The 57,671-nt window shown below is 75.0% G+C and carries 48 protein-coding genes (1 of these 48 running past the window's edge); 28 read left to right on the top strand and 20 right to left on the bottom strand.

The window, feature by feature from the left end; all coding sequences use genetic code 11:
• A protein-coding gene (locus ACIRS1_RS26710) for an O-methyltransferase (protein ID WP_360213813.1) crosses the window boundary here: on the bottom strand, nt 1-240 show its start. 369 nt of this gene lie to the left of the window's left edge; 240 of the gene's 609 nt are visible here — the first part of the coding sequence; the start codon lies at nt 238-240; its stop codon lies off the left edge, out of view.
• 312 nt (nt 241-552) lie between these two features.
• Between ACIRS1_RS26710 and sigE the strand changes: the two genes are divergently transcribed.
• From sigE to ACIRS1_RS26690, 4 genes are all read left to right on the top strand, one after another.
• Nucleotides 553-1,284 (top strand): RNA polymerase sigma factor SigE, encoded by a 732-nt coding sequence (sigE, locus tag ACIRS1_RS26705; RefSeq protein ID WP_387904530.1) that lies wholly within the window; start codon nt 553-555, stop codon nt 1,282-1,284.
• On the top strand, nt 1,281-2,315 hold the full coding sequence (locus tag ACIRS1_RS26700) for a zf-HC2 domain-containing protein (RefSeq protein WP_402844215.1): 1,035 nt from the start codon (nt 1,281-1,283) through the stop codon (nt 2,313-2,315). Before sigE ends, ACIRS1_RS26700 begins: the two co-directional genes overlap by 4 nt.
• A 162-nt stretch (nt 2,316-2,477) precedes the next feature.
• A complete protein-coding gene (locus tag ACIRS1_RS26695; protein WP_402844212.1) occupies nt 2,478-2,915 on the top strand; it encodes a sec-independent translocase in 438 nt (145 codons plus the stop codon).
• 201 nt (nt 2,916-3,116) lie between these two features.
• The gene (locus ACIRS1_RS26690; RefSeq protein WP_360213819.1) at nt 3,117-3,794 is read left to right on the top strand and encodes a hypothetical protein; all 678 of its coding nucleotides are present in this window, start codon (nt 3,117-3,119) and stop codon (nt 3,792-3,794) included.
• A gap of 139 nt (nt 3,795-3,933) precedes the next feature.
• Here ACIRS1_RS26690 and ACIRS1_RS26685 read toward each other — a convergent pair whose 3' ends face one another.
• The 4 genes from ACIRS1_RS26685 to ACIRS1_RS26670 all read right to left on the bottom strand — a co-directional run bounded on the left by ACIRS1_RS26685 (nt 3,934) and on the right by ACIRS1_RS26670 (nt 7,756).
• A complete protein-coding gene (locus ACIRS1_RS26685) occupies nt 3,934-5,094 on the bottom strand; it encodes an Mrp/NBP35 family ATP-binding protein (protein WP_360213821.1) in 1,161 nt (386 codons plus the stop codon).
• A 56-nt stretch (nt 5,095-5,150) separates the two neighbouring features.
• A complete protein-coding gene (locus tag ACIRS1_RS26680; RefSeq protein WP_363364279.1) occupies nt 5,151-5,795 on the bottom strand; it encodes a DUF1003 domain-containing protein in 645 nt (214 codons plus the stop codon).
• On the bottom strand, nt 5,785-7,086 hold the full coding sequence (locus ACIRS1_RS26675; protein ID WP_402844207.1) for a magnesium transporter MgtE N-terminal domain-containing protein: 1,302 nt from the start codon (nt 7,084-7,086) through the stop codon (nt 5,785-5,787). The genes ACIRS1_RS26680 and ACIRS1_RS26675 overlap by 11 nt, the downstream gene beginning before the upstream one ends.
• 130 nt (nt 7,087-7,216) lie before the next feature.
• Entirely contained in the window at nt 7,217-7,756 is a 540-nt protein-coding gene (locus tag ACIRS1_RS26670; RefSeq protein WP_402844204.1) for a hypothetical protein, read from the bottom strand.
• Nucleotides 7,757-7,888: 132 nt separating this feature from the next.
• Here ACIRS1_RS26670 and ACIRS1_RS26665 point away from each other — a divergent pair, with 132 nt between their 5' ends.
• On the top strand, nt 7,889-8,827 hold the full coding sequence (locus tag ACIRS1_RS26665; protein WP_387904403.1) for a DMT family transporter: 939 nt from the start codon (nt 7,889-7,891) through the stop codon (nt 8,825-8,827).
• 62 nt (nt 8,828-8,889) lie between these two features.
• Here the strand turns inward: ACIRS1_RS26665 and corA are convergent, their stop codons facing one another.
• Entirely contained in the window at nt 8,890-10,011 is a 1,122-nt protein-coding gene (corA, locus tag ACIRS1_RS26660; RefSeq protein ID WP_402844201.1) for a magnesium/cobalt transporter CorA, read from the bottom strand.
• Between the two features lie 430 nt (nt 10,012-10,441).
• Here corA and ACIRS1_RS26655 point away from each other — a divergent pair, with 430 nt between their 5' ends.
• Nucleotides 10,442-11,083 carry a suppressor of fused domain protein gene (locus ACIRS1_RS26655; RefSeq protein ID WP_402844199.1) on the top strand — a complete coding sequence of 214 codons (642 nt, stop codon included), beginning with the start codon at nt 10,442-10,444 and terminating at the stop codon, nt 11,081-11,083.
• Nucleotides 11,084-11,164: 81 nt separating this feature from the next.
• Here the strand turns inward: ACIRS1_RS26655 and ACIRS1_RS26650 are convergent, their stop codons facing one another.
• From ACIRS1_RS26650 to ACIRS1_RS26630, 5 genes are all read right to left on the bottom strand, one after another.
• Nucleotides 11,165-12,025 carry a PHP domain-containing protein gene (locus ACIRS1_RS26650; RefSeq protein ID WP_402844196.1) on the bottom strand — a complete coding sequence of 287 codons (861 nt, stop codon included), beginning with the start codon at nt 12,023-12,025 and terminating at the stop codon, nt 11,165-11,167.
• A 46-nt stretch (nt 12,026-12,071) separates the two neighbouring features.
• Entirely contained in the window at nt 12,072-12,710 is a 639-nt protein-coding gene (locus ACIRS1_RS26645; protein WP_360213833.1) for a DUF6758 family protein, read from the bottom strand.
• 307 nt (nt 12,711-13,017) lie between these two features.
• The gene (locus tag ACIRS1_RS26640) at nt 13,018-13,176 is read right to left on the bottom strand and encodes a hypothetical protein (RefSeq protein WP_360213911.1); all 159 of its coding nucleotides are present in this window, start codon (nt 13,174-13,176) and stop codon (nt 13,018-13,020) included.
• Nucleotides 13,177-13,542: 366 nt separating this feature from the next.
• On the bottom strand, nt 13,543-14,418 hold the full coding sequence (locus ACIRS1_RS26635; protein WP_402844192.1) for an alpha/beta fold hydrolase: 876 nt from the start codon (nt 14,416-14,418) through the stop codon (nt 13,543-13,545).
• 120 nt (nt 14,419-14,538) lie between these two features.
• Complete coding sequence (locus ACIRS1_RS26630; protein ID WP_402844189.1) at nt 14,539-16,467, bottom strand: DEAD/DEAH box helicase; 1,929 nt, start codon at nt 16,465-16,467, stop codon at nt 14,539-14,541.
• Nucleotides 16,468-17,162: 695 nt separating this feature from the next.
• Here ACIRS1_RS26630 and ACIRS1_RS26625 point away from each other — a divergent pair.
• Entirely contained in the window at nt 17,163-17,891 is a 729-nt protein-coding gene (locus ACIRS1_RS26625; RefSeq protein WP_360213839.1) for a ferritin-like fold-containing protein, read from the top strand.
• 15 nt (nt 17,892-17,906) lie between these two features.
• On the opposite strand, the gene ACIRS1_RS26620 is transcribed toward ACIRS1_RS26625, so the two are convergent.
• From ACIRS1_RS26620 to ACIRS1_RS26610, 3 genes are all read right to left on the bottom strand, one after another.
• A complete protein-coding gene (locus ACIRS1_RS26620; protein WP_360213841.1) occupies nt 17,907-18,233 on the bottom strand; it encodes a hypothetical protein in 327 nt (108 codons plus the stop codon).
• Between the two features lie 137 nt (nt 18,234-18,370).
• Nucleotides 18,371-18,598, bottom strand: a complete 228-nt coding sequence (locus ACIRS1_RS26615) for a DUF3107 domain-containing protein (RefSeq protein ID WP_360213843.1) — start codon at nt 18,596-18,598, stop codon at nt 18,371-18,373.
• A 130-nt stretch (nt 18,599-18,728) separates the two neighbouring features.
• Nucleotides 18,729-19,388, bottom strand: coding sequence for a TetR/AcrR family transcriptional regulator (locus ACIRS1_RS26610; protein ID WP_360213845.1), 660 nt, complete (start codon nt 19,386-19,388; stop codon nt 18,729-18,731).
• Between the two features lie 217 nt (nt 19,389-19,605).
• Here ACIRS1_RS26610 and ACIRS1_RS26605 point away from each other — a divergent pair, with 217 nt between their 5' ends.
• From ACIRS1_RS26605 to moeZ, 5 genes are all read left to right on the top strand, one after another.
• Nucleotides 19,606-20,508, top strand: a complete 903-nt coding sequence (locus ACIRS1_RS26605) for an alpha/beta fold hydrolase (protein WP_402844186.1) — start codon at nt 19,606-19,608, stop codon at nt 20,506-20,508.
• 418 nt (nt 20,509-20,926) lie between these two features.
• Nucleotides 20,927-22,579: a DUF3492 domain-containing protein gene (locus ACIRS1_RS26600; RefSeq protein ID WP_402844184.1), complete on the top strand. Its 1,653-nt coding sequence runs from the start codon at nt 20,927-20,929 to the stop codon at nt 22,577-22,579.
• Entirely contained in the window at nt 22,579-23,676 is a 1,098-nt protein-coding gene (locus tag ACIRS1_RS26595) for a hypothetical protein (protein WP_402844182.1), read from the top strand. Before ACIRS1_RS26600 ends, ACIRS1_RS26595 begins: the two co-directional genes overlap by 1 nt.
• A gap of 86 nt (nt 23,677-23,762) precedes the next feature.
• Nucleotides 23,763-24,767, top strand: a complete 1,005-nt coding sequence (locus ACIRS1_RS26590; protein WP_402844179.1) for an NAD-dependent epimerase/dehydratase family protein — start codon at nt 23,763-23,765, stop codon at nt 24,765-24,767.
• A 230-nt stretch (nt 24,768-24,997) separates the two neighbouring features.
• Nucleotides 24,998-26,176: an adenylyltransferase/sulfurtransferase MoeZ gene (moeZ, locus tag ACIRS1_RS26585; RefSeq protein ID WP_360213855.1), complete on the top strand. Its 1,179-nt coding sequence runs from the start codon at nt 24,998-25,000 to the stop codon at nt 26,174-26,176.
• 109 nt (nt 26,177-26,285) lie between these two features.
• On the opposite strand, the gene ACIRS1_RS26580 is transcribed toward moeZ, so the two are convergent.
• The gene (locus tag ACIRS1_RS26580) at nt 26,286-29,081 is read right to left on the bottom strand and encodes a flippase-like domain-containing protein (protein ID WP_402844176.1); all 2,796 of its coding nucleotides are present in this window, start codon (nt 29,079-29,081) and stop codon (nt 26,286-26,288) included.
• A 134-nt stretch (nt 29,082-29,215) separates the two neighbouring features.
• Between ACIRS1_RS26580 and ACIRS1_RS26575 the strand changes: the two genes are divergently transcribed.
• The 4 genes from ACIRS1_RS26575 to ACIRS1_RS26560 all read left to right on the top strand — a co-directional run bounded on the left by ACIRS1_RS26575 (nt 29,216) and on the right by ACIRS1_RS26560 (nt 37,761).
• Nucleotides 29,216-29,626 carry an MGMT family protein gene (locus tag ACIRS1_RS26575; RefSeq protein WP_402844173.1) on the top strand — a complete coding sequence of 137 codons (411 nt, stop codon included), beginning with the start codon at nt 29,216-29,218 and terminating at the stop codon, nt 29,624-29,626.
• 69 nt (nt 29,627-29,695) lie between these two features.
• On the top strand, nt 29,696-33,010 hold the full coding sequence (locus ACIRS1_RS26570; protein ID WP_402844170.1) for an ATP-dependent helicase: 3,315 nt from the start codon (nt 29,696-29,698) through the stop codon (nt 33,008-33,010).
• A gap of 120 nt (nt 33,011-33,130) precedes the next feature.
• Complete coding sequence (locus tag ACIRS1_RS26565; RefSeq protein WP_360213863.1) at nt 33,131-36,379, top strand: ATP-dependent DNA helicase; 3,249 nt, start codon at nt 33,131-33,133, stop codon at nt 36,377-36,379.
• Nucleotides 36,380-36,573: 194 nt separating this feature from the next.
• Entirely contained in the window at nt 36,574-37,761 is a 1,188-nt protein-coding gene (locus tag ACIRS1_RS26560; RefSeq protein WP_402844167.1) for a PP2C family protein-serine/threonine phosphatase, read from the top strand.
• A 13-nt stretch (nt 37,762-37,774) separates the two neighbouring features.
• Here ACIRS1_RS26560 and ACIRS1_RS26555 read toward each other — a convergent pair whose 3' ends face one another.
• Nucleotides 37,775-38,746 (bottom strand): endonuclease/exonuclease/phosphatase family protein, encoded by a 972-nt coding sequence (locus ACIRS1_RS26555; RefSeq protein ID WP_402844164.1) that lies wholly within the window; start codon nt 38,744-38,746, stop codon nt 37,775-37,777.
• Between the two features lie 76 nt (nt 38,747-38,822).
• Here ACIRS1_RS26555 and ACIRS1_RS26550 point away from each other — a divergent pair, with 76 nt between their 5' ends.
• From ACIRS1_RS26550 to ACIRS1_RS26525, 6 genes are all read left to right on the top strand, one after another.
• Nucleotides 38,823-39,473, top strand: a complete 651-nt coding sequence (locus ACIRS1_RS26550; RefSeq protein ID WP_360213869.1) for a PadR family transcriptional regulator — start codon at nt 38,823-38,825, stop codon at nt 39,471-39,473.
• Between the two features lie 65 nt (nt 39,474-39,538).
• A complete protein-coding gene (locus ACIRS1_RS26545; RefSeq protein ID WP_360213871.1) occupies nt 39,539-40,303 on the top strand; it encodes an ABC transporter ATP-binding protein in 765 nt (254 codons plus the stop codon).
• Nucleotides 40,300-43,170, top strand: coding sequence for an FtsX-like permease family protein (locus ACIRS1_RS26540; protein WP_402844160.1), 2,871 nt, complete (start codon nt 40,300-40,302; stop codon nt 43,168-43,170). Before ACIRS1_RS26545 ends, ACIRS1_RS26540 begins: the two co-directional genes overlap by 4 nt.
• A 133-nt stretch (nt 43,171-43,303) precedes the next feature.
• Nucleotides 43,304-44,707, top strand: a complete 1,404-nt coding sequence (locus ACIRS1_RS26535) for a dipeptidase (RefSeq protein ID WP_360213875.1) — start codon at nt 43,304-43,306, stop codon at nt 44,705-44,707.
• 138 nt (nt 44,708-44,845) lie between these two features.
• The gene (gene nudC / locus ACIRS1_RS26530; protein WP_360213877.1) at nt 44,846-45,787 is read left to right on the top strand and encodes an NAD(+) diphosphatase; all 942 of its coding nucleotides are present in this window, start codon (nt 44,846-44,848) and stop codon (nt 45,785-45,787) included.
• 209 nt (nt 45,788-45,996) lie between these two features.
• Complete coding sequence (locus ACIRS1_RS26525; protein WP_402844156.1) at nt 45,997-46,836, top strand: GntR family transcriptional regulator; 840 nt, start codon at nt 45,997-45,999, stop codon at nt 46,834-46,836.
• 29 nt (nt 46,837-46,865) lie between these two features.
• On the opposite strand, the gene ACIRS1_RS26520 is transcribed toward ACIRS1_RS26525, so the two are convergent.
• Entirely contained in the window at nt 46,866-47,123 is a 258-nt protein-coding gene (locus ACIRS1_RS26520) for a mycoredoxin (protein WP_360213881.1), read from the bottom strand.
• Nucleotides 47,124-47,287: 164 nt separating this feature from the next.
• Here ACIRS1_RS26520 and ACIRS1_RS26515 point away from each other — a divergent pair, with 164 nt between their 5' ends.
• The 4 genes from ACIRS1_RS26515 to ACIRS1_RS26500 all read left to right on the top strand — a co-directional run bounded on the left by ACIRS1_RS26515 (nt 47,288) and on the right by ACIRS1_RS26500 (nt 51,183).
• Entirely contained in the window at nt 47,288-49,555 is a 2,268-nt protein-coding gene (locus ACIRS1_RS26515; protein WP_387904372.1) for an ATP-dependent DNA helicase UvrD2, read from the top strand.
• 250 nt (nt 49,556-49,805) lie between these two features.
• Nucleotides 49,806-50,252: a hypothetical protein gene (locus tag ACIRS1_RS26510; RefSeq protein ID WP_402844152.1), complete on the top strand. Its 447-nt coding sequence runs from the start codon at nt 49,806-49,808 to the stop codon at nt 50,250-50,252.
• A gap of 167 nt (nt 50,253-50,419) precedes the next feature.
• A complete protein-coding gene (locus ACIRS1_RS26505) occupies nt 50,420-50,788 on the top strand; it encodes a WhiB family transcriptional regulator (RefSeq protein WP_387904367.1) in 369 nt (122 codons plus the stop codon).
• Between the two features lie 149 nt (nt 50,789-50,937).
• On the top strand, nt 50,938-51,183 hold the full coding sequence (locus tag ACIRS1_RS26500; RefSeq protein ID WP_402844236.1) for a hypothetical protein: 246 nt from the start codon (nt 50,938-50,940) through the stop codon (nt 51,181-51,183).
• Between the two features lie 144 nt (nt 51,184-51,327).
• Here the strand turns inward: ACIRS1_RS26500 and ACIRS1_RS26495 are convergent, their stop codons facing one another.
• Nucleotides 51,328-52,719 carry an ABC1 kinase family protein gene (locus ACIRS1_RS26495; protein ID WP_402844149.1) on the bottom strand — a complete coding sequence of 464 codons (1,392 nt, stop codon included), beginning with the start codon at nt 52,717-52,719 and terminating at the stop codon, nt 51,328-51,330.
• Between the two features lie 177 nt (nt 52,720-52,896).
• A complete protein-coding gene (locus ACIRS1_RS26490; RefSeq protein WP_402844146.1) occupies nt 52,897-53,619 on the bottom strand; it encodes a TetR/AcrR family transcriptional regulator in 723 nt (240 codons plus the stop codon).
• A gap of 163 nt (nt 53,620-53,782) precedes the next feature.
• Here ACIRS1_RS26490 and ACIRS1_RS26485 point away from each other — a divergent pair, with 163 nt between their 5' ends.
• Nucleotides 53,783-55,297 carry an MFS transporter gene (locus ACIRS1_RS26485; RefSeq protein ID WP_402844143.1) on the top strand — a complete coding sequence of 505 codons (1,515 nt, stop codon included), beginning with the start codon at nt 53,783-53,785 and terminating at the stop codon, nt 55,295-55,297.
• Nucleotides 55,298-55,428: 131 nt separating this feature from the next.
• Here ACIRS1_RS26485 and ACIRS1_RS26480 read toward each other — a convergent pair whose 3' ends face one another.
• Nucleotides 55,429-56,511 carry a ThiF family adenylyltransferase gene (locus tag ACIRS1_RS26480; RefSeq protein WP_402844140.1) on the bottom strand — a complete coding sequence of 361 codons (1,083 nt, stop codon included), beginning with the start codon at nt 56,509-56,511 and terminating at the stop codon, nt 55,429-55,431.
• Between the two features lie 323 nt (nt 56,512-56,834).
• On the opposite strand from ACIRS1_RS26480, the gene ACIRS1_RS26475 reads away from it, so the two are divergent.
• The gene (locus ACIRS1_RS26475) at nt 56,835-57,503 is read left to right on the top strand and encodes a M48 family metallopeptidase (RefSeq protein ID WP_402844138.1); all 669 of its coding nucleotides are present in this window, start codon (nt 56,835-56,837) and stop codon (nt 57,501-57,503) included.
• Nucleotides 57,504-57,671 lie beyond the last annotated feature (168 nt).

Genomic DNA, 57,671 nt, shown 5'->3' with positions numbered 1-57,671 from the left:
CGGCTCCGAGTCCACCGTGGTGAGCACGCCGTCCGGCCGCATCCCGCGCAGCAGGTAGACGCCGGAGACGCCCGTCCCGGTGCCGATCTCGGCCACCGCCTTGGCGTCCAGCGCGGCCGCCAGCAGCCGCAGGCAGGCCCCGCCGCTGGGGCCGATCGACCGTATCCCGGTGCGCGCGGACTGCGCCCGGGCGTAGGTCAGCACCGCGTCCTCGCCGACGTAGGTGTCGGCGAGGGCCACGCGCGCGGGCCCGAAGTCGCTGATGGCTGCCTCTTTCGGAGCCCCGGGTGACGGCCCGGCGCCGGGGGAAGTCGATATTTCCTGCCACAGATTACTGGCCGACCGGGAACCGCGTACGGCGGCGGGCCGTTGTCAGGGAGGACCGGGTACGGGAGACCTCCCGGGCACTTTTATCCGGGCTTGACGGGTGAGGTGGATATGGTGGTGGCCCTGCTGGGCAGAAGAGCCGACCGAGGAGGTGTGGCCGAGGGCGACGTCCCCGTGCGGCGGCACTCCCGCGGCACCGCGTCGGCCCGTACGCCGAAGCCCGTGATGAACCAGCCTGCGCACTCCGACCTGGACCAGCCGGCCGCCGAAACGCCGGCCGCCGGGACCACCGAGGCCCCCGCCCTCGCGACCTTCACCGAGGGCCCCGACGCGCAGACCTGGACTCCGCCCACGTGGGAGGAGATCGTCGAGGCGCACAGCGCCCGCGTCTACCGCCTGGCCTACCGCCTGACGGGCAACCAGCACGACGCCGAGGACCTCACCCAGGAGGTCTTCGTCCGGGTGTTCCGCTCGCTGTCGACCTACACCCCCGGCACCTTCGAGGGCTGGCTGCACCGGATCACCACCAACCTGTTCCTGGACATGGTCCGCCGACGCCAGCGCATCCGCTTCGACGCGCTCGGCGAGGACGCGGCCGAGCGGCTCGCCTCCCGCGAGCCCAGCCCGGCCCAGCACTTCAGCGACACCCACTTCGACGCCGACGTGCAGCAGGCCCTGGACACCCTCGCCCCGGAGTTCCGGGCCGCCGTGGTGCTCTGCGACATCGAGGGCCTCTCCTACGAGGAGATCGCCGCCACGCTGGGCGTCAAGCTCGGCACCGTCCGCAGCCGCATCCACCGCGGCCGCTCCCACCTGCGTGCCGCGCTCAAGCACCGGGCCCCCGGCTCCGCCCCCGGGCGGGAGCGCCGCGGCGGCTCGGAGGAGCCGGTGCCCGTCGGCGCCGCCGCCGTCGAGGGCGCGGTCGCGCCCGGTGCGCGCGGACGGAGGCGATCGTGAGCGGAACCGGCCGGTCAGGGCCGGGCCAGTCGGACGCGTCCGGCCGGTCCGCCACCCGGCGGAGCTGGGCCCTGCCGGGCCGTCGCGGCCACGACGAGCCCGCCGAGCCGGTACCCCCCGCGGTCGCGCTGCCGGGCGAGACGGCGCTGCGCGCCGTGCCGGTGCGCCCCACCGAGCCCCCCGCCGAGGAACACCACCTCGGTGAGCGCCTCTCCTCGTTCCTGGACGGCGAGCTCGGCCACGACTCGCGCGAGCGCGTCCAGGCCCACCTGGCGACCTGCCCCCAGTGCCTCGCCGAGGCCGACGAGGGCCGCGCCGTCAAGCACCTGCTGACCCGCACCGGCACGCCCGGGCCGTCCACCGGGCTGATGGCCCGGCTGATGGCCGTCGGCGCCCTGCCGGACGGCGACCCGGCGGACACCGACTGGCCGGCCGGCCGCGGCGGCCGCGGGGACGACGACGACCTGCCCGGCGGCGGTACCACGGCCCCCGGCACGCTCGGCGGCAGCCGGCTCAACGGCGGGACCTTCGGCCGCGGCGCCGGTGCCTCCTTCGGCGCGGGCGCGCTCGGCGCCGGAGCCCCGGTGCCCGGGGTCGACCCGCGGGCGTTCGGGCGCGGCGGCGCGGTGCTGCGTCCGCTGATGGGCCGGCGCTCGGCCCGCCCCGACGCCGCCGGCCACCCCGCGAGCCCCGTCCCGGCACGGGCGGCCGCCGCCCAGGTGCGCGCCGCCGCCCCGCGCGGGCGCCGCTTCGTCTTCGCCGCCGCGGGGGCCTTCTCGGTCGCCGCGGTCACGCTCGGCGGTGTCGGCGGCCTCAGCACCCAGGGCGAGGACCAGCACGGCACCTCGGTCAGCCCGGCGGGCAGCAACGGGAGCACCGGCCGCAGCGGCGGGCTGGTCCCGATGACCGGGCAGGTCCCGGTGGACTTCCCCGGCCGCCCCGTCGCGGCGACCCGCAACGCGACCCCGCCGCCGGCCCCGGAACGCCCCCCGGGCGGCCTCGTCGCCCTGCACCAGGAGACGGGCTACTAGGGCTGGGCCCGGGCCCCGAGAGCCCGCCCATCGTCCGGACTCCGGCGCGACGGCCCCGGCCACCGGCAGGTCTTTACCACGGCTTCATCACAGCGTGGACCAGGGACCCGCCGGTGGCCATTACCCTGTAGGAACCGTCGTCCGACGAGCTAGGGAGCTTAGGTGTTCAGCGATGTAGGCGGGCTGGAGATCCTGACCCTGATCGTGATGGCGATCATCATCTTCGGCCCCGACAAGCTCCCGAAGCTGATCCAGGACACCATGGGCTTCATCCGGAAGGTCCGGTCCTTCGCGGACAACGCGAAGGAGGACATCCGCAGCGAGCTCGGCCCGGACTTCAAGGACTTCGACTTCGAGGACCTGCACCCCAAGACCTTCGTGCGCAAGCAGCTGCTGGGCGGCAACGAGGACCCGCTGGGCCTCAAGGACATGAAGGACTCGCTCGACCTCCGTTCCGTCCTGGACGACAAGCCCGCGGCGCCGGTGAACGGCCGCAGCGGCAGCGTCAGCTTCGACAAGCCCGCGGCCCCGGCCGCGGCCGCCGCGGGCGCCCCGCTGCAGCCCGGCGAGCGGCCCCCGTTCGACCCCGACGCCACCTGAGCACGTACCGACCGCGCCCCGCCCGGCCGCCCGGCTGAGCGGGGCGCCGGCGTGTGCGCCGCTATTGTGCTGATTGCTCCCGATGAGCCGTCCGTCACATTCCGCCCGGTCGCGGGCCGGGAACGGCCCCCGGGAGCGCCGCGGTACGCCACGATGGGAGCGCGCCACGGCAGGCAAACGTGCGGTTGAGGAGGTCCGGGGATGGACGCGACGAGTCAGTCGGTGGGGACGACGGCCACGGCCGGCGGCCCGGTGGTCGGCGGGCAGGCCGGTCCGGCGGACCCCCTGGTGCCCTACCTGTCCGCCGACTTCCCCTGGTACGGCCTGGACGACGGCTGGACCGGCCGCCGCTACCTGATGCAGGCCGGTGCGGGCGGCCCCCGCGCCGGGGCGGCCGGCGGCGTCGACTACGGCACCCTCGGCCACGGCGAGGAGCCGGCCAGACAGTACGAGCCGCGGGACGTGCGCCGCTTCGCCGTCGTGGTCACGGTGGCCCGCCGGGACAGCCGCCGCAGTGCCGACAACACCGGCACCCTGGAGGCGACCTCCGCCTCCTCGGCGGCCTGGCTGGCCGGCTCCGGCCTGCTCGCCTCGACCTGGCCCGGCCAGCTCGACCGGGCGCTGCGCCAGGACTGGCTGGACCAGCAGAGCAGCCTCGCCTGGGACCTCGCCGACGACCTGGCCGGCCCCGGCTGGTCCACCCTGAGCCTGCCGGTCAACGGCCTCCCGCAGCCCTTCCGCTACCGCGAGTCGGAGTACGGCTGGGTGCTCGCTGGCGAGGCCCCCGGCGTCCTGCTCGGTGCGTACGGCCGCGGCGTGAGCGCCTACGGCGCCGGCTTCGCCACCGTCCCGGACCTGGCGGCCTACACCCGCCCGTAGGCCCCGTCGGGCCGGTCCTGCCGGCCGTTCCGGGGCCCGCGCCGGTCCGCCCGGCCGCCGCGGACGCCGGAGGCCGGGTGGTGGGCACCACCCGGCCTCCGGCCCGTCGGTCCGTCAGTTCCGCCCCGTGGGCCCGGGGTCAGAACTTGTTCTTGGGCGTCAGGCCCAGGGAGAGGCCGGACAGACCGCGCTGGCGGCCGCCGAGCTTGCCGGCGACGGCGCGCAGCGCGGCGCCGGCGGGGGAGTCGGGCGCGGCGAGCACGACCGGGCGGCCGTCGTCGCCGCCCTCGCGCAGGCGGACGTCGATCGGGATCGAGCCGAGCACCGGGACGGTCGCGCCGACGGTGCGGGTGAGCGCCTCCGCGACGACCTGGCCGCCGCCGGTGCCGAAGACGTCGATCATCTCGTCGCAGTGCGGGCACGGCATGCCGGACATGTTCTCGATCACGCCGACGATCTTCTGGTGGGTCTGCACCGCGATGGTGCCGGCCCGCTCGGCCACCTCGGCGGCGGCCATCTGCGGGGTGGTGACGATCAGGATCTCCGCGTTGGGGACCAGCTGCGCCACCGAGATCGCGATGTCGCCGGTGCCGGGCGGCAGGTCCAGCAGCAGCACGTCCAGGTCGCCCCAGTACACGTCGGCGAGGAACTGCTGCAGCGCGCGGTGCAGCATCGGGCCGCGCCAGACGACCGGGGCGTTGCCCGGGGTGAACATGCCGATCGAGATGACCTTCACGCCGTTCGCCTGCGGCGGCATGATCATGTCCTGGACCTGCGTGGGCCGGCCCTCGACGCCGAGCATGCGCGGCACGCTGTGGCCGTAGATGTCGGCGTCCACGACGGCGACCTTCAGCCCGTCGGCGGCCATCGCGGCGGCCAGGTTGACGGTCACCGAGGACTTGCCGACGCCGCCCTTGCCGGAGGCGACGGCGTAGACGCGGGTCAGCGTGCCCGGCTTGGCGAACGGGATCTCCCGCTCGGGGGCGCCGCCGCGCAGCAGCTGGGAGAGCTCCTTGCGCTGCTCGTCGCTCATCACGTCGAGCTCGACCTCGACACCGGTCACGCCCGGGACCTTGCCGACCGCCTCGCGGACCCGGGTGACGATGGTGTCGCGCATCGGGCAGCCGGAGACGGTCAGGTAGACCGCGACGTGCACGGCGCCGTCCTCGGCGATCGCGACCGATTTCACCATCCCGATCTCGGTGATCGGGCGGTTGATCTCCGGGTCGTTGACGGTCGCCAGCGCCTGGCGTACGGAATCCTCCGTGACGCCGGCCGCGACCTCTGTCTCGTTGGCCATGCCTTGATGGTACGGCGCGGGGGGTGCCCCTTAACCAGTCGGTAGCGTGCCGCCGGTCACAGCGCCTCGGCGGACTCCCGGCGCTCGTCGATCTCCTTGAGGAGCGACTGGAGTTCGGTGCGGATGCTGCCCAGCTCGGAGGAGATGAAGGCGCGGGTGGCGACCTCCCCGAGCCCGTGGCGCAGGGCCGCGACCTCGCGGGTCAGGTACTCGGTGTCGGCGATGTTGCGGTCGCTGCGGGCGCGGTCCTGCTCCATGTTGACGCGGTCCCGGTTGTCCTGGCGGTTCTGCGCGAGCAGGATCAGCGGGGCCGCGTAGGAGGCCTGGAGGGACAGGACCAGGGTCAGGAAGATGAACGGGTAGCTGTCGAACCGCACGTCCTCGGGCAGCAGGGTGTTCCAGGCCACCCAGATGATGATCACCACCGTCATCCAGACGATGAACCGGCCGGTGCCCAGGAAGCGCGCGATCCGCTCGGAGAGCTTGCCGAACGCCTCCGGGTCGTACGAGGGCAGGCTGATCAGGCCGGGCCGGGCGGTGCGCGGCTGGTCGAGCCGGCTGCGCGACGGGCCGGTGGAGGACGTCTCGGTGCGCCGCTCCCGGCCGCCCTCGCGGTTGCGCAGCTCCCGGAGCTGGCGCAGCTCGCTCTGGAGGCGCTGGCGGGGGGACTCCTCCCGCCGTCCCTTGCGGTCAGCGTCCACCAGGCACCTCTTCCCTCGTGTCGTCGTCCTGCGCATCGTCGTGGCCGTGCAGGGCGGCCTCGCGCCAGTCCTCGGGCAGCAGGTGGTCGAGCACGTCGTCGACGGTGACCGCGCCGAGCAGGTGGTCCGCCTCGTCGACGACCGGCGCCGAGACCAGGTTGTAGGTCGCCAGGTAGCTGGTGATCAGCGACAGCGGGGTGTCCGGCGGCAGCGGGTCCAGGTCGTCGTCGACGAGGGAGCCGACCAGGACGTACGGGGGTTCGCGCAGCAGCCGCTGGAAGTGCACGGTGCCCAGGTACTTGCCGGTCGGGGTCTCGTTCGGCGGCCGGCACACGTACACCTGCGCGGCCAGCGCGGGCTTGTGGTCGCGGACCCGGATCCGGGCGAGGGCCTCGGCCACCGTGGCGTCCGGCTCCAGGACGACCGGTTCGGTGGTCATCAGACCGCCGGCGGTGTTCTCCTCGTACGACAGCAGGCGGCGGACGGGCTCGGCCTCGTCCGGCTCCATCAGCTGGAGCAGGCGCTCGGCCTCGTCGCCGGGCAGTTCGGAGAGCAGGTCGGCGGCGTCGTCCGGGTCCATCGCCTCGAGGATGTCGGCGGCGCGTTCGTCCTGGAGCTTGCCGATGATCTCGATCTGGTCGTCCTCGGGCAGCTCCTCCAGGACGTCGGCGAGCCGCTCGTCGTCGAGGGCGGCGGCCACCTCGGCCCGGCGCTTGGCGGACAGGTGGTGCATCACGCTGGCGAGGTCGGCGGCGCGCAGCTGCTCGAAGGTGGCCAGCAGGTTGGCGGCGCCCTGGTCCTGTTCGGGCAGCGCGAAGCCGGTGACGTCCTGCCAGTCCAGGGTGAGCCGCTCGCCCTTGCCCTTGCGCAGCCGGCCGGCCCGGCCGATCTGGACGAAGACCTTGCTGATCTCCCACTCGCGCAGCCGGGTCTGCACCATCCCGACGTCCAGGACGGTGACCTCCTCGCCGGTCTTGGACCAGGTGACGGTGCGGTCCAGCAGCTCGGCGAGCACCATCGTCTCGGACGGGCGCTGCTCGAAGCGCCGCAGGTTGATCACGCCGGTGGTGAGCACCTGACCGGACTCCATGCTGGTGACCCTGGTCATCGGCAGGAAGATCCGGCGCCGGCCGACCACCTCGACCACCAGCCCGAGGACCCGCGGGGGGCGGCCGCCGAGCCGCAGCGAGACGACCACGTCCCGGACCCGGCCCACCTGGTCGCCGTTCGGGTCGAACACGGCGAGCGCCGAGAGGTGGGAGATGAAGACCCGGGTACCTGGCCCTGCCATGAACTCCCTCGACTCGCTCGACGCCGGTGCCTGGCACGCCGGGGCGCACCCGGGGCCTAGGCTACCCGCGCGTCGGTGCCCCGGCCCGACGAGGCACCGTACACAGCGGCGGGGGCCCGGGCGTGAACCTTTAGCGGCGCTTGAACAGCAGTTTGGGCAGACCGGCCGGGATCGGCCGGCGGGTGGTGGCCGGGGTGTCCATCGGCCGGGCGGCGTGCGAGCCGTCCGGCATGGCGTCCGGGCGTTCGGTGAGGGCGCCGGCCGGCTCCAGCCGCAGCACCCGGCACTCGCGGGCCCAGCGGTCGCCGATGGTGTCGGTGTCGGGCGCGTTCAGCCGCTTGCCCTTGAGCTCCTCGACGGCGCCCAGCCAGGCCTCGCCGTTCGGGGCGAGCTCGGACACCCGGGCGTTCCAGCCGGTCAGTCGGCCGCCCTTGTCCTTGCTGCGGACGGTCACCACCGCGTCGGAGCCGGCCACCAGGCCGTGCAGCGGCTGCTCGCCGCCGTTGCCGACCACCACCACCGCGCCGTCGTGCCAGGCGTGCCAGAGCGGGCGGGCCTGCTCCTGGCCCTCAGCGCGGACCCAGAGGAGGCCGGACTTCTTCGCGGCCTCCTCCAGCAGGGCCTGGTCGAGGAAGTCGTCGGAGGTCGCGGCGGCAGGCGTACGGTCCATGGCGGACAGCGTACGGCCTCGGGCTCGCCCGCCGTCCACGGAGTGTCTCAGCCCCCGGGCGACAGCTCCGTGCCCGACTCACGGGCCTTACCGTAGGAGCCCCTCGTCCACGTCACCCAGCAGAGGAGCGCCGTGCCCGCCGCCCGGCCCGCGACCGCCCCCGCACCCGCCGCCGACACCGTCCGGCCGGGCCACCCCCTCCCCACCCTCGACCTGGTGCTGCTCGCCGTCTCGATCGCCGGCATCTCGCTGTCCGGCCCGCTGATCAGCGCCACCGCCGCGCCCGCGCTGGCCATCGCGTTCTGGCGCAACGTCATGTCGGTCGGCGTGCTCGGCCCCTACGCGCTGCTGCGCCACCGCGCCGAGCTGCGCGGGATCGGCCGCCGGGCGCTGCTGCTCGCGACGGCCGCCGGCGCGCTGCTCGCCGTGCACTTCGCGCTCTGGATGCCCAGCCTGCGGATGACCTCGGTGGCCTCGGCGACGGCGCTGGTCACCACCACCCCGCTGTGGACGATCCTGCTGATGCGGCTGTTCGGCGTCCGGGCGCCGCGGCTGGTGTGGCTCGGGATGTGCGTGGCCTTCGCCGGTGTGCTGGTGCTGACCGGCGTCGACCTCTCGCTCTCCTCGCGCGCCCTGCTCGGCGACGCCCTCGCGCTCGGCGCGGGCCTGGCCGCGGCGGGGTACATGCTGCTGGGCGCCGAGGTCCGCAGGACCGTCAGCACCACGGCGTACACGCTGGTCTGCTACGCCACCACCGCGGTGGGCCTGCTGGTGATCTGCCTGGTCGCCGGGACCCCGCTGGCCGGCTGGCCGGCCGGGGTGTGGTGGCAGATCGTGCTGCTGATGGTCGCCGCGCAGCTGCTGGGCCACTCGCTGAGCAACCGCGTGGTGCGCACCCTCGGCCCCTCGATCACGTCCACGGCGATCCTGCTGGAGACCCCGGGCGCGGCCCTGATCGCCGCCCTCTGGCTCGGTCAGTGGCCGCCGGTGGCGGCCTACCCGGCGGTGGTGCTGATCCTGCTCGGCCTGGTGCTGGTCGCCCGGGGCGGTCGGCGCCGGGCCGAGGGGTAGGGCCTACGGCCTGTCTTCAAACCCCCGGCGTCGCCCCGCAGACGCGGGTTCGAAGCCAGGTCCTAGAGCCAGCCGTTGCGGCGGAAGCCCCGGTACATGCCGATGCAGATCAGGACGATCGCGCCGAGCACCATCGGGTAGCCGTACTCGTGGTGCAGCTCGGGCATGTAGTCGAAGTTCATGCCGTACACGCCGGTGATCATGGTGGGCACCGCGAAGATCGCCGCCCAGGCGGTGATCTTGCGCATGTCCTCGTTCTGCGCCACCGAGACCTGGGCCAGATTGGCCTGCAGCAGGGAGTTCAGCAGCTCGTCGAAGCCGTGCACCTGCTCGGTGACGCGGGCCAGGTGGTCGGCGACGTCCCGGAAGTACTTCTGGATCTCCGGGTCGACGAGGCGCTGCAGGGGCTCCGACAGCTGCTGCATGGGGCGCAGCAGCGGTACCACGGCGCGCTTGAACTCCAGTACCTCGCGCTTGAGTTGGTAGACGCGGCCGACGTCGGAGCTGCGCCCGCCCTTGGCCGAGAAGACGCCGTACTCGATCTCGTCGACGTCGTTCTGCAGCCGCTCGGCGACCAGCAGGTAGTTGTCCACGACGTGGTCGGCGATCGCGTGCAGCACCGCGGACGGGCCCTTGGCGAGCAGCCCGGACTCGTCCGCGTCGGCCTCCAGCCGGTGCCGCAGCTCCTGCAGCGAACCGTGGCCGCCGTGCCGGACGGTGATGACGAAGTCCCGCCCGGCGAAGACCATCAGCTCGCCGGTCTCCACCACCTCGCTGGTGGGCGTGAGTTGGTCGTGCTCGACGTAGCGGATGGTCTTGAAGACGGCGAACAGCACGTCGTCGTAGCGCTCGACCTTGGGGCGCTGGTGCGCGTGCACCGCGTCCTCGACCGCGAGCGGGTGCAGGCCGAAGCGCTGGGCGATGCCCTCGAACTCGTCCTCGGTCGGCTCGTGCAGCCCGATCCAGCTGAACGACCCCTTGCCCTCGGCGAGTTGGTGCGACGCCTTGACCCGGCGGACGGCCTCGCGCGGGCTGCAGGTCTCGCCGTTGCGCTTGCCGTGCTGGTAGACCGCGCAGTCGACGACCGCCGAGCCGGCGCCCACCGGGACGGTGTCGTACACGCCGGCCGCGGAACGACGGCGGTTGGTGCGGACGGCGGCGCGCAGGCTGTTGATCATCGACATGGCAGGCTCCCTGGGACAGGAGCCGCCGCACGGCGGCGCGGGATCCCCCCGGGCCTGGGCCGGGGGAGGAACGGGTGGCCGTGGTGCGACGGCGAAGAACACCGGTGAAGGGGATGAGGGGTGCTCTCCCGGCCGGTCCGTCCCGCGTCCGGCCTTGCCCGGGCTACTTCGGCTGGTTCAGCCGGTTCAGCCTGCGTGGCGAGGGGTACGGGGAGTTCGGGGCCGGGTAGAGCTGCCGGTACTGCATGGTCGGCCGGTATCCACCGCAACCACCTCCTTCGCGCCGCCGCCCCGGGAAACGCAGCGTTTCCGGTGGCCAGTCGCTCACCCTAACATCTGACCGGTCATCGGTGCCGCGGGGTTTCCCGAGTCTTTGCCCTGGCCCCGCCCGCACGCGGTCGGCCCGCCCCCGCGGGTTACGCTCACCGGCATGGCGCACGACTTCCCGCTCTTCGGCGACCCCCACGGCGGCAGCTCCCCGGCGCTCTCCCGGGAGGCGGTGCTGGCGGCCGTCGAGGCCCGGCTGATCACCACCTTCGGTGAGCCGAGCGGCCGCGCCGCGGTCACCTTCCTCGGCACCGACCGGATCGAGGTGCTGCGCTTCGGCCCCGACGCCGACGGACTGTTCCGCTACGCGACGCTCGGCATGTCCGCCGCGCCGATGGCCGACCCGACGGCGATGGTCGCCGACCAGCTGCGCGGCCCGCGCGCCGAACTGGTGCTGACCGTCCGCGGCGGGCGCGACAGCGTGCTGCGCAGCCTGGCGACGCTGGCCGCGACGCCGCAGGTCGAGGGCCTGGTGGTGGCCCCGGGCGGCTCGCTGGACCTGGGTGCCCCGCTCTGGGAGGGCGCGCCCTTCACCTCGGTGCTGGCCGCCGAACCGGGCGGTCTGGTGCCGGACCTGGAACTGGACGAACCGGCCGATCCGGTGCGCTTCCTGCCGCTGCTGCCGATGACGCTGAACGAGGCCGGCTGGAAGCGGGTGCACGGCGCGGCCGCGCTCCAGGAGCGCTGGCTGAACCAGGGCACCGACCTGCGCGACCCGCAGCGGCGCGGCGTCCGGCTGGACTGACCGGCCGGGCCGGCCCGGCAAGCCCGACCGACGGGTCCGGCCGACGGGCCCGACCGGCAGCGACGCCGGCCGGGCGGGGCGTCAGCCCGTGATCGGCTTCGCGCCGGTGGCCTGCGCCAGCAGCGCCTCGTACACGTCCGGGTCGGTGGTGTGCTCGCCGAGTCGGACGGTCTTGCGGCTGCCGTGGTAGTCGCTGGAGCCGGTGACCAGCAGTCCGAGCTCGCCGGCCAGGCCGCGCAGCCGCAGCCTGGTCTCCTCGTCGTGGTCGGTGTGGTCGACCTCCAGCCCGGCCAGCCCGGCGGCCGCGAGGTCGGCGATCACCTCGTCCGAGACGGTCCGCCCGCGCTTGACCGCTCCGGGGTGGGCGAAGACCGGGACGCCCCCGGCCGCCCGGACCAGTCGGACCGCCTCGACCGGGTCGGTCTCGTGCTTGCGGACGTCCGCCCGGCCGCCGTTGGCCAGCCAGGCGGCGGTGAAGGCGTCGGAGACGGTGGCCACCACCCCGGCCTCGACCAGCGCGCTGGCGATGTGCGGCCGCCCGACCGAGCCGGCCCCGGCGATCCGCTGCACCTGCTCCCAGCTGATGTCGGCGCCGAGCTCCCGGCAGCGTTCGACGATCGCCCGCCCGCGCCGGAACCGGTCGGTGCGCACCAGCTCCCGCTCGCCGGCGAAGGCCGGCTCGTCCGGGTCGAAGAGGTACGCGAGCAGGTGCATGCTGACGTCGCCCACGACGCAGGACAGTTCGGCGCCGGGGACGACGGTCAGCCGGGTGCCGGCCGGCAGCGCCCGGACGGCCTCCTCGGCCTCCCGGTGGCCCGCGACGGTGTCGTGGTCGGTGAGCGCCACGACGTCGAGCCGCGCGGCCACCGCCGCGGCGACCAGCTCGGCCGGGCTGTCGGTGCCGTCGGAGGCGTTGCTGTGGGCGTGCAGGTCGATGCGCACGGGGCGGGCTCCTGGGGGCTCGTGGGTGCGGCCCAGGATAAGCCGTTCAACCGAGGAGCCGGGGGGAGAGGGCGCCGCAGGGGAGCAGGTCCAGCTCGGCGCCGGCCTCGCGCAGGTCGGTGAGCACCAGTTCGTCGTACATCACCAGGGCGGACTGCTCGGGCCAGGCGATCGCCCAGAGCCAGAGCCCCCTGGCCTCGCCGACGAACACGGCGCGGTCGGCCGGGGCGTCCGGGACGTGGAACATCGGGGTGGGCCGGCCGGCGGCCATCAGCTTGGCGTCGGCGGGCTTGTAGAGGCCGACGGAGTCGCCCGGGTCGGGCCCGGGCATCCCGGCGTAGCGGGCGCCGAGGCCGACGCCCAGCTCCTCGGCGACCAGCACCAGTTCGCCGAAGCCGCCGAGCGGTGCCGGGCCGGCGCAGGCCACGGCGGTGGCCCGGGCGCCGGAGACGTCGTCGCCGACGTGCGAGATGCCGGTGTAGAGCCAGCCGACCGGGAGCGGCCAGGGCAGCCAGACGGGGACCTGGGAACGGGCGACGGCCACGCCGAGGGCCTCCACGCTCGGCGGCAGCACCGGCTGCATCGGGTGCACGGCTCCGTGCCGGTCGCACTGCCAGGTGTCTGAGAACAGACCGGGGGCGCGGACCCGACCGGCGCACCTCGGGCAGCTGGGCTCGCCCCTCATAGCCGACAACGCTCCTCCCTCCGGACCGCCGCGTCAAGGACGATCACCCGTACGGAGGGCTCGGCGGTACCTGTCGGTGGCGGGCCCGTCCGGCGCGCGCGGTGGGCGCGGTGCGGGCGGTTCCCGTTGGGGGATGTCCCGTGGGGGGCGGCGGCAAACGTCGGGGGCGACGGGTCCGAACGCACTGACGCCCCGTCATCGGCGATCGCGGTGACGGGGCGTCAGTCGGGTATCGGTACGTCCGGATCGGACGCTCCGGGCTCGTCGGCGGCGGGTGAGGTCTCCGGGTCGGAGGCGCCGCGCGTGGTCAGACGGTCGGGCACGGGCGGATGAGCAGTCGCTCGCCGGTGCTGGCGGCGGCCTGGACGAGCTCGCGGACGGTGTCGGCGTCGGCGATCACGCGGTCGGTGGCGGAGCCGTTGGCGTCGTCCAGTCGGACGATCTCGAAGCGCATGGTCTTCGTCATGGGCGTCTCCTTTCCTGGCCCCGCGGGGCGGGGCGGTCGAGGCTGAGTCGGTATCAGCCCTTTCGGGGTCGTGCGGGTCCGGCGGTGAGTCCGGACCGTTCGGTTCGTGCGTTCGGCTGCCTGCTGCGGCAAGGGTCCCCCTCTTGCCCGGTGCGTCTGGTGCCTCGTGAACCACGGTGTCGTGGCGGTGCTACCGGGCCGTTGCCCGTCCGTAAAGTCCAGGTTTCGGATGGTTCGCGATGACCTGGAGGCCGGCGATGATTCCCGGACAGAATCAAAGATTACCGTAACTAACGAATTTTGTCCCGTGTTGAGGGCGGTCGAACTTCGAAAAGTGGTTCAGACCACTTTCGGAGGCCGGGGCGGTCAGCCCCAGAAGTCGGCCAGCGCCGCGGCCGTGGCGGCCGGACGCTCGGCGTTGGGGGAGTGGCCGGCGTCCTCGACGACCACCCGGCGGGCGCCCAGCCGCCTGGCCATCGCGGACTGCTCCGGCACCGGCCAGGCGTAGTCCCGCACCCCGGACAGCACCAGCACCGGCAGGCCGGCGGTGGCTGCGGCCAGCTCCGCCACCCGGTCCGGGGCGGCGACCAGATGGCCCCCGGTGACGGTCAGCGCCAGCGGGACGTTGGCCAGCCAGCGGCGGTGCAGGAACTGCGCGACCGCCTGGTCCGGGCGCTGCCGCTGGTCCCCGGAGCCCTCCTCCATCTGCTGCATGACCTGCCAGATCTCCTCCAGGCTCAGCGCCGGGAGGGCGTCCAGCAGCAGCTTGGTACGGGCCGCCTCGGCCGGGTCGATCGCCCCCGGGCCGGTGGACATCAGAGTCAGCGAGCGCCACGGTGACGGGCCGTCCGCCGCGGCGGCCAGCACCGCCTCCCGGACCACCTGCCCGCCGAAGGAGTGGCCCAGCAGGTGCGTCGGGACGCCCTCCGCGGCGACGGCCGCGGTGAGGGCCCGGACGTCCGCCCCCAGCGCCCCGACCGCGTAGGCGGCCGGGTCGTCCGGACCGCCGGTCTCGTACTGGCCGCGCTGGTCCACCGCCGTCACCCGGTAGCCCGCCGCCGCCAGCGGCTCCAGCAGGGCGATGAAGTCCTCCTTGCTGCCGGTGAAGCCCGGTACCAGCAGCGCCGAGCCGCGCACCGGCCCGTCCGGCTCGGCCTGCAGCGCGGCGAACTCCCCGCGCGCGGTCGACAGCCGCAGCGCCCGGGCGCAGCGGGGGAGGGTGAGGAACGGCGGGGTGCTCATGGGCTGCTCTCCTGCGGGCGACTGGCCGGTAACCCGAGCGTATCGGGGAACCCGGGAACGCCGGAGGGGGCGGGCCGGGCCGCGATCGGCCGGGCCCGCCCCCTCCGGGGCGGGGGTGCGTCAGCTCTCCGGGGTCGCCTCCGGGGCGGCGGCGGCCTTGCGGGTGCGGGTGCGCTTGCGCGGGGCCGGAACCTCGGCGACGGCCTCGGCGGCCGGGGCCTCGGCCGCCGCCGGGGCGGTCTCGGCCTGGGCCTTCGGCTTGCGGGTGCGCGTCCGGGCGGGCTTCTTCTCCGCGGTGGCCGGGGCCTCCGTGGCGACGGCCTCGGTGACCGGGGCCTCGGTGGCGGCCTCGACGGCCTCCGCCTTCGGCTTGCGGGTCCGGGTGCGGGCGGGCTTCTTCTCCGCGGTGGCCGGGGCCTCCGCGGCGACGGCCTCGGCGGCCGGGGCTTCGGTGGCGGCCTCGACGGCCTCCGCCTTCGGCTTGCGGGTCCGGGTGCGCCGCGCGGCCGGCTTCTCCTCGGCGACGGCCTCGGCGGCCGGAGCCTCCGCCACCGGAGCCGCCACGACGGCCTCGACGGTCTCGGTCACGGCGACGGCGGTCTCACCGGCGGCGCCGCGCGAACGGCGGCGACGGCGGCGCGGAGCCGCCTCGCCCTCGGCGCCCTCGACGGCCACGGCCGACGCGGTCTCGACGGCCGTACCGGCCTCGCCCTCGCCGACCACCGAGCCCCGCCGGGTGCGGCGGCGCTCACGGGTGCGGCGCGGCTGCTCCTCGGCCGCCACGGCGGCCTCGACGGCCTCGCGGGCCGGGCCACTGCGCCCGCCGCGGCCGCGGGCGGAGCGCGCACCGCGTCCGCCGGTCTCGCCGAGGTCCTCGACCTCCTCCGCGTTCAGCCCGGCGCGGGTCCGCTCCGAGCGCGGCAGGACGCCCTTGGTGCCCGGCGCGATCTTGAGCAGCTCGTACAGGTGCGCGGAGGTGGAGTAGGTCTCCTCCGGGTCGTTGAACGGCAGCTCGAGCGCCTTGTTGATCAGCTGCCAGCGCGGGATGTCGTCCCAGTCGACCAGCGTGACCGCGGTGCCCGAGGCGCCGGCCCGGCCGGTGCGGCCGATCCGGTGCAGGTAGGTCTTCTCGTCCTCGGGGCACTGGTAGTTGACGACGTGGGTGACGCCCTCGACGTCGATGCCGCGGGCGGCGACGTCGGTGCAGACCAGGACGTCGACCTTGCCGTTGCGGAAGGCGCGCAGCGCCTGCTCGCGGGCGCCCTGCCCGAGGTCGCCGTGGACCGCGCCGGCCGCGAAGCCGCGCTGGGTCAGCTGGTCGGAGACGTCGGCGGCGGTGCGCTTGGTCCGGCAGAAGATCATCGCCAGCCCGCGGCCGTCGGCCTGCAGGATGCGCGAGACGACCTCGACCTTGTCCAGCGAGTGGGCACGGAAGATGTGCTGCTCGATGTTGGCGACGGTGGTGCCGGTGTCGTCCGGGGCGGCGGCCCGGATGTGGGTCGGCTGGCTCATGTACCGGCGGGCGAGGCTGATGACCTGGCCCGGCATGGTGGCCGAGAACAGCAGGGTCTGCCGCTTGGCCGGCAGCATGGTGATGATCTTCTCGACGTCGGGCAGGAAGCCCAGGTCGAGCATCTCGTCGGCCTCGTCCAGGACCAGCGAGCGGACCTTGGACAGGTTCAGCTTCTTCTGGCCGGCGAGGTCCAGCAGACGGCCCGGGGTGCCGACCACGATGTCGACGCCCTTGGCGAGCGCCTCGACCTGCGGCTCGTAGGCGCGGCCGCCGTAGACGGCCAGGACGCGGACGTCACGGACCTTGCCGGCGGTCTGCAGGTCGTTGGTGACCTGGGTGCAGAGCTCGCGGGTCGGGACGACGATCAGCGCCTGCGGGGACTCGGAGAGCTGCTCCGCGGTGGCCCGGCCGGCGTCCACGTCGGCGCGCACGATGACCCGCTCGATCAGCGGGAGGCCGAAACCGAGGGTCTTGCCGGTGCCGGTCTTGGCCTGGCCGATGACGTCGTGGCCGGTCAGCGCGACCGGGAGGGTCATCTCCTGGATGGGGAAGGGATGGACGATGCCGACGGCCTCCAGGGCCTCGGCGGTCTCCGGGAGGATTCCCAGGTCCCGGAAGGTCGTCTTGATGGGTTCAGCGGTGGTGGACAGGGTGCTGCCTCTTCCGTGTGGAGGGGCCGAGAGCGAGCGGCGGGCGGGCAGCCGCGCGGCTGCGTACGGGCCGGGACGGCCCTGATACAGCTGCGCGGACGCACAACCGCGCCGGTCCCTGCGGCCGGCCGGTGCGCGCGGCCCGGTGCGGGGCGCGTCGCCGGCGGCGTCGGGGAGGATTCCCGTGAGGGACCTGCGCGGGACCATGCGCCAGGGGGCGCGGTCTCGGCGGCCCTCGCTCGGCCACTGATGCGGTGCCAAGGCTTGAAGTCCAAGCCATGGTCGGAGCCGATCGGCTCTCCGACCGGGCATCCGCGTACGTGAGTACCCGTGCCTCCGGTGCGGACGCGTCCGGGTGGACGTCGCCGCTAGGGAGCGGGCTTGCGCGGGGCACCGAGACGGCGGTGACACCGTGCGAGCACGACGGGGCTCCGTACCACCATACAGTCAGGCGACGACTCGAACACGTGACGCGTCTGACATTGCCCCGGGCGACCACGGCCGGAACCGGGATTCCGGCCGGTCACCCGGGTGCGTCCGGTGGTGGGGGAGCCGGGCCGTCGGGACTAAGGTGACGGGTCATGGAGACCCATGGTGAGACGCAGGACGCCGCGGCCGGCTCGATCGGGGACTGGGCCGCGTGCTCGGCCGACCCGGGGTACCGGGCGGCGGTGCTGGATCTGCTCGGCGCGCTCGCGTACGGCGAGCTGAGCGCCTTCGAGCGCCTCGCCGAGGACGCCAAGCTGGCGCCGGACCTCGCGGACAAGGCGGCCCTGGCCCGGATGGCCTCCGCGGAGTTCCAGCACTACCAGCGGCTGCACGACCGCCTCGCCGAGGTCGGTGCCGACCCGCAGGAGGCGATGCGCCCCTTCGTCGAGCCGCTGGAGCTGTTCCACCGGATGACGGCGCCCTCGGACTGGCTGGAAGGCCTGGTCAAGGCCTACGTCGGCGACGCCATCGCGACGGACTTCTACCGCGAGGTCGCCGTCCGGCTCGACGACGACACCCGCGAGCTGGTGCTCGGCGTCATGTCCGACACGGGCCACGCCCAGTTCGCCGTGGACAAGGTGCGCCAGGCCATCGAGGCCGACCCGCGGGCCGGCGGCCGGCTCGCCCTGTGGGGCCGGCGGCTGATGGGCGAGGCGCTCAGCCAGGCCCAGCGGGTGGTGGCCGAGCGGGACGCGCTGTCCAACCTGCTGGTCGGCGGCGTCCGGGTGCAGGGCTTCGACCTGGTCGAGGTCGGCAAGATGTTCAACCGCATCACCGAGGCGCACACCCGGCGGATGGCCGCCCTGGGACTGGCCTCCTGACCCACCGGACAGGACCTACGCGGGCCGGTGCCGCCGCGGCGCGCGGTGGGCGCCGGCCCGGTGCGGGTGGTGCCGGTGCGCCGGGGCCCGCCCGGCGGCCAGGTCCGGCCGGGCCAGGGCCGAGGTGAGCACCGCCGAGGCCAGCACCGCGGCCGCCACCGCGCCGACCGGGTACCGCCCGTCCAGGCAGAAGTGCGCGACCACCCCGCCCAGCAGGGCCGCCGCCAGCGCGGTGCCCATGGTGAGCGAACGGGCCGCCGGGAAGTACGCGGGCCGGGCCAGCAGCGCGGTCAGGCCCGTGACCAGGCCGACCAGGGCGAAGGCGATCGACTCGACCAGCAAGACTGCCTCCCCGGGGACGGGTGCGCGGCGCCGCCGGCCGCACTGACGCCGTACCCAGGCCCACCGGGCGGTACACGCAGCGGTGCCCCGCTCCCACGGGGGGAACGGGGCACCGGGTGCGCTGCTCGGACGTCGCCTCAGGCGGTGCCGAAGCCGACCTTGCGGACGGCCTGCTCGCCGATCTCCACGTACGCCAGGCGCTCGGCCGGGACGATGACGCGGCGGCCGTGCTCGTCGGTCAGCGCGAAGAGCTTGGTGGAGCCCTCCAGCGCCTTCGCGACCGCGCTCTCGACCTCATCGGCAGTCTGCGAGCTCTCGATCACGATCTCGCGCGGCGCGTTCTGCACGCCGATCTTGACCTCCACGACTTCCGTCCCTCCGGGGTTGCAGCCTCCACGCGCGGACGACGCCCGCCTGGAACAAGCGTTCGCGGCGACCGCGCCGTACGGCTTCACCATAGAGCACGGGATCACCGCGGCGGCGAAGGTCGCCGGATCACCCCTGCTGGGAGGGTGCCTCGCCCTCGCCGGTCGGGTGCATCGGGAAGCCCTTCAGACCGCGCCAGGCCAGGCTGGCGACCAGCCGCACCGCTTCGTCGCGGGGGATCTCCAGGCCCTGCGAGAGCCAGTAGCGGGCGGTGATCTGGGCCAGGCCGCAGACGCCGGCGGCGAGCAGCTTGGACTCCGACTCCGGCAGGTCGGTGTCCTCCTGGATCACCTTGCTGACCAGCGTCGCGCTCGCCTCGGAGGCCCGCTCGACGCGCTCGCGCACGGCCGGCTCGTTGGTCAGGTCCGACTCGAAGACCAGTCGGAACGCGCCGGACTCGCTGGAGACGTAGTTGAAGTACGCCTCCATCGTCGCGGCGACCCGGAGCTTGTTGTCGGTGGTCGTCGACAGCGCGTCCCGGGTCGACTCGACGAGGGCGTCGCAGTGCTTGTCCAGCAGCGCCAGGTAGAGCTCCAGCTTCCCGGGGAAGTGCTGGTACAGCACCGGCTTGCTGACCCCGGCGCGGTCGGCGATGTCGTCCATGGCGGCCGCGTGGTAGCCCTGGGCGACGAACACCTCCTGGGCGGCACCGAGCAGTTGTTCGCGGCGGGCGCTTCGCGGCAGGCGGGCACCGCGCGGGCGCTCCTGCGCCTCCTGGATGGCCGTCACGGCGCTCCTCACTTCGGGTTGTTCCGGGCTGGCAAGAGGGCCGATTCTACTTTTCGGTAACCGCTTCCGCGTTCGGCGGGAACGAGAAAAGGCCTCGGCCTCCTTGTCAGGAGCCCACAATACGGCGCTGACCTCGGCATCGGCAGGGGTGCGACGGGGGAGGGAACGGCCGGACCGCCCCCGCGGCCCCGGCCGGGGCTCACTACCATCGTCCACCATGAGCGGTGCTGAGCAGCGGGTACGGACGGTCGAGGTTCCCGGTGCGGTGCTCGCGGTGCACCGCCCGGCCGCGGGCGACGGGGCGGACGGCCGGGAGCCGGGTCTGTTCGTGCACGGCCTCGGCGGCTCCGCGGCCAACTGGACGGCCCTGATGGACCGGCTCGGCGACGTGGTCGACGGCGAGGCGGTGGACCTGCCCGGCTTCGGCCGCTCCGGCCCGCCCGCCGACGGCAACCTCAGCGTCTCCGGCCACGTCCGCGCGGTGATCGGCTACCTGGAGGCCGCCGGCCGCGGGCCGGTCCACCTGTTCGGCAACTCCCTCGGGGGCGCGGTCGCCGTCCGGCTGGCGGCACTGCGCCCGGACCTCGTGCGCAGCCTCACCCTGGTCTCGCCGGCCCTGCCCGAGCTGCCGCCGCAGCGCTCCGCCTGGTCGACCGGCCTGCTCGCGCTGCCCGGGCTGCCCGCGCTGCTGCGCCGCCTGCCGGTGAACGAGCGCGGCCCCGAGCAGGCCACCGAGGACCTGCTGCGGCTGGTCTACGGGGACCCGGCCGGACTGTCCGCGGCAGCCCGTGCCGAGGCGGTGGCCGAGTACCGCCGCCGGCTGGAGGTGCCGCACGCGATGCAGGCGCTGACCGGCTCGGCCCGCGGGATCGTCTCGGCCTACACCGAGCGCGGCGACCAGGCGCTGTGGCGCCAGGCCGAGAACGTGCCGGCGCCGGTGCTGCTGGTGTACGGGCTGCGCGACAAGCTGGTCGGCTACCGCTCGGCCCGGCGGGCCTGCGCGGCGTTCGCCGACGCCCGGCTGCTGGTCCTGCCGGAGTCCGGCCACGTCGCGATGATGGAGCACCCCGACCAGGTGGCCAGGGCCGTGCGCGAGCTGATCGCGGAGGCCGCCCGGTAACGGCCCCGTTCCGGGCGAGGTCACGCCGGTTCACTCGTTCAGGTGGCAACCAGGCATGTGACCGATGGATTGCCCGGGCCCGGTCCTACCTTTCTGCTGTCGGACCGAACAGGTGTGGGGGAGGCGCGGCCGCCGGAGGAGCCGGAGGACGGCCGCACCCGTCGTCCCGGCGGGTCGGGACCGACCGCCGGAACGGGCGCGGGCCCGGGGAACGGATCGCGGGAGGGCCGCGGCCGGGCCGCCGCCCCGACACCACCCGGCCGTGCGGCCGGGGAGCGTCCCGGTGCCGTCGCACCCGGCCGACCGGGCCCTTCGCCCCGGCCGTCCCGCCGCCGCGCGGGGCCGCCCCGGCGACCGCCCGGGCCGCCCGGCCCATCCGTCGATCCGCCCGTGATCCGCTCTGTCCTGGAGGTCTCCCGTGCGCGTTGCCCTGCTCACCGAGGGTGCCCGTCCGCATCCCCAGCGTGCCGCCGGCGGCTGGTGCGACCGGCTGGCCGAGGGCCTCCCGGAGCACGGGTTCGAGCTCTACCTGCTCGCACCGCCCGGGGGCCGGGCCGCCGCGGGGCGTCCGTCGTCCGTCTGGCGCGGGGTGCACGAGCTGGCGCTGTGGGGGCGCCGGCGGGGCGGCAGAGCTCCCGGCGCGCTGCGCAGACGCCGCTACGCCGGGGCGTACGAGCAGCTCGTCCGGGCGCTGGTGATGCCGGGGGAGCGGGCGGGCTTCGGCGCCGGGCTGTACCGGCTGGCCGCGCTCGCCCGGGAGGACGGCGCGCTGCCCGCCTTCCTCGCCTCGGTGCACGCCCGGCGCACCCTGGAACGGGTCTGGCGGCTGCCGGGCGCGGACACCTCCGCCGGGCAGCCTCTGGTCTGCGACGTGCTGGTCGCGGCGGACCTGCTGGAGCAGTGCCTGCGGCCGCTCTCCGCGCCGTGGTACGGCACCGGGCCCGGCGGCCTGGGCGGTGCCGACCTCTGCCACGTGGTCGGTGGCGGCCCGGCGGCGCTGCCCGCGCTGGTCGCCCGGCAGCTGCACGGGGTGCCGTTCGTGGTCACCGAGCACGGCCTGCACCTGCGCGAGCAGTACCTCGGCTACCGCGAGGCGCCGTACCGCTGGCCGGTCCGGGCGCTGCTGCTGGCGTTCTTCCGGGCGCTCACCGAGGAGACCTACCGGCAGGCCGCCGTACTGACCCCCGGCAGCGTCCACGACCAGCAGTGGCAGCGCCGCTGCGGGGCCGATCCGGCGCGCACCCGGGTGGTGTACGAGGGCACGTCCGCGGTGTCCCGACCGGCGGCCGGGCCCGAGCCGGACGAGCCGACCCTGGTCTGGGCGGGCGCGCTGGAGCCCGGGCGGGACGCCGAACTGATGCTGCACGCCTTCGCGCAGGTGCGGGCCGAGGTGCCGCGGGCCCGGCTGGTGGTCCACGGCGAGGAGGCGGCGCCCGGCTACCGGGCGCACTGCGCGGCCGTCGCCGAGCGGCTCGGGGTGGCGGCGGCGGTCGACTTCGCCGGCCGGCCCGGCTCGCTCGCCGAGGTCTGGGAGGGCGGCACGGTGGCGGTCTTCTCCGGGCTGTCCCAGCGCAGCCCGCGGCTGCTCGCCGACGCGATGCTCAGCGGCCGCGCGGTGGTGTCCACCGACGTCGGGGTGGCCCGGGAGGTGGTCGGGCCGACCGGACTGCTGGTGCCGGCCCGGGACCCGCGCGCCCTGGCCGGCGCCTGCCTGGCGCTGCTGCGCGACGAGGAGCGGCGGGCCAGGCTCGGGCTGGCCGGGCGGCTGCGGGCGCAGGAACGCTTCGCCGTCGAGCCGGTGATAGGTGCCTTCCGGGAGATCTACCTGGAGCTGGTCTCGCAGTACCCGGCCTTCCCGGACGGCGCCGGCGGCGGTACGGCCGGGGAGCCGCCGCGCCCGTTCGCCCGGCCCGCCGAGTACTGGCTGGTCGACGGACGGCGCGGCGCGGACGCCCCGGACGGCGGCCCGCAGCGCCCCGCCGACCCGCGGGACGGCCGGGCCGTCCCGGCCGAGGAGAGCGGTGACGCCGGCGCGCAGGAGCGCCCCGGCGCCCTCGCGGAGGCCGTCTGATGGCCGGCGGCGCGGCGGTCGGCGGTACTGGCCGCCCGGTGGGCGACCCGGTCCGCGAGGTGATGGCCGAGCACCGGACGCTGTGCGAACGGGCCGTCGACCCGCTGGAGATCGCCGCCGGGCTGGAGGAGGCCGGGTTCGGCCCGGACGCCGCCGCGCGCTGCCGGCACGCCGACCTGTTCTCGCTCGCCGAGGAGCTGTACGCCCGGGTGCCCCGGCGGCCCCCGGCACCCGAGCCGCCGTGCGGCGGCCGGGAACGCGGCGCCGCCGCCCGGGCGAGCCTGACCGCCGCCGGGCTGGCCGTGCTGCCCTGTGCGGCGGCCGCCGCGCTCGGCGGCCGCTGGCCGGTGCTGCTGCCGGCCGCCGTCCCGCTGCTGCTCCTGCCCGCGCTGACCGCGGACCCCGCGGTCGAGCCGGCACCGCCGTCCGGCGGCCCGGTGGGGGCGCTCGGCCCGGCCCGGCCGGTGCGCCGCCCGGCCGGCTCGCGCCGGAGCCCGGCCGCGTTCGGGTACGGGCTGGGCCTGGCCGGGCTGCTGCTGCTCCCGCTGGCCGCGGTGGACGGGGACCGGCGGCTCGCGGCCGCCCTGGTGCTCGCGGCGGCGCTGTCCGCCGGGTCGGCCGAGCGGGCCGCCCGCTGGTACCGGCAGGTCGGCCGCGGGCACCTCGGGGCGGCGGGCACGCTCGCCGAGTTCCGGGCCCGGATGCGGCCGGTGCTCCCGGTGGCGGTCGCCCTGCACCTGGCGGTGCTCGCGGTGCTGACCTTCGCCGCGCTGGCCGTGTTGACCGTCGTCGCGCCGCGCCCGGGCCCCGGCCACGGCGGAGGGCTGCTCCACCTGGCGGCCGAGCGGGCCGGCGCCGCGCAGTGGGCGGCGCAGGGCGTGCTGGGACTGCTGCTGGTGCTGCCCGCGCTGCTCGCGCGCTGCGGCCGGGAGCGGGCCGCCGCGCTGGGGGCGGCGGCCGGCCCCGCGGCGACGCTCGCCCTGCTCGTGTCGGGCCGGGCCGTCCCGGTGGCCGTCCTGCTCGGGGGCGGTGCGGTCGCCGCGGTGCTGCTGGTGCACGCCTGGGCGGTGCTCGGCCGTGCGGGGTCGCACCGTTGAGCCCGGCCCGCCGTCTCCCCCGTTCCGTCTGTTGGTTTCAGTCCGCCAGGTCGTCCCCGACCTCGCTTCGTGGAAGGACGCCCCCGATGAGGGTGCTGCTGCTGGGCGCCGACGGCTTCATCGGCCGCCGGGTCACCGATCGTCTGCTGATGGACCACGAGTTGCAGGTGACGGTGCTCGGCCGGCGCGACTCGGCCGACATCCGCTTCGACCTGACCACCGGGAGCCCGGGTGCCCTGGCCCGGTTCCTGGACGCGGTCGCGCCGCAGGTGGTGATCAACTGCGCGGGCGCCACCTACGGCAGCTCGCGCACCCTGATCCGGTCGAACACGCTGGCCGTCGCCACCGTCTGCGAGGCGATCCGGCGCAGCCGGGAGCCGGCCCGGCTGGTGCACGTCGGCTCCGCCGCCGAGTACGGCCCGGTGCCCGGCGGGGTGCCGGTGTCGGAGCAGGCCGAACCGCGGCCGGTCGGCCCGTACGGGGTGTCCAAGCTGGCCGGGACGGAGCTGGTGCTGGCCTCCGGCCTGGACGCGGCGGTGCTGCGGGTGTTCGACGTGGTGGGCCCGGGCGCCCCGACCGCCTCGCTGTTCGGGCGGCTCGCGGAGGGGCTGCGGCGGGCGCTGGAGCGGGACGAGGCGCAGGTGCGGATGCCGGACCTGTCCGGATACCGGGATTTCGTGGACGTGCGGGACGTCGCGCGGGCGATCCAGGCGGCCGCGGTGTCGGCCGCCACCGGGGTGGTCAACATCGGCAGCGGGCACGCCGTCCGGGCCCGGGACGCGGCCCAGCTGCTGGTCCGGGCGTCCGGCTTCGAGGGGTCGATCGTGGAGGAGAACCGGCAGGTCCTGCTGCCCGCGCAGGCCGGCGGGCCGGTCGGCGACCACCTGCCGGGCCACCATCTCCCCGGCCACCGTCCGGAGGGCCACCGTCCGGAGGGCCACCGGCCGGAGGGCCGGGCCGCCGCGGGGGAGCCGGTGCCGTGGCGGCAGGCGGACGTGCGGACGGCCCGGGACCGTCTCGGCTGGCGGACACAGGTGCCGCTGGAGGAGTCGCTCGGCGACGTGTGGCTGGAGACGGCCTGCCGGGTCTGACCGGTGCCCCGGGGCGCTCCGGGCCTGTCACCGCAGGCCCGGGGCGCCCTGCGGGCGGCGGCGGCCGGTTCCACGATCCGACGCCGCCCGTCTCGCCCATCGGACGGGCTGTCTCGGAATACCGGAGGGACGTGACACTGTTGGCGTAAGCAGCCACCCGCGTGGCGGAGCAGAAACCCCACCAAGAGGCTGGCCCTGGCCACCTGAACCAGACACCCATCGGAGTCCCCGTGTCGTTGCCACCCCTGGTCGAGCCGGCCGACGAGCTCACCGTTGACGAGGTCCGCAGGTACTCCCGCCACCTGATCATCCCCGACGTGGGCATGGCCGGGCAGAAGCGGCTGAAGAACGCCAAGGTGCTGTGCGTCGGTGCCGGGGGCCTCGGCTCGCCCGCGCTGATGTACCTGGCCGCCGCCGGTGTCGGGACGCTGGGCATCGTCGAGTTCGACGTGGTGGACGAGTCCAACCTGCAGCGCCAGATCATCCACGGCCAGTCGGACGTGGGCCGCTCCAAGGCGGAGTCGGCGCGGGACTCGGTCAAGGAGATCAACCCCTACGTCGACGTGATCCTCCACGAGGAGCGCCTCGACAACTCCAACGTCATGGAGATCTTCTCCGGCTACGACCTGATCGTGGACGGCACGGACAACTTCGCCACCCGCTACCTGGTGAACGACGCCGCGGTGCTGCTGGGCAAGCCGTACGTGTGGGGCTCGATCTACCGCTTCGACGGCCAGGCGAGCGTGTTCTGGGCCGAGCACGGCCCCTGCTACCGCTGCCTCTACCCGGAGGCCCCGCCGCCGGGCATGGTCCCCTCCTGTGCCGAGGGCGGCGTGCTGGGCGTGCTGTGCGCGTCCATCGGCTCGATCCAGGTCACCGAGGCGATCAAGCTGCTGGCCGGCGTGGGCGACCCGCTGGTCGGCCGGCTGATGATCTACGACGCCCTGGAGATGAACTACCGCCAGGTGAAGGTCCGCAAGGACCCGAACTGCGCCGTCTGCAGCGAGAACCCGACGGTCACCGAACTGATCGACTACGAGGCCTTCTGCGGCGTCGTGTCGGAGGAGGCGCAGGCCGCCGCCGCCGGTTCGACCATCACCTCGCAGCAGCTGAAGCAGTGGCAGGACGAGAAGGAGGACATCTTCCTGATCGACGTCCGCGAGCCCGGCGAGTACGAGATCGTCAACATCCCCGGCGCGGTGCTGATCCCGAAGAACGAGTTCCTCATGGGCGACGCCCTGGAGAAGCTGCCGCAGGACCGCAAGATCGTGCTGCACTGCAAGTCGGGCGTGCGCTCGGCCGAGGTGCTGGCCGTGGTGAAGGCGGCCGGCTTCGCCAACGCCGTCCACCTGGGCGGCGGCGTGCTCGGCTGGGTCAACCAGGTCGAGCCGCACAAGCCGGTCTACTAGACCCGGGCTCCGGCAGGAGCGACCACGTCTGCGAAGGGCCCGCCCCGGCGGGCCCTTCCGCGTGTCCGGGCCCCGCTGCGGGGCCCCGGGCGGCGCGGCTGCGCAGGGGTCAGAGCGCGCCCCGGCGCTGCAGTACGTTGTACGAGATCCAGCCCGGCAGTACCGGCAGCCAGAAGGTGAGCGCCCGGTAGAGGAAGACCGCCGGGGTGGCGACCGCCGGTGAGACGTCCGCGACCGTCAGGGCGCCGATCAGCGCGACCTCGACCGGGCCGATGCCACCGGGGGTCGGGATCGCCGAGCCGGCCGCGTTGGCGGTCAGGAAGACCACCGCGACCGCCGAGAAGCTGACGTTGCCGCCGAAGGCCTGCACCGAGGCGTCCAGGCAGGCGGTGAACGACAGGGTGAGCAGCAGGATGCCGCCGAAGCCGGTGACCAGCTTGCTGGGCGTCTGCATCAGGTCGAGCATCCGCGGCACGACGCCGAAGAACAGCGAGCGCAGCCGGCCCAGCACGAACCGGCGCAGCGGTGCGACGGCCGCCACCACCAGGGCGAGCACGGCGGCGGTCAGCACGCCGATGATCACCGCGCGGGAGGCCGAGAGGTCGCCGTTGGTCTGGCTGCCGGTGATCAGGCCGAAGCTGAACAGCAGCAGCAGGTGCCCGGCCAGGCCGGCCAGCTGGGAGGCGCCGACCGAGGCCACCGCCTGGCCGGAGCGGATCCCGGCCTTCTGCAGGTACCGGGTGTTGAGCGCGATGCCGCCGATCGCGGCGGGGGCGACCAGCTTCACGAAGGAGCCGGCCAGCTGTGCGGCGACGGTGCGCCGGAACGGGAGCTTCTCCGGCACGAAGCCGGTCAGGCTCATCGCGGCGGCCACGTAGCTGAAGGCCGCCGCGGCCAGCGCCGCCGCCGCCCAGGCCCAGTCCATCTGGGAGAGCTTGAGCTGGGCCGGCTTGATGGTGGTCAGCGCCAGGTAGGCGGCGAAGGTGAGCGCGATCACCATGATCAGGCTCTTCGGCTTCAGCCGTTCCAGCTTGGCCGGCTCCATCGGCGCCTCGGGGGCGATCTGCAGGATCTGCCCGCGGATGCGGCTGAGCAGGTCCTCGCCGGCCGTCGCGATGTCCTCCTCGGCCTGCTGCTGGGTGCGCTCGCCGGCGGCGACCTGCTCCAGGGCCTTCGCGCGGGCGGCGGCCTTGCGCTCCTTGCTCAGCTTGTTGAGGTCGATCCTGGTCGAGCGGCTCATCCCGACCGGCTGGAGCAGCGGCAGGGCCTGCGCCACCCGGTCGGCGCCGAGCACCGCGTTGGCGGTGGCGACGGCGCGCTCCGGGCCGATCCGCAGGGCGAAGGTGGTGACCAACTGGGCGACGTCGATGCGCAGGGTCAGGTCGGTGGCGGCGATGTCGCCGCCGGAGAGGTTGACCAGGCAGGCCGTCTTCTCGTCCACGACGAGCAGCGACTCGCCGGTGAGCCGGCGGTGGGCGATCCGGCGCTCGTGCAGCGCGGCCACCGACTCCCAGAGCGAGGCCATCACCAGGTCGGTGACCTCCTCGTCGGCGAGCTCGTCCAGGGTCCGCCCCTCGACCTTGCCGTAGACCAGGATCGCGGCGTCCGGGCCCAGCTCGGAGGTGGCGACCAGCTGCGGTGCGCGGGCGCCCGAGGCGGCCGCCGCGTAGGCGATCAGGGCCTCCTGCTCCAGCGCCTGGCGCAGCGACTGCGGGCTGCGGCGCACCGCCACCGAGCGCAGCCGCAGCCGCCGCCAGGCGCGGTAGAAGAAGCCGGAGGCCTGCTGCTCGCGGTCGATGATGTGGACGTCCAGCGGCGGGCCGCTCTGCTGGGTCACGTAGTAGCGGCGGGTGCCGCCGGGCGCGTCCGTGGCGCGGTGGGCGCTGCGCGGGGTGAAGCCGACCTTGCGCAGGCCGATCATCAGGTGCTGGCCGGTGGGCCGGATGTTCGGGGAGCCGATCGCGTACAGCGTGCCGTAGGCGACGGACCAGCCGATCAGCACGGTGAGGAGCAGGGACAGCGGGGTGGTGTAGCCGCCGAGCAGCTCGGTGACCCCGCTGAAGACCACCACCACCCAGAGGGCGACCCGCCACCGGGGGCGGCTCGACATGCCGACCGCGGTCATGTAGGCGATCACCGGGGCCAGGTAGCCGTGCACCGGGTCGGTGAGGGTGCCGTTGCTGTTCATCGGCAGCCGGGTCAGCGCGTCCCGGATCTGCTCGGAGGCGCCTTCGGCCACCCACCAGTCGATGCCCAGCGAGACGCCGTAGGCGAGGACCGAGGCGAGCACCCCGTCGGCGACCCGCAGGCCGTCGCGTTTGATCAGCCGCTCGACCGCGAACGCCAGCGGCACGGCGAGCACCGCGACGCTGGAGAGCAGCCCGGTGACGGTGGACAGCACCGCGGAGAAGTGCGGCGCGTTGTCGGAGATGTCCTTCTCGATACCGGTGGTGGTCGAGGTGGCGATGCCGGCCAGGACGAAGACGGCGACTATGCCGAGGACGCCGGCCAGGAAGCGGATCAGGTCGGACGGGCGGTGCGCCCGGGCGGCGAGCAGGGGCTCGTCGACGTCCAGGTACGGGGTGTCGTCCAGCGGGTCGTGCTGCTCGGGCAGCGGCCGCCGGGCCGGCGGTCCGGGTTCGGCGGGGCCGGTGGGTCCGGCGGGGCCGGTGGGGCCGGGGTCGGCGGGCCGCGGTCCGGCGGGTGCCGGTCGGGTGGGCTCGGTGGGCCCGGGTTCGACGGGTTCGACGGGGCGCGCCTGCGCGGGGGTCTTGATCGTCAGGTCCTTGATCAGGGAGACTTCCGGAGTCGGCCCTTCCGCGGGCCCGCCACCGGGAGCCGGGGGCACGGCGGCGGTGGACTCGTCGGAGTCCTCGTCCACGCCCACGTCAGCCGTCCCGGTCATCTGGTCTTGTCCTCGTATCACCACTCACCGCCCCGAAGATGGTGGCATGCCCCGGCGCCCCGTGCTGGACAGGGGGCGGATCGGGCGCGGCGGATCGTTCGTACGGGACCGCGGGTGCGCCCCCGTGCGGAAGAATGCCGCAGGTGACGGACGTAACAGACGACGGCCTCCCGGACGACCTGCCGCCCTTCGCCGAACTGGTGCTCGACCTCACCGAGCGGATTCCACCCGGCAGGGTGATGACCTACGGGGACGTTGCCGAGTACCTCGGCCAGGGCGGCCCCCGGCAGGTCGGCCGGGTGATGGCACTCTACGGCGGCTCGGTCCCCTGGTGGCGGGTGATCCGCGCCGACGGCCGCTTCCTGCCGGGGCACGAGCACCGCGCCCTCGCCCACTACGGCGAGGAGGGCACCCCGCTGCGCGAACTCGCCGACCCGCCCCGGGTCGACCTGCGCCGCGCCCGCTGGGACGGCCGGGAGCCGGCCGGCCCGGCGGAGATCCCGCGAAACGGCCGCGCCGGCGGGAATGACGGGGCAGGATCGTAGGCTCGATACGGGCGGGCCCCGGCGGGCCCGCCCGGCCACGTCTCCCGCACAACCCCCAGGACCCGCCCCTTGAGCTCCCCCTACCGGCTCGTGCGCAGCCCGCTCGTCCAGCCCGACCCGCCCGTGCTGGACGCGTACCAGCGCGCCGTGGTCGAGCACGCCGGCGGACCGCTGCTGGTGCTCGCCGGCCCGGGCACGGGCAAGACCACCACCCTCGTCGAGGCCGTCGCCAGGCGGATCGAGGACGGCACCGACCCGGAGCGGATCCTCGTCCTCACCTTCAGCCGCAAGGCCGCCATGGAGCTGCGCGACCGGATGTCCGGCCGCCTCGGCGCCTCCGCCGCCGCCCCGCAGGCCACCACCTTCCACTCGTTCTGCTACGCCCTGCTGCGCGCCCACCAGGACCCCGGGGACTACGCCGAGCCGCTGCGGCTGCTCTCCGGACCGGAGCAGGACGTCATGGTCCGCGAACTGCTCGCCGGCGGCGCCGAGGACGCCCGGCTCGGCAGCTCCCGCATCCACTGGCCGCTCGACCTGCGGGCCTGCCTGACCACCCGCGGCTTCGCCGACGAGGTCCGTGCCGTCCTCGCCCGCAGCCGCGAGCTCGGACTCGGCGAGGCCGAACTGGAGCGCTTCGCCCAGGGCGTCCAGCGGCCCGACTGGGCCGCCGCCGCGCACTTCCTCGCCGACTACCTCGACGTGCTCGACCTGCGGGGCGTCCTCGACTACGCCGAGCTCGTCCACCGCGCCGTGCTGCTCGCCGAACGCCCCGAGGTCGGCGAGGAACTGCGCCGCCGCTACGAGGTGGTCTTCGTCGACGAGTACCAGGACACCGACCCCTCCCAGGTCCGGCTGCTGCACCGGCTCGCCGGCGGCGGCGGGGACCTCGTCGCCGTCGGCGACCCCGACCAGTCGATCTACGCCTTCCGCGGCGCCGACATCAACGGCATCCTCGACTTCCCGCAGGCGTTCCGCCGGGCCGACGGCAGCCCCGCCGAGGTCAGAGTGCTGCGGGTCTCCCGCCGCTCCGGCGCCCTGCTGCTCGCCGCCTCCCGGGAGATCGCCCGCCGGATGCCGATGGGCCGGCTGCCCGCCGACAAGCTCGCCCAGCACCGCGCCCTGCTGCCCTCCCGCGAGGGCGGCCGGGTCGAGGTGTACACCTACCCCACCCCCGGTGCCGAACTCGACTCGATCGCCGACCTGCTGCGCCGCGCCCACCTGGAGGACGGCGTCCCCTGGGGCGAGATGGCCGTCCTGGTCCGGGCCGGCGGCCGCTCCATCCCCGGCGTGCGGCGGGCGCTCAGCGCCGCCGGCGTCCCGCTGGAGATCGACGGCGACGACCTGCCGCTGCGCGAGGAGCCCGCCGTCGCCCAGCTGCTGCTCGCCCTGCGGCTCTGCGCCGAGCAGGCCGACCGCGACCGGCACGGCGACGCCGACCGGCCCGACCCGCTCACCACCGACCTCGCCCACACCCTGCTCACCGGCCCGCTCGGCGGCCTCGACGGCTCCGACCTGCGCCGCCTCGGCCGCGCCCTGCGCGAGGAGGAGCGCGCCGCCCTGCGCGCCGACGGCGACCCGACCGCCCCCCGCGCCGCCGACGAGCTCATCCGGGAGGCGCTCGCCGAGCCCGAGCGGCTGGTCGCCCTGGACCCCGGCCACGCCCGCCGGGCGCGCGACCTCGGCACCCTGCTGCGCAAGGTCCGCGAGGCCCTGGCGGGCGGCTGCACGGCCGAGGACGCGCTCTGGGAGCTGTGGGACGGCAGCCGCCGCTGGCGCGAACGCCTCGAACGGGCCGCCCTGCGCGGCGGCGCCGCCGGCCGCAACGCCGACCGCGACCTCGACGCGCTGTGCGCCCTGTTCGAGACCGCGGCCCGCGCCGAGGAACAGGTCACCGGCCACCGCGGCGCCCTCGACCTGCTCGCCGAGCTCGACGCCCAGGACATCGCCGCCGACACCCTCACCGTCCGGGCCGTGCGCCCCGAGGCCGTCCGCCTGATGACCGCCCACCGCTCCAAGGGCCTGGAGTGGCGCCTCGTCGTCGTCGCCGGGGTCCAGGACGGCCTCTGGCCCGACCTGCGCCGCCGCGGCTCCCTGCTGGAGGCCGACCGGATCGGCCGCGACGGCCTCGCCGAGCCGCTCTCCCCGGCCGCCCTGCTCGGCGAGGAGCGCCGCCTCTTCTACGTCGCCGCCACCCGCGCCAGGGAGCGGCTGATCGTCACCGCCGTCAAGGCGCCCGCCGACGACGGCGACGAACCCTCCCGCTTCCTGCGCGAGCTCTACCGCGAGGACGTCGACCCCCGGACCGGCAAGGTGGTGCGCCGCACCCCGCCCGTCACCGTCGAGGACGTCACCCACCGCCCGCGCCGCCCGCTGTCCGTCCCCGCGCTGGTCGCCGAACTGCGCGCGGTCACCGTCGACCCGTCCCGCTCGCCCGAGCTGCGCCGGGCAGCCGCCGAACGGCTCGCCCGCCTGGCCGCCGCCACCGACGACGAGGGGCTGCCGCTGGTGCCCGTCGCCCACCCCGACCGCTGGTGGGGGCTGGACGACGCCACCGCCGCCCCCGACCCGCTGCGCAGCCCCGACCTGCCGGTGCGGCTGTCCGGCAGCGGCCTGGAGCAGCTGGAGAGCTGCTCGCTGCAGTGGTTCCTGGAGAAGGAGGTCAAGGCGCAGGGCCCCGGCTCCGCCGCCCAGGGCTTCGGCAACGTCGTGCACGCCCTCGCCGACGAGGTCGGCTCCGGGCGCGCGCCCGCCGACCTCGCCGTGCTGATGGAACGCCTGGACACGGTCTGGGACGCGCTGGCCTTCGACGCGCCCTGGAAGTCCCACCAGGAGAAGGCCGAGGCCCGGGCCGCCCTGGAGCGCTTCCTCAACTGGCACGTGCTGGAGCGGGGGCGCGACGTCGTCGCCACCGAGCACGGCTTCGACGTCACCCTCGACGTCGGCGGCGTCTCGGTGCGCATCCGGGGCTCGATGGACCGGGTCGAGAAGGACCGGGCCGGGCGCGCCTACGTGGTCGACTTCAAGACCGGCAAGCAGATCCCCACCGAGAAGTCGCTGCCCGAGCACAAGCAGCTCGCCGTCTACCAGCTCGCCGTCCGGGCCGGGGCGCTCAACGCCCTGCCCGGGTTCGACGAGCGGCCCCCGGCCGCCGGCGGCGCCGAACTCGTCCACCTGCGCGAACCCGCCGCCAAGGCCGTCCAGGACGCCCCCAGGGTGCAGCGGCAGGAGCCGCCGGAGGGCGAGCCGTGGATCGAGAACCTGCTCGCCGACGCGGCCGGCAAGGTCCTCGCGGAGCGCTTCGTCCCGCAGACCGGCGGCGGCTGCGACCGCTGCTCGTTCCGCCGCAGCTGCTCCGCCCAGCGCGACGGGGCGCAGCTGCTGTAGGGCCTGCCCGGCGAGCCCGTCCTTCGGGCCGGGCGCCGGGCCCGGGTGCGGGGGCCGGAGTAGCCAGGGTCACTCCGGCCGGGCGTCCGGAGTGTCGGCCCGGCCCGTTAACGTTGCGGGGTGACAGCCGTGCTCAGCCATCCCGACCAGCTCAAGGAGCTGCTGGGCATCCCGTTCAACCGGGAGCAGATGGCGGCCATCGGCGCACCCCTGGAGCCGGCCGTGATCGTGGCCGGCGCCGGCTCCGGCAAGACCACGGTGATGGCCGCCCGGGTGGTCTGGCTGGTCGGCTCCGGCGCCGTGCGGCCCGAGGAGGTCCTCGGCCTCACCTTCACCAACAAGGCCGCCGGGGAGCTCGCCGAACGCGTGCGCACCGCGCTGCGGGTCTGCGGGCTCGGGCTCCCCCCGGCCGAGGGCTGGGGGAGGGGCGCCGACCAGGACGACGCCGAGTCGCTCGGCGAACCGGAGATCTCGACCTACCACGCCTTCGCGGGCCGATTGCTCAAGGAGCACGGCCTGCGCATCGGCATCGAGCCGGACGTGCGGCTGCTGGCCGACGCCACCCGCTTCCAGCTCGCCGCCAAGGTGCTGCGCACCGCCCGCGGCCCGTTCCCCGCACTGACCGGCACCTTCGCCAACCTGGTCGCCGACCTGATCGCGCTGGACGGCGAGCTCGCCGAGCACCTGGTCGAGCCGGCCGCCCTGCGCACCCACGACGAGGAGCTGCTGGACGCCCTCGCCACCGTCAAGCTGACCAACGACGACCTGCGGGCCGTCCCGGCCACCGCACGGGCCCGGCTGGAGCTGCTGCGCCTGGTCGAGGAGTACCGGCGGCGCAAGCGGGCCGCCGGGCTGATGGACTTCGGCGACCAGATAGCCGCCGCCGCCCGGCTCGCCCAGGACCGGGCCGAGGTCGGCGAGCTGCTGCGCGGCCAGTTCCGGGTCGTGCTGCTCGACGAGTACCAGGACACCTCGGTCGCCCAGCGGCTGATGCTCGCCGGCCTCTTCGGCGCGGGCCCCGACGGCCGGGGCGGCGGGCACCCCGTCACCGCCGTCGGCGACCCCTGCCAGGCGATCTACGGCTGGCGCGGTGCCTCGGTCGCCAACCTCGACGAGTTCCCCCGGCACTTCCCGCGGGCCACCGGCGGGCCCGCCGCCCGCTACGCGCTCAGCGAGAACCGCCGCAGCGGCGGGCGCCTGCTCGCCTTCGCCAACGAGCTCGCCGCCCCGCTGCGGGCCATGCACGAGGGCGTCGAGGCGCTGCGCCCGGCGCCCGGCGCCGAGCAGGAGGGTTACGTGCGGGCCGCGCTGCTGCCCACGCACGCCGAGGAGGTCGACTGGCTCGCCGACTCGATCGCCCACCTGGTGCGCACCGGCACCGCGCCGGGCCGGATCGCGGTGCTCTGCCGGGGCGGCGCGGCCTTCCCGGACATCCACGCGGCGCTGGTCGCCCGGGAGGTCCCGGTCGAGGTGGTGGGCCTGGGCGGACTGCTGCAACTGCCCGAGGTGGCCGACCTGGTGGCGGTCTGCGAGGTGCTCCAGGACCCGACCGCCAACGCCGCGCTGGTGCGGCTGCTGATCGGTCCGCGCTGGCGGATCGGCCCGCGCGACCTCGCGCTGCTCGGGCGCCGCGCCGCCGAGCTGGTGCGCACCGACCGGCCGGAGGGCGTGGAGGCGCTGACGGCGGCCGTCGCCGAGGCCGACCCCACCGAGGTGGTGTCGCTGGCCGACGCGGTGGAGACCTTCCTCGACGCGGACCAGCCCGACGAGCTCCCCTTCTCCGCCGAGGCCCGGGTCCGCCTGGCCCGCCTCGCCCAGGAGCTGCGCGACCTGCGCCGCTCGCTCGCCGACCCGCTGATGGACGTGCTGCACCGGGTGCTGACCGTCACCGGCCTGGAGGTCGAGCTCGCCGCCTCCCCGCTGGCGCTGGCCGCCCGGCGGCGGGAGACCCTGCACGCCTTCCTGGACGTCGCCGCCTCCTTCGCCGACCTCGACGGGGACCCGGGCCTGGCCGCCTTCCTCGCCTTCCTACGCGCTGCCCAGGAGTACGAGCGCGGCCTGGACAGCAGCCTGCCCGGCGGCGAGGACACCGTGAAGGTGCTCACCGCGCACAAGTCCAAGGGCCTGGAGTGGGACGTGGTCGCCGTCCCCGGGCTGGTGAAGGGCGCGTTCCCCTCCGGCAGCCCGCGCGAGCGCTGGACCAGCACCAAGCGGGTGCTCCCGCACGCCCTGCGCGGCGACGCGGCCACCCTGCCGGACGTGCGCGGCGGCTGGAACGGCAAGTCGATGACGGCCTTCCGGCAGCAGCTGGCCGAGCACGCCGGGATCGAGGAACTGCGCCTGGGCTACGTCGCTTTCACCCGCCCGCGCGCCCTGCTGCTGGCCTCCGGGCACTGGTGGGGCCCGAGCCAGAAGACCGTCCGCGGTCCGTCCGCCTTCCTGGAGAAGCTGCGCGAGCACTGCGAGCTGCCCGGCGCCGGCGAGGTGGAGTGCTGGGCCGAGCAGCCGGAGAAGGGGGCCGAGAACCCGGCGCTGGCCGCGGTGGTGGACCGCCCGTGGCCGCTGCCGCTGGACCCGGCCGCCCAGCACGCCCGCCGCCGGGTCGCCGCGGTGGTCCGCGCCCGGGTGGCCGGGCTCGGGGCCGAGCCGGTGCCCGTCGAGCCGATGGCCGTCGAGGACCAGCGTCAGTTGGCCTCCTGGGACCGCGACCTCACCTCCCTGCTGGGCGAGTTGGAGCGCTCCCGGCGCACCGCCCGCGACGTTCCGCTGCCCGCCGCGCTGTCGGCCACCCAGCTCCTGCGGCTGGCCGCCGACCCGGACGGCTTCGCCCGCGACCTGGCGCGGCCGATGCCGCGCCCGCCGCAGCCGGCCGCCCGGCGCGGCACCCGCTTCCACGCCTGGCTGCAGTCCCGGATCGAGCCGCTGATGCTGATCGAGCCGGGCGCGCTGCCCGGTGCGGACGACGACGGGATCGAGGACGAGCAGGACCTGGAGCGGCTCAAGGAGGCGTTCCTGCGCACCCCGTACGCCCAGCGCCGGCCGCACCGGGTGGAGGCGCCGTTCCACCTGGTGCTCGGGGGGCGGGTGGTGCGCGGCCGGATCGACGCGGTCTACCGGGACGGTGACGGGGAGTCGGAATCCGGTGGTGCGTCACGCTACGAAGTGGTGGACTGGAAGACCCACCGCGAGGAGACCGCCGATCCGTTGCAGCTCGCGGTGTACCGGATCGCCTGGGCGGAGCAGGCGGGCGTTCCGCCCGAGCAGGTCACGGCTTCGTTCCTGTACGTCCGCAGCGGGCGGATCGTCCGCCCGACAGGACTTCCCGACCGAAAAGAGTTGGAACGGCTCCTGATCGGGAACAGTGAATAATGAGTCACGCAGAGCATCCAAGTCATCACGGCAACGCCCGAAACCTGTGCGTCATGCACGTTTCGCGCCTATTGTGGGGTCGGTAACCGGTCAACCCCCGTGCTCCGGCCGCCAGCGAGGCCCGCATTCCCTAACCCTCAGTCATCACCGCAGGTGCCCCAGGGCATCGGCGTCTTCTGCTGGAGAGATCGACGTTGAGCGCGACCGGATGGATCAGAGAGCGGTTCACCGGGCCGACCCCGGGACCCGCTCCGGGCGCGACCGGCACCTGGCCGAGGACGGCGCTCGCGCTGCCCTTCCTCGGCATGGCGCTGATCGTCGCCCTCGACTACGTCAGCAACACCGAGGTGACGGTCGAACCGGCCCTCACCGCCGTCCCCGCGCTGGCCGCCGTGGTCAGCCGCCGCACCTGGTACCCGCTCGCCATCGGTCTGTGCACCGAGACCGTGGCCTTCCTGATGGCCCTGCGCAGCGACGCGCTCGACCAGTCCGTGCACGCCGCCAGCGTCTTCGCGATCCTGCTGGTCGCCACCATCGGCTGGGTCAGCGCGACCCTGCGGCTGCGCCAGGAGCGGGCGCTGGCCGACGCCCAGCTCGTCGCCTCGATCGCCCGCCGGGTGCTGCTGCGGCCCGTCCCCGAGCGGGTCGGCACCGTCCGGGCGGCCGTCCACTACGAGGCCGCCGCCGCGCACGCCAGGATCGGCGGCGACCTGTACGAGGTGGTCAACACCCGCCACGGCGTGCGGGCCGTGGTCGGCGACGTCCGCGGCAAGGGCCTCGGCGCGGTCGAGACGGCCGCCGCGGTGCTGGGCGCCTTCCGTGAGGCCGCCCACCAGGAGGGCGCGCTGGACCGGGTGGCCGGCTGGCTGGCCGTCAGCCTCGACCGGGCCCTGCACGAGAACGACCACCCGGGCGTGGAGGAGGAGTTCGTCACCCTGGTGCTGATCGGCGTCGGGCCGGACGGCACCGCGGAGCTCGTCAACTGCGGCCACCCCGCCCCGCTGCTGCTGCGCGGCGGGGAGGTCAGGCCGCTCGAACTCGCCGAGACCGTCCCGCCGCTGGGGGTCCTCGACCCCGCCGACGTCCGTCCGCCGGTGCACCGGGTGCCGCTGCGTTCCGGCGACCGCGTGCTGCTGTTCACCGACGGGGTGATCGAGGCCCGGGACCGCTCGGGCGCCTTCTACCCGCTCGCCGAGCGCCTCCCGCGCTGCGCCGACGGCCGCCCGGCCGAGGTCCTGCAGCGCCTGCACGAGGACGTGGTCCGCCACGTCGGCCGCCAGCTCGGCGACGACGCGGCGATGCTGCTCCTCCAGTACGAGCCCCCGTCCGTCCAGGGCGCCCAACTGCCCCACCAGAACGGAGTCCTGGCCCACCGGACGTAGGCCCGTCCGCTTCCTAGAGCGAGACCTCCACCAGCAGCGGCCGGTGGTCGGAGACGGCCGCGCGCGGTGCCGCGGCCGGGCCGACGGCCGTGCGCGGCACGCCGACCGCCAGCACGTGGTCGAACTGCACCGCGGGCCGGTGCGAGGGGTAGGTGGGCGTGCGGGCCAGGTCGTACCAGCCCTGCAGCCGGGCCCGGGGTTCGCGCACCCGGCGCCGGCGCGGCTCGGCCAGGGCGGGCCGCGCCCGCCGGGCCGCCCGCAGTTCGCGCACCCGGGCGCGCGGCGCGGTGCGCTCCAGCGCGGTCGCGCCGCCGAGGACGGTGCGCGGCACCGCGCCGACCAGGTTGAAGTCGCCGAGCACCAGGTAGGGCTGCGGCAGGTCGGCGATCCAGCGCCGGATGCCGGCCAGTTGCGCCATGTTCCACCCGGGGACGAAGGAGAGGTGCGCGGCGACCACGGTGAACGGCCCGCGGTCGCCCTCGAGCACCGCGGCCAGCGCCGCCCGCGGTTCGTCCGGCACGGGGGTGAGTCCGCGCCGACCGGCCACCCGCAGGGGCAGCCCGAACGGTGCCGGGGCGAACCGGCGGGCCCGCCAGTGCCGCACCGGCAGCCGGGTCAGCAGCGCGGTGCCGTAGGACGGAGGGGCGCCGTCGCCGACGTCGCCGGGGCCGTAGACCCGCAGGCCGCCGGGCACGGACGGCTCCGGCACCCAGCCGGCCACCGGTGCGGGCCGGCCGTGCAGGGCGGCGGCGAAGCGCCAGTCGGCGGCGCCCATGGCCTTGGCGGCCACCGCGGTCTGGTCGGTCCCGCCGGAGCGGGACTGGTGGCGGTCCACCTCCTGCAGGGCGAGCACGTCGGCGTCGAGGGCGGCCACCGCGTCCGCCAGCGGGCCGCCGGCGTCGGCCGGGTAGGGCCGAGGGGCGCCGTCGGGGGCGAGCGGCTGACCGTGCAACAGGTTGAAGGTGGCGATGCGCAACTGGCTCACACCGCACGACGGTACCCGCTCGACGGGGGAGGGGGCGGCTTGAGCCGGTGGGGCATACCGGGTATACATACTCGGTATGTCCATCCGTCACGGTCTGCTCGCCCTGCTCGACCAGGGCCCGCGCTACGGCTACCAACTGCGCACCGAGTTCGAGGCGCGCACCGGCGCCACCTGGCCCCTCAACGTCGGGCAGGTCTACACCACGCTGTCCCGCCTGGAGCGCGACGGCCTGGTCGAGTCCGCGGGGGAGGACGAGGAGGGGCACCAGTTCTACGCCGTCACCGATGCGGGACGCGCCGAACTGCGGGCCTGGTTCGACACCCCGGTGCCCCGGACCAACCCCCCGCGCGACGAGCTGGCGATCAAGCTCGCCATGGCCGTCACCGTCCCGGGCGTGGACGTCGGCGCCGTCGTCCAGGGCCAGCGCCGGCACAGCATCAAGGCGCTGCAGGACTACACCCGGCTCAAGGGCCGCGCCCTGGCCGGCGGCGCCGCGCCGGGGGAGAAGGGCCGGCCGGGTGCGGTGCCCACCGAGGGCAACGACCTCGCCTGGCTGCTCGTCCTCGACCAGCTGATCTTCCAGACCGAGGCGGAGATCCGCTGGCTCGACCACTGCGAGACCCGGCTCGCCCAGCACGCGCAGACCCTGCAGGCCCGCGCCGCCGAGGCCGCCCGCGACGGCGGGGCCACCGCCACCGCACCCGGCCGCCGCCGCTCAAGGACCTGAGCCCGGCCACAAGGAACCACCGGCTCGGCCCCGACACCGAGCCCACGACCAGCAAGGGGGGAATCGTGTCCCACTCGGACCCGACCCGGCACACACCGGTGCTGCACCTGGAGAACGTCACCCGCGTCCACGGACAGGGCGCCGCGGAGGTGCAGGCGCTGCGCGGCATCGACCTGAAGGTCCACCCCGGCGAGTTCGTCGCCGTCATGGGCCCGTCCGGCTCCGGAAAGTCGACCCTGCTCACCCTGGCCGGCGGCCTGGACAGCCCCAGCAGCGGCCAGGTCCTCGTCGAGGGCGTCGCCCTCGGCGGACTCACCCGCAAGCGGCTCGCCCAGGTCCGTCGCCGCGCCGTCGGCTACGTCTTCCAGGACTACAACCTGATCCCGGCGCTCACCGCCGCGGAGAACATCTCGCTGCCCCGCGAACTCGACGGCCTCTCCGCCCGCGCCGCCCGCCGCGAGGCGCACGCCGCCCTGGAAGAGCTCGGCATCCCCGAGCTCGCCGACCGCTTCCCCGACGACATGTCCGGCGGCCAGCAGCAGCGCGTCGCCATCGCCCGCGCCCTGATCGGCGACCGCCGCCTCGTCCTCGCCGACGAACCCACCGGCGCCCTCGACTCCACCACCGGCGAGGCCGTCCTCGCCGTGCTGCGCGCCCGCTGCGACGCCGGCGCCGCCGCCATGATGGTCACCCACGAGGCCCGGCACGCGGCCTGGGCCGACCGCGTCGTCTTCCTGCGGGACGGCCGGATGGTCGACGAGAGCGCCAGCCAGGACGCCGCCAGCCTGCTCGTCACCGCCGCCACCAACAGCCTGAAGGTGGACGAGTGAAGCTCAGCGCCTGGCGGGTCGCCCTGCGCATCGCCCGCCGTGACGCGCTGCGCGCCAAGGGCCGCAGCGCCCTCGTCATCGCCATGGTCGCGCTGCCGGTCCTCGGCGTCGCGGGCGCCGACGTGGTGTTCCGCAGCGCCGAGCTCGACCCGGGCGAACGCGTCGTGCGGATCATGGGGCAGTCCGCCGGCGAGCTCCAGATGATCGAACGCGGCTCCACCGTCCTGCAGGCGCCCGACCCCGACACGGGCGTGTACGTCCAGAACCCCAAGGACGACGCCAAGAAGGGCGCGCCCCCGCAGTACACCCCGGCCCAGCGCCGCAGCCTGGACACCGAACCGGCCGACCTGGCCAAGCAGCTGCTCCCGGCCGGCGCCACCCTCGTGCCCGAGCGGCAGGGGCCCTACACCTCCGCCAGCAGCGCCGAGGGGCTGCTCAGCACCCAGACCACCGAGGCCGACCTGACCGACCCGGTGTGGCGCGGCCGGCTCGACCGGGTCAAGGGCCGCGCCCCCGAACGGGACGGTGAGGTCGCGGTGACCACGGCGTTCCTCGCCCGCTCCGGCCTCAAGGTCGGGGACCGGACCACCGTCCGCGGCCTGGAGGCCACGCCGTTCACCATCACCGGTGTCTACGAGTACCCGGGCGAGCTCACCGCCACCGAGATCATCGCCCGGCCCGGCACCCTGATCGACCCGCTCGCCAAGCTCCCCGGCGCCGTCCAGAGCCGCAGCGCCGGCACCGGCGCGCCCACCCGCTGGCTGGTCGAGCTCCCGGCCGGGGCGGTCCTCGACTGGCCCAAGGTCACCGAGCTGGGCGGCTACGGCTTCACCCTCGCCTCGCGGGCCGTCCTGCTCGACCCGCCGGCCCGCGCCGACGTGCCCTACTACACCCAGGCCGACAAGCAGCGGGTCACCGAGACCTCCTACTTCGACCGGACCTCCGTCGTCATGCTCGCCACCGTGGTCGGCATGGCCCTGCTGGAGATCGTGCTGCTCGCGGGCCCCGCCTTCGCCGTCGGGGCCAGGCGCTCCCGGCGGCAGCTCGGCCTGCTCGCCGCCGGCGGCGGTGACCGGGCGCAGGTCCGGGCCGTCGTGCTCGGCGGCGGCGTCGTCCTCGGCGTCACCGGCGCCGTGGTCGGCCTCGCCCTCGGCGTCGGCCTGGTCGCCCTGCTGCGCACCCAGGCCGAGGAGTACTCGGGCAGCCGCTTCGGCCACTTCGACCTGCAGCCGCTCGACCTCGTCGGCGTGCTCCTGGTCGGCCTGGTCACCGGCCTGCTCGCCGCCGTCGTCCCCGCCGTCCAGGCCTCCCGCCAGGACGTCGTCGCCGCCCTCACCGGGCGTGACTCGCTCAAGCCGCCGAACCGCAAGCTCGCCGTCCTCGGCCTGCTGATGGTCGCCGGCGGTGCGGCGCTCGCCCTGCTCGGCGCCACCAGCGGCTTCGCCAGCCGGAGCCTGGCCGTCCTCGGCGGCTCCGTGATCGCCGAGCTCGGCATGGTCGCCCTCACCCCCTACCTGGTCGGGCTGTTCGGGAAGCTCGGACGCTGGCTCTCGCTCGGCCCCCGGCTCGCCCTGCGCGACTCGGTGCGTCACCGCGGCCGGACGGCTCCCGCCGTCGCCGCCGTGATGGCCGCCGTCGCCGGGTCGGTCGCGGTCGGCGTCTACCTCGCCAGCTACGAGGAGCAGGGCCGCCGCGAGTACGTGGCCTCCGGCCCCTCGGGCGCCGTCATGCTCGGCGGCGGGTACGCCTCCAACGGCCAGGAGAAGCTGCTGCCGCAGATGCGCGACGCCGTCGAGCGCAACATCCCCGGCCTCGGCCAGCGCGCCGACGTCCTGCGGATCAACTACAAGGGCGACTGCTCCGACGGGAACAGCTGCGGCTACGCCCGGATCGAACTGCCCAAGGACCTGCGCTGCCCCGCCTACGAGGGCGACGACCAGCGCGACCCGGAGGAGATCGAGCGCATCGTCCGCTCCGACCCGCGCTGCCAGACGGGCGGCCGCCGCGCCAGCCACTTCGGCGACCTCTCCGCCGGCGACGCCACCCTGCTGCGCAACCTCTACGGCGTCACCGCCCCGGCCGCCGGCGAGGCCCTCGCCGCGGGGCGGGCGGTGGTCTTCGACGCCCGCTACATCAAGGACGGCAAGGTCGTCGTCGAGCTCAACGAGCCCTCGGACGAGGCCGCCGACGGCTCGGTCAGGACCCGGCCCAAGCGCACCGAGGTCGCCGTCGACGCCGTCCTCGCACCGGCCGCGATCCCGGGCGCCGGCCAGGCCGTGATCAGCCCGCAGACCGCCGCGCGCCTCGGCCTCACCACCTCCCCGGCCGGGTCGGTCTGGCTGCCCGACGCCGTCCCCTCGGACGGCGCCGAGCAGAAGGCCAACGGCGCGCTGTCCAGGCTCACCGACCAGCAGGGCCTCACGGTCGAGCGCGGCTACCAGTCCAAGACCGGGCTGATCGGCCTGGGACTGTCGGTCTTCGCCGCCATCGTCGCCCTGGGCGCGGCTGGCATCGCCACCGGTCTCGCCGCCGCCGACTCCCAGCGCGACCTGACCACCCTCGCGGCGGTCGGCGCCGAGCCCCGGATCCGGCGCTCGCTGTCGGGCTTCCAGTGCGGGATCATCGCGGCGATGGGCACCCTGCTGGGCATCGTCTCCGGGGTCGTGCCCGGGGTGGCCCTGCGCAAGGTCGAGGCCGCCGCGCACAGCTATCCCGGGATGAGCCCCGAGGCGGTCGCGAACCAGGGGATCGTGGTCTTCCCGTGGCCCACCATCACCGTCACCGTGGTGGTGCTGCCGCTGCTCGCGGCCGGGCTGGCGGCGCTGCTCACCCGTTCGCGGATCTCGCTGCTGCGCCGCTCCGGCTGAGGCCCGCGCGTCGCCCCGTCACCCCCGGCAGCCCTCGGCGGCGGCCGGGGGTGACGGATGTTACAGCTCCCGCGGCGCCCGGCAGCCGGACGGCCGGGGCGGGCACCCGCACGGGCGAACTAAAGTCGTCCGTATGACGAGAACCCCGGACAGCGTCGTCCGCTCCTTCATCGACCAGCACTGGTCCGAATTCCTCGCGGACCTCTCCGAGTGGCTGACCATCCCCTCGGTCTCCGCCGACCCGGCCCGGGCCGGCGACGTGCGGCGCTCCGCCGAGTGGCTGGCCGCCAAGCTGCGCGACACCGGCTTCCCGGTGGCCGAGGTGTGGGAGACCGACGGCCTGCCGGCGGTGTTCGCCGAGTGGCCCTCCGGGGACGACTCCGCCCCGACCGTCCTGGTCTACGGGCACCACGACGTGCAGCCGGCCGCCAGGGAGGACGGCTGGGACACCGAGCCGTTCACCCCGACCGTGGTCGACGGGCGGCTGTTCGCCCGCGGTGCGGCCGACGACAAGGGCCAGGTGTTCTTCCACACCCTGGGCCTGCGCGCCCACCTGGAGGCCACCGGCCGCACCGCGCCGGCCGTCAACCTCAAGCTGCTGATCGAGGGCGAGGAGGAGTCCGGCTCGCCGCACTTCGCCGACCTGGTCCGGCGGGAGGCCGAGCGGCTGGCCGCCGACGTGGTCGTCATCTCGGACACCGGCATGTGGTCCGAGACCACGCCGACCGTCTGCACCGGCATGCGCGGCCTGGCCGACGCCCAGATCGACCTGTACGGCCCGGACGCCGACATCCACTCCGGTTCCTTCGGCGGTGCGGTGCCCAACCCGGCCGAGGTCGCCGCGGAGCTGGCCGCCGGCCTGCACGACGCCGACCGCCGGGTGGCCGTCCCGGGCTTCTACGACGGTGTGGTCGAGCTGACGGAGCGCGAGCGCGAGCTCTTCGCCGAGCTGCCCTTCGACGAGGAGCAGTGGCTGCGGGTCGCGAAGTCGTACGGCACCCGCGGCGAGGCCGGCTACACCACCCTGGAGCGGGTCTGGGCCCGTCCGACCGCCGAGGTCAACGGCCTGTGGGGCGGCTACACCGGCCCCGGCGGCAAGACCATCGTGCCGTCCTCGGCGCACCTCAAGCTCTCCTTCCGGCTGGTCGCAGGGCAGGAGGTGGAGAAGGTCCGGGAGGCCGTCCGCGCGTGGGTGGCCGAGCGGGTGCCCGAGGGCATCCGCCACGAGCTGGTCTTCCCGGGTGCGACCCGGGCCTGCCTGACCCCGCTGGACCACCCGGCGCTGCAGTCCACCGTCCGGGCGATGGGCCGGGCCTTCGGGCAGCGGATCCTCTTCACCCGCGAGGGCGGCTCCGGCCCCGCCGCGGACCTGCAGGACGTGCTCGGTGCGCCGGTGCTGTTCCTCGGCATCTCGGTGCCCTCGGACGGCTGGCACTCGATCAACGAGAAGGTCGAGCTGGACCTGCTCGCCAAGGGCGTGGAGACCGCCGCGTACCTGTGGGGCGACCTGGCCGAGAACTTCCGGCCCGGCGCGTGAGCGCACCACGGGACGGGCGACCCGGCGTGCCCGTCACGCCGGGGCACGCCGGCCCGGTCCCGGCGCGGGCGGCCTCCGGGCGCGCCACGGCCGGCAGATCACTCATCCGGATGATTCACCACGTGGGGATGGAACGAAGTGAGCACCGTGCCTGAGACCGAACCCCGGCTGCCCCTGGCACTGGCCCGGGCCGGAGTGGACCGGGCGGCCGAGCACCGGTTCGACGAGCCCTGGCTGGCGGCGGCCTGGAGCCACCCGGCGACCCGGGTGCTGCCCATCGCCGGCGGCGAGGCGTTCGTCGTCGACACCGCGCAGGGCACCGAGCTCGTGCTGCTGCCCTCCTTCGAGGCGCCGCAGACCGGGGACCGGTACTTCCTCGGCACCGACGAGGACGGCGTCTCCTACTTCGCACTGGCCGGCGAGAGCCTGCCCGGCCGGCTGGACGGCGACGCCCGCCCGGCCGGGCTGCGCGAGGTCGGCGCGCTGCTGTCGGACCGGGACGCCGGACTGCTGGTGCACGCCGTGGCGCTGGAGCACTGGCACCGGCTGCACAGCTTCTGCTCCCGCTGCGGGCACCCGACGGAGAAGGCCGGCGCCGGGCACGTGCGGCGCTGCACCTCCTGCGCGGCCGAGCACTACCCGCGCACCGACCCGGCGGTGATCATGGTGATCACCGACGAGCAGGACCGCTGTCTGCTCGGCCGCCAGGCGCTGTGGCCGGAGGGCCGCTGGTCGACCCTGGCCGGGTTCGTCGAGCCGGGGGAGTCGATCGAGCAGGCCGTGGTGCGCGAGGTGCAGGAGGAGGCCGGCGTCCGGGTCGGCGAGGTGCACTACGTGGCCAGCCAGCCCTGGCCGTTCCCGTCCAGCCTGATGCTCGGCTTCACCGGCCGGGCGCTGCCGGACGGCACGGCGATCACCGTGGACGGCGAGGAGCTGGCCGAGGCGCGCTGGTTCTCCCGCGAGGAGCTGCGGGCCGGGATGGCGGCGGGGGAGATCCTGCCGCCGTCCGGGATCTCGATCGCCCGCCACCTGGTGGAACTCTGGTACGGCGAACCGCTGCCGTCGTCGGCGCGCTGGTAATTCCGGCCAAATGGGGGCGCGTGGCTTATGCCGCGCGCCCCCATTCGTCTTTGCAATCCCTTCCCGATTCCGACACGAGCGGATGTTCGTAGTCGGACGGGCCAGTTCTGCTACCGCCCGGTGCCGCCCGGCGTGCGGGCCCCACCCGGGCGGACGACATTGCCGGAAACGGCTGAAAACGCGTCACCGCGCTCGCTAGATTCACTCGGGTGACAATCCCCCGGGGCACCGCCCAATCCCCCAAATACCAGCGACTCGCCGCCGACCTGCGCCGCCGGATCGCCGAGGGCGAGTTCACCGCCGACGCCGCCCTGCCGGTCGAGAGCGAACTGGAGCGCCAGTACGGAGTCGCCCGCAACACCGTCCGGCTCGCGGTCGACGTCCTGGTCAACGAGGGCCGCCTGGTCCGCCTCCAGGGCAAGGGCACCTACCTGCGGGAGCACCCCGTCCTGGACCACCGCGCGTACGGGCCGACGCTCGCCCCGGCCGCCCGCGACTGCCTGGCCCTGCCCTCCGCCGTCTACCTCGGCGAGGCCGCCGAGGCCGGCCGCGAGCTCACCACCGACTTCGAGATGATGATCGTCCGGGCCCGGGTCGACATCGCCGAGCGGCTCGGGCTGCGCCCCGGCGAGGCCATCGTGGTCCGCCGCCAGCTGCGGCTGCTCGACCGCGAGCCCTACTCGATCGAGGAGAGCCACTACCGCGCCGGGCTCGCCGCCGGCACCCCGCTGATGGAGCCGGACCCGGTCGAGGGCGGCGACGAGGCCGTCCTCGAGGGGCTCGGCCGCACCGAGATCGGCGCCGTCGACCACCTGGTCGCCCGGATGCCCGGCCCCGAGGAGGCCCAGTGGTTCCAGGGCGGCCCCGGTGTGCCCCTGGTGGTGCAGACGCGCGTCACCTACGACCGGCGCGGGCCCGTCCGGGTCATCGAGACCCGGTACTCGGCCGACCGCAGCCGGCTCGTCTACGGCGTCGGCGACCTCGGCGCGCGGGTCATCCTGCCGGCGCCCGCCGCACCCGTCGACCCCGCCCGGGCCGACGCGCCGTGACGCGCGCCGGCCCGGCCGTCCGGGCCGGCTCAGGCCGCCAGGGCCTTCTTGACCTGCAGCAGGCTCGGGTTGGTCATGACGACCTGCTCGCCGCCGCCGGCCGGCTTCACCAGCACCGTCGGGACCGTCTGGTTGCCGTTGTTCACGGACTCGACGAAGGACGCCGACGCCGGGTCCTCCTCGATGTTGATCTCGGTGTAGCCGATGCCTTCACGGTCCAGCTGGCTCTTGAGCCGGTTGCAGTAACCACACCAGGTCGTGCTGTACATCGTCACGGTGCCGGACATCGAGGGGACTCCTTCGGAAGGGGGGTGCGTACGGTCTCTGGACCGAACGTCCACCGGGCGGCGGGCATTCCGACACCCTGTCGACCGCACTGCGGAGCGATCATCCTCCGATCGCACCGGCCCTGTGGACAACCCCGCCACCGTTGTCCCACCGGGCTGAGAGGATGGAACGCATGCAGGAAGACCTCTTGAGCGGCAGCCCGTCCGACGGCCCCCACGGCTCCCCCTGGGCCGACCCCGGGGCCGCCACGGGCCCCGACGCCGTGCTCGCCGGGCTCGACCCCGAGCAGCGCGCCGTCGCCACCGCCCTGCAGGGCCCCGTCTGCGTGCTGGCCGGGGCCGGCACCGGCAAGACCCGGGCCATCACCCACCGGATCGCCTACGGCGTGCGCAGCGGCGTCTACCAGCCCCAGCAGGTGCTCGCCGTCACCTTCACCGCCCGCGCCGCCGGCGAGATGCGCGGCCGCCTGCGCGAGCTCGGAGCGGACGGCGTCCAGGCCCGCACCTTCCACGCCGCCGCCCTGCGCCAGCTCCAGTACTTCTGGCCGCGCGCCGTCGGCGGCCCGGTGCCCCAGCTGCTCGAACGCAAGGTCCAGCTCGTCGCCGAGTCCGCCGGCCGCTGCGGGCTGCGCGTCCAGCGCACCGAACTGCGCGACCTCACCGCCGAGATCGAATGGGCCAAGGTCACCCAGACCGGCCCCGACGACTACCCGGCCGCCGTCCAGAAGTCCGGCCGCGAGGCCCCGCGCGACCCGGCCGAGACCGCCCAGGTCTACCGCGTCTACGAGGAGGCCAAGAGCCGCCGCGGCGTCATCGACTTCGAGGACGTCCTGCTGCTCACCGCGGCCATCCTGGAGGACCGCCCCGACATCGCCGACCAGGTCCGCGCCCAGTACCGGCACTTCACCGTCGACGAGTACCAGGACGTCTCCCCGCTCCAGCAGCGCCTGCTCGACCAGTGGACCGGCCCCGGCGGCGGCGCCAGCCTCTGCGTCGTCGGTGACGCCAGCCAGACCATCTACTCCTTCACCGGCGCCACCCCCGACTACCTGCTCGGCTTCCGCGGCCGGCACCCCGGGGCCACCGTCGTGAAGCTCGTCCGCGACTACCGCTCCACCCCGCAGGTCGTCCACCTCGCCAACGGCCTGCTCTCCCAGGCCCGCGGGGAGGCCGCCCGGCACCGGCTCGAACTCGTCTCCCAGCGCGAGGCCGGCCCCGAACCGGTCTACACCGAGTACGAGGACGAGCCCACCGAGGCCGAGACCACCGCCCGCCGGATCAAGGACCTGCTCGCCGCCGGCGTGCGGGCCAGCGAGGTCGCCGTCCTGTTCCGCACCAACGGCCAGTCCGAGGTCTACGAGCAGGCCCTCGCCGACCTCGGCGTCCCCTACCAGCTCAAGGGCGCCGAGCGGTTCTTCGAACGCCCCGAGGTCCGCGACGCCGGCGTCCTGCTGCGCGGCGCCGCCCGGGCCGCCGCCGACCCGCTCACCGCCGGCGCCCCCGACCTCGCCGGGCAGGTCCGCGCCGTGCTGGCCAGCCGCGGCTTCACCGCCGAGCCGCCGGCCGGCTCCGGCGCCGTCCGCGACCGCTGGGAGTCCCTCGCCGCCCTCGTCCGGCTCGCCGAGGAGTTCGAGCGGACCAGGGCCGCCGCCGGCCAGGACGCCGACCTCGCGGCCTACGTCGCCGAGCTCGACGCCCGCGCCGCCGCCCAGCACGCGCCCGCCGTCGAGGGCGTCACCCTCGCCTCGCTGCACGCCGCCAAGGGCCTCGAGTGGGACGCGGTCTTCCTGGTCGGGCTCACCGAGGGCACCCTGCCGATCATCTACGCCAAGACCGACGAGCAGGTCGAGGAGGAGCGCCGACTCCTCTACGTCGGCGTCACCCGCGCCCGCCGGCACCTCTCGCTCTCCTGGGCCCTCAGCCGCTCCCCGGGCGGCCGGGCCAGCCGCAAGCCCAGCCGCTTCCTCGACGGGCTGCGCCCCGGCTCCAGCGCCCCCGGCGCGCGCACCGGCGGGCGTGGCGGGCGCGGGGGCGTCGAGCCCGGCGAGCGCTCCGCCGGTCGGCGGGTCCGCGGGCCGGTCAAGTGCCGGGTCTGCGACCGGGTGCTGACCGAGGCGGTCGAGCGCAAGCTGCGCCGCTGCGAGAGCTGCCCGTCCACCATGGACGAGGCGCTGTACGAGCGGCTGCGCGACTGGCGCGCCGGGCAGGCCAGGAAGCAGGGCGCGCCGGCCTACGTGGTGTTCACGGACGCGACGCTGATGGCGATCGCCGAGGACGTCCCGGCCAGCCGCCAGGAGCTGGCCGCGATCTCCGGGGTCGGTGCGATGAAGCTGGACAAGTACGGGGCGGCCGTGCTCTCGTTGTGTGCGGGGGAGGAGCCCGAGGAGGATCCGGACGGCGTCGGGGACGGCGAGCCGGTCGATCCGGCGTGAGCCGGTCCGGGCGCGGTCGAGGGGACTGCTCGGGGGACTTCGCAACCCGCCGCGAAAAATAGTTTGCGCCGCGTGCCGGGAGCGCAATAGCCTGCCGGAGCGGTCAAGGGGACGCGGTCGCACGGGGTGACACCTGTGCCGAATCCCCCCACACGCAACAGTTTCACCGAGACAGACATCCGAACATTCGGAGCCTGGGGAACCGGGCTCCGCGAGACGCCGAGAGGAGGCGAAGACAGTGGGAAACATCATGATCACCAAAATGACTGGCCAGACCGTTGTCGCTGCCTCCCTGCGTGCCGCCCGTCTGCGGGCGCTCGCCGAGCTCGGTGGAACCGGTCTGGGTCTCGACACCACCGGTGCCTCCGTCGTCCCCGCTGTCAGTGGGCTTGGCCACACTGATCTCTGCGTCGCGGGCGGCAGGGGCGCCGAAGGCACCTCCGTCGAGACCGGTCTGTCCCGCGACTGGGCCTCGGTCGGCACGCCGCGCTCCCCGCGCGACGAGCGACCGATCCAGGCACCGAAGGCAGCCGTAGCCGCCGCCATGCATGGCGGCTATGCGCAGGTCATCGGTGCCGGAAACACCCAGAAGCAGAACGAGCAGCAGATCAACCTGGCCCTGGCCGCCCTCACGGGCGCCGAGGCCATCCGGATGCGGGCCTTCCGCGGGCCTGAACCCTGGAGAGAACGAACCTGAGCAAGCTTCAGGTCGGCACCTCCAGGGCCGCGGAACCCGTCACACCGGGATCCGCGGCCCTTCTGTTTTGTCCGGTACGCAAGACCACCCAGGCCCCCCGGGGCCTCCGGCCCAGACCACCAGTCATCCGGGCCGGAACCACTGAGAAGACGAGGAAGACGCCCACAGTGTCCACGGTCATCACGCCGCCCATCCCGTCCGTACCGCCGACAAGCCAGATCACCAAGGCCGACCAGGCCGACCCCCCGGAGGTTCCTTCCATGCAGCTCAGCTCCATCGAGCAGGCCGAGGCTCTCGGTCTCCCCATCCCCTGCCGCGCCTTCGACCCCGAGGTCTTCTTCGCCGAGACGCCCGCCGACGTCGAGTACGCGAAGTCCCTCTGCGGCACCTGCCCGGTCAAGGACGTCTGTCTGACCGGTGCGCTCGAGCGGCGCGAGCCGTGGGGCGTCTGGGGTGGCGAGCTCTTCGTCCAGGGTGTCGTCGTGGCCCGCAAGCGGCCGCGTGGCCGTCCGCGCAAGACCGAGGTCATGGCGTGAACCGCGAACACGGTGCCAGGGCCGTCCGCCGGGGAGAGCAGCCCCTGTCGGAAACCTCCCTCCGCCGCTCCGTCCGCATCGCCGCCGCCAAGGCCGACGCAGTCCGACCCGCCCACTTCCCGAGCACGCACCCCGAGCAGGACCACCACATGACCGCCGCCGCCATCGATCCGACCATCCGCTCCGAGCAGACCACTGAACTTCAGATCCAGAACAGGACCCTCGAGATGCAACTCCTCCACGAATCCCTGGCCCGGGCCCATATGCAGGAGCGCCTGCACGAGGCCGAGCACCAACGCCTCGTCACCCGGGTCGCCCGGGCCCGCAGGCTCAAGCAGCGGGCCGAGCGCGCCTCGCTGCGGGCCCGCAAGGCCCTCGCCGTCGCGCTGATGTAATCGCGCCGGTGTCGTCGAGGCCGCCCGGGGACGCCCGGTGCCGCCCCACCCCCGTCGTGCCGCAGGCCGCCCCCCGTGATGGGGGGCGGCCTGCGGTCGTCGGGGGTCCGGGTCCGGAGCGCGCCCTCGCGCGCCTGGCCCGGGTCAGTCCTTGCCGAGTCGGGCGCGGGCGCCGGACGTGCGGGGCGCGGCGGCGGGGGGCGCCCCCTCGTCGGCGAACCGGGGGAGCCACTGCAGCATCTCCGCCCGGAACGGGGCCTTGGCGCCCAGCTGGCAGAGCACCCCGATCGTGCTCAGCGTGACCCGGTGGATCAGCAGGTACGCCGGCGGGAGGTTCAGCTGCTTGCCCAGGTTGTAGGCGGGCGAGCGGGGATCGGCGATCCTGGCGGCCTGGGCGCGCATCCAGGCCCGGGTGAAGTGGAAGTCGTCCACGGCGGCCGGCTCGATGATCGGCAGCAGGTAGTCCAGCACCGCGTCCGGGTCCAGCTCGATCGACGGCTTGACGAAGCCCTCCTCGCGCAGCATCGTCAGCACGCCCGCGGCGTCGCCCGCCAGGGCCATCCGCAGCGACGCCCCGATCGGCGCGGGCAGCCCGCCCGGCAGCCGGTCCACCGTGCCGAAGTCCAGCACCCCCAGCCGCCAGCCCGACGCCGGGCCGTCATCCTTCAGCAGCCGGAAGTTGCCCGGGTGCGGGTCCGCGTGCAGCAGACCCGTCCGGGACGGGCCGGCGAACAGGAACCGGGCCAGCAGCTGCCCGGCGCGGTCACGCTCCTCCTGGGTGCCGTCGGCGATCACCTCGGCCAGCGGGGTGCCGTCCATCCACTCGGTGACCAGCACCTGGTCCGCCTGTGCCACCACACCGGGCACCACGATGTCCGGGTCGTCGGCGAACTCCTCGGCGTGCAGGCGCTGGGCCTGCGCCTCCAGCTCGTAGTCCAGCTCCTCCGACACCCGCTCGCGCAGCTCGGTGATCAGCGGCTTGATGTCCAGCCCGGGGATCAGCGGCCCCACCAGCCAGGCCACCCGGCTCAGTTGCGTCAGGTCCGCCAGCAGGGCGTCCCCGGCGCCGGGGTACTGCACCTTGACGGCGACCGGGCGCCCGTCGTGCCAGACCGCCCGGTGCACCTGCCCGATCGAGGCGGCGGCCGCCGGCCGGTCGTCGAACTCCTGGAAGAGCCCGCGCCAGTCCTCGCCGAGCCGCTGGGCCAGCGCGGTGTGGACCTTGGCGGCGGGCATCGGGGGAGCGGCGTCCTGCAGTTTGGTGAGCGCGGCCCGGTACGGCCCGGCGACCTCCTCGGGCAGTGCGGCCTCGAAGACGGACAGCACCTGTCCGAACTTCATGGCTCCGCCCTTGAGTTCACCCAGGACCTTGAACAGCTGGTCGGCGGTGGCCTGCTGCAGCTCGGCCGTGACCACCTCGGCCGAGCGGCCGCCGATGCGCCTGCCGAGTCCGAGCGTGGCGCGACCGGCTATCCCCAGGGGCAGGGCGGCGAGCCGTGCCGTGCGGGTCACTGCCTTGCGCGGAAGATCGCTCACCCGGGCCTCCAATCCCTGGCCCCCCGACATCGGACGGCCCACCATCACTAGGCCATTGTGCCCGCTCCCCGACCCGCCCCCGGCGGAATTTCGTCGGCGCGGAGCGGGGAGTGCCGCACGCCGGCCGGGTCCGACCGGCCGGGCCGGCCACCGTGGCGGCGGTCGGCGTGGCGGTGGTCAGCGTGGCAGGCGGAGGGCGAGGCCGTCCAGGACCACGTCGAGGCCGTACGCGAACTTGGTGTCACGGAGGGCCGCCGGGTCCGGGGCGGCCGCGGCGGCCGCGTAGGCCTCCGGGAGGAGGTCGAGGCCGGCGATGGCCTCCTGGGCGGCGGGCATCAGCCGGGCGATGAAGTCGACCTCGCTCTGGCCGGAGCGGGCGATGGTGGTGAGCCAGGCCGCCTCGGTGGTGCTCATACCGACGACGTACGCGATGACGGCGTCGATCGCCCGGGAGGGTTCGGGGAAGCCGGCCGAGGTGAAGAGGACGGCCATCCGCTCGCCGAAGGCCATCAGGTTGGGGCCCAGGTAGGCGAGGCCGGCCTGGCCGAGGACGGCCGACAGCCAGGGGTGGCGCAGTGCCGTCGCCCGGAACGCCCCGGCGGCGTCGGTGGCGGCGGCGCGCCAGTCGGGGCTCTCGGCGGGCGGCAGGGCGATCTCGCCGAAGACCTCGTCCACCGCGAGCTCCATCAGCTCGTCCTTGGTCGCCACGTGCCGGTAGAGGGAGGTGGCGCCGGCGTTGAGCCGGGTGGCGAGCTTGCGCATGCTCAGGGCCTCTATGCCCTCGGCGTCCAGCACGGCGATCGCCTCGCGGACGATCCCGGCCCGGCTGAGCGCCGGCTGGTCGGGCTCGCGCTGCGGACGGGCCCACACGGACGGGATCGGGTTGGTGCGGGCGGCCATGGCGGCACCCCTCCCTCTTCTCTGCTTCGGTGCGTACAGCGTTCGCATTGAGCGTACAGCAGTCGGTTATTGCGCACACCGTTCCGCTGTGCGTACAGTGTTCGCAACGCAGGGACGGAGTGCGCACCGGGGGAACGGTGTGCGCAGACTGGAGGGGTGGCAGATGTCAGCGTCAGAGGTGGCCGGGGGCCGCAATCCGCACCGCTGGTGGATCCTGATCGTGCTGTGCCTGAGCTCGCTCGTCCTGGTGGTCGACAGCATGGCGCTGACGGTCGCGGTGCCCTCGATGACGGCCGACCTGGGGGCCAGTGCCCAGGACACCCAGTGGATCCTCGACTCCTACGTCCTGGTCTTCGCCGGACTGCTGCTGACCTCCGGAAGCCTCGGCGACCGGTTCGGCCGCCGGAGGATCATGATCACCGGGCTGTTGCTGTTCGGTGCGGCATCGCTCGCGGCCACCTTCTGCACCAGCCCGGGTGAGGTCATCGCGGCACGCGTCGCGATGGGGGTCGGCGGCTCGCTGATCATGCCCTCGACCCTGTCGATCCTCATCACCGTCTTCGACGAGGACGAGCGCAGCAAGGCGATGGCCGCCTGGAGCTCGGTGGCGATGCTGGGGCTGGTCGGCAGCCCCGTCCTCGGCGGCGTGCTGATCAACCACTTCTCCTGGCACTCGATCTTCTTCATCAACGTCCCGGTCGTGGCGCTGGCGATCCTCGCGGGCCTGCTGCTGATGCCGGAGTCCAAGGGCCCGTGGCAGAAGCCCGACCCGCTCGGTGCGGTGCTCTCCGCCGTCGGCATGACCGCACTGGTCTGGTGGATCATCGAGATCCCGCAGCACGGCGCCTTCGGCGGTCAGGCCCTGGTCACCCTGGCCGTCGCCGTCCTCTCCCTCGGCGGGTTCGCGGTCTGGGAGAACGTCACCTCCGCGCCGATGGTGCCGCTGGTCCTCTTCCGGCACCGCAACTTCAGCGGGGGCTCGCTGTCGCTGACCCTGGTGCAGATCGGCAACGGCGGCCTGCTGCTGGTGCTCACCCAGTACCTGCAGTCCGTGCTCGGGTACTCCCCGGTCAAGGCGGGCCTCGCCTTCGTCCCGCTGGCCGTCGCCGCGCTGCTGGGCAACGGGGTCGGCGCCAAGCTCGCCGCCACCATCGGCAACCGTCTGCTGATCCTGGCCGGCATGCTCGTCATGGCCTCCTCCTTCCTCCTGCTGACCACCGTCACGGCGGACGGCGGCTTCACCGTCCCGGCCGTCGCCCTGGGGCTGCTCGGGCTCGGCGCCGGCCTGGCGATGCCGGCCGCGGTCGGTGCGCTGATGGGTACCATCCCGCCGGAGCAGGCGGGCGTCGGCTCCGCGCTGAACGACACCATCCAGCAGGCCGGCACCGCGCTCGGCATCGCGATTCTGGGGTCGCTGCTGTCGAGCGGCTTCGCCGACGAGATGCCGGCCGGGCTGCCGGAGGAGGCGAAGCACTCCATCGGCGGGGCGCTGGCGACGGCCGCCGGGGACGCCGGGCTGATCCGGACCGCCCGGGAGGCGTTCACCTCCGCGATGTCGACGACCTTCACGGTCAGCGCCGTCGGCGTGCTGGCGGCGGCCCTGGTGGCCACCCTGGTGATGCGGGACCGCAAGGCGGACGCGGCCGCCGTCGGTGAGCCCGCCGAGAACGCCGCCTGACACCGGCGGACGACCCGCCCCCACCGAGAAGGCCGGTACCCCTTCGGGGCGCCGGCCTTCGGCGTGCCCGGAGCTCGCCCGGCGGACCCGGTGGGTCCGGGCGCCGCCCGCGCGCCCGGCGGCCCGCGCCCTCATCGCGGTGGCTGCGGCTGCCACAGGCACCCGCAGTGCGGATGGCCGCGCAGCCGCAGCCGGCGGGGCATCCCGTCGCCGGCCGACACCTCGCACCAGCCGTCCACGCTCGGCGGCCGCCCGCCGTCCAGCTGCACCTGGACGTGCAGCGCGGCGAGGCCGGCCACCGCCGTGGCCAGCGCCGAGTCGCAGGCCGGGGCGTGCGCCCGCCCCGGCCCGCCGTCGGCCAGCTGGGCGAGCACCCGGGGCCAGGCCGCGTCCTCGTCCTCCCGGCGCAGCACCAGGCAGTGCCCGCAGGCCGACACCCCGGGCAGGACCAGCGGCCCGACCACGCCGAACTCCTCGACCACGCCGACGTAGAGGTGCGGCACCCCGGCCCGGAGCAGCAGGCGGGCCTCGTACGCCCCGCCGGCGAACGCCGCGCTGCCGTCCCGCGGTGCGAGCACGACGAAGTCGGGCGGCTGCTCGCCGCGCCGGGGCGCCGGAGCCGGGGGCCGGGCCGCCGCCCGCTGCACCGCCTCCCGAGCGGCCGTCGTGCGCAGGCGCCCGACGTCCCCGGGCGGCAGCCCGGCCGGGGAGCAGTCCTCCGGGCGGACCCGCCCGGAGTCCACCACGGTGACCCGGCCCGCGCCGCCGGCCGCGAGGACGGCCGCCACCGCGGCCCCGACCCGCCCGGCGCCGCGGACCTCGATCCGGGCGTCGGCCCGCCGGGCCAGGACGGCCGGTGCCGCGCCCGGGCCGGAGTGGACCAGGGAGAGCGAGGAGAAGTCGGGCCCGAGCACGCCCCGGTGGGGTTGGGGGAAGCGGGCCAGGGCCGCCGCGGCGGCGTCCGCGTCGTCCAGCAGGCCGGTCTCGGCGAGGTCGGTCAACAGGGCGTCGGCGGGATCACGGCCGAGACCGATCCGCTCGCCGGCGTCGAGCAGCTCGGCCCGCCCGCGCGTCCCGTCGAGCAGGGCGAGGAAGTCGCAGAGGGTCTTGTCGGCCTGGCCGAGCACGCCGGCGTAGCGGGTGACGGTCCCGAACTGCAGGGTCTCGGCGTCCCGCCAGCTGCGGGACAGGGCGGGCTTCAGCTGGAGGCGCACGGCGGCTCCCCTCCGATCGATTCCGGACGGCTGACCGCAGCATGCCCCACCGGGCCGACATCGTGCTCCGGGTTATCCACAGGCACGGGCCCATGATCACATCAGCTGTTCGCAGTCCCTGTGGATAACTGCCCGGCCCCTCCGGCGTCGATTTCCGGACACCCGCCGTCGGCCTTTCGTTCCCGATCACTCCACGAAACATTTCGGCCACGGCAGCGGACTTCTGTCAGGGGTTCCGGGTAACGTCGTGTGCCATGGCAGCCGAGCGGGACTCCCATCCATCGGCGTCGCGTCGGCGTGCCCGTGCAGCGTCCGGGTCGCAAGTGGCGGCGCCGAGCACGCGTGGACGGCCGGACGAGCAGCAGCCGAGGTCCGCACAGCCGCAGCACCCGTCCGTCGCGGGCGCACCCCCGGAGCCGCACGACCGCGGCCGGGTGGAGGTGCGCCGCAGCGCCCGCCGCAGCCGCACCGTCTCCGCCTACCGCGAGGGCGACCGCACCGTCGTCCTGATCCCGGCCCGGATGTCGCACGCCGAGGAGCAGCGCTGGGTCGCGCAGATGCTGGAGAAGCTCGCCGCCCAGGAGAGCCGCCGGATCCCCGGGGACGACGCGCTGGCGGCCCGGGCCCGCGAGCTCTCGGCCGCCTACCTGGACGGCCGGGCCCGGCCCACCCAGGTCCGCTGGGTCACCAACCAGAACTCGCGCTGGGGCTCCTGCACCCCCAGCGAGGGCACCATCCGGCTCTCGCACCGCCTCCAGGGCATGCCGGAGTACGTGCTGGACTACGTGCTGCTGCACGAGCTCGCCCACCTGCTGGTGCCGGACCACGGCCCGGCGTTCTGGGCCCTGCTGGAGGCCTACCCCCGGACGGAGCGGGCCCGCGGGTACCTGGAGGGTGTGGTGTCGGCGGCCCGGCTGCCGCACATCCCGGGTGCCCGGCACGCGGACCGAGGGCCCGAGCGCGGCGTCGACCCGGCCGGCTCCTGCGGCTGAGCCGGGCCGCCGGCGCACCGGCGGGGACGCAGCCGGGAACGCGGACGCAGCCGGGAACGCGGACGACGGGGGGGGGGGGGGGGGGGGCCGGGGGGGGGCGCCCCCCCCCCCGCCCGCCCCACCCCCCCCCCCCCCCCCCCCCCCCCCCCCCCCCCCCCCCCCCCCCTC

Origin of the sequence: Kitasatospora sp. NPDC101176, from assembly GCF_044768035.1 — a bacterium.
GTDB lineage: Bacteria > Actinomycetota > Actinomycetes > Streptomycetales > Streptomycetaceae > Kitasatospora.
The sequence above is the reverse complement of the archived record's forward strand: the minus strand, read 5'-3'. Positions and strand labels throughout refer to the sequence as shown.

Bases quoted from the DNA above. Each gene is read 5' to 3' on its own strand.
- sigE (WP_387904530.1), top strand. From the start codon at position 553: ATGAACCAGCCTGCGCACTCCGACCTGGACCAGCCGGCCGCCGAAACG.
- ACIRS1_RS26690 (WP_360213819.1), top strand. From the start codon at position 3,117: ATGGACGCGACGAGTCAGTCGGTGGGGACGACGGCCACGGCCGGCGGC.
- ACIRS1_RS26685 (WP_360213821.1), bottom strand. From the start codon at position 5,094: ATGGCCAACGAGACAGAGGTCGCGGCCGGCGTCACGGAGGATTCCGTA.
- ACIRS1_RS26675 (WP_402844207.1), bottom strand. From the start codon at position 7,086: ATGGCAGGGCCAGGTACCCGGGTCTTCATCTCCCACCTCTCGGCGCTC.
- ACIRS1_RS26670 (WP_402844204.1), bottom strand. From the start codon at position 7,756: ATGGACCGTACGCCTGCCGCCGCGACCTCCGACGACTTCCTCGACCAG.
- corA (WP_402844201.1), bottom strand. From the start codon at position 10,011: ATGTCGATGATCAACAGCCTGCGCGCCGCCGTCCGCACCAACCGCCGT.
- ACIRS1_RS26655 (WP_402844199.1), top strand. From the start codon at position 10,442: ATGGCGCACGACTTCCCGCTCTTCGGCGACCCCCACGGCGGCAGCTCC.
- ACIRS1_RS26645 (WP_360213833.1), bottom strand. From the start codon at position 12,710: ATGAGGGGCGAGCCCAGCTGCCCGAGGTGCGCCGGTCGGGTCCGCGCC.
- ACIRS1_RS26640 (WP_360213911.1), bottom strand. From the start codon at position 13,176: ATGACGAAGACCATGCGCTTCGAGATCGTCCGACTGGACGACGCCAAC.
- ACIRS1_RS26635 (WP_402844192.1), bottom strand. From the start codon at position 14,418: ATGAGCACCCCGCCGTTCCTCACCCTCCCCCGCTGCGCCCGGGCGCTG.
- ACIRS1_RS26630 (WP_402844189.1), bottom strand. From the start codon at position 16,467: ATGACCCTCCCGGTCGCGCTGACCGGCCACGACGTCATCGGCCAGGCC.
- ACIRS1_RS26625 (WP_360213839.1), top strand. From the start codon at position 17,163: ATGGAGACCCATGGTGAGACGCAGGACGCCGCGGCCGGCTCGATCGGG.
- ACIRS1_RS26605 (WP_402844186.1), top strand. From the start codon at position 19,606: ATGAGCGGTGCTGAGCAGCGGGTACGGACGGTCGAGGTTCCCGGTGCG.
- ACIRS1_RS26595 (WP_402844182.1), top strand. From the start codon at position 22,579: ATGGCCGGCGGCGCGGCGGTCGGCGGTACTGGCCGCCCGGTGGGCGAC.
- ACIRS1_RS26590 (WP_402844179.1), top strand. From the start codon at position 23,763: ATGAGGGTGCTGCTGCTGGGCGCCGACGGCTTCATCGGCCGCCGGGTC.
- ACIRS1_RS26580 (WP_402844176.1), bottom strand. From the start codon at position 29,081: ATGACCGGGACGGCTGACGTGGGCGTGGACGAGGACTCCGACGAGTCC.
- ACIRS1_RS26575 (WP_402844173.1), top strand. From the start codon at position 29,216: ATGCCGCAGGTGACGGACGTAACAGACGACGGCCTCCCGGACGACCTG.
- ACIRS1_RS26550 (WP_360213869.1), top strand. From the start codon at position 38,823: ATGTCCATCCGTCACGGTCTGCTCGCCCTGCTCGACCAGGGCCCGCGC.
- ACIRS1_RS26535 (WP_360213875.1), top strand. From the start codon at position 43,304: ATGACGAGAACCCCGGACAGCGTCGTCCGCTCCTTCATCGACCAGCAC.
- ACIRS1_RS26520 (WP_360213881.1), bottom strand. From the start codon at position 47,123: ATGTCCGGCACCGTGACGATGTACAGCACGACCTGGTGTGGTTACTGC.
- ACIRS1_RS26515 (WP_387904372.1), top strand. From the start codon at position 47,288: ATGGAACGCATGCAGGAAGACCTCTTGAGCGGCAGCCCGTCCGACGGC.
- ACIRS1_RS26510 (WP_402844152.1), top strand. From the start codon at position 49,806: ATGATCACCAAAATGACTGGCCAGACCGTTGTCGCTGCCTCCCTGCGT.
- ACIRS1_RS26500 (WP_402844236.1), top strand. From the start codon at position 50,938: ATGACCGCCGCCGCCATCGATCCGACCATCCGCTCCGAGCAGACCACT.
- ACIRS1_RS26490 (WP_402844146.1), bottom strand. From the start codon at position 53,619: ATGGCCGCCCGCACCAACCCGATCCCGTCCGTGTGGGCCCGTCCGCAG.
- ACIRS1_RS26485 (WP_402844143.1), top strand. From the start codon at position 53,783: ATGTCAGCGTCAGAGGTGGCCGGGGGCCGCAATCCGCACCGCTGGTGG.